The organism is Candidatus Sodalis sp. SoCistrobi, assembly GCF_900143145.1.
Taxonomy (GTDB): Bacteria; Pseudomonadota; Gammaproteobacteria; order Enterobacterales; family Enterobacteriaceae; genus SoCistrobi.
Map to the genome: position 1 here is coordinate 1 of NZ_FRDB01000005.1, position 44889 is coordinate 44889.

Genomic DNA, 44889 nt, shown 5'->3' on the forward strand with positions numbered 1-44889 from the left:
CTGCTCGGGCGGCTGGGTTACATCCCTCCTACTGAAGCCGAAATGAACTATTACGCTTTGCAATTAGCATCAGAGGAAGCGGCGTAGTATTGCCAAAATTACTCTCTAATAAACTCGGGGTTATTCAATACAGCCTAGAAGCGGCAAGGCTTATATCTTATAAATGTTATTATTACCTCGGACTGGGATTGAAATAATAACCAAGTTCAAGGCCAAAACAAGAAGCAGAATAAGAAAGGGGGAATTAAAAATAGTGAATCAATATGAAAAAAAAAGTAGACTTAATGCAACGCCCAACGCCAATACATGAAGCTCAAGGCGAAGGCATCAGTCTTCGTCGAAGCCAGCGTTAAACAGTTCGATCACCGCCGCCAGCGCCGCGACCTCGTCCGGCCCGGTGGCCTCGACTTCGATCATCCGCCCTTTGGCGGAATCCAGCATCAGCAAACCGATCACGCTGCTGGCCTCCGCCTCGGTACCGCTGTCGTTACGCAGCATCACTTCGGCATCGAAACTTTGTACCAGTTCAAACAGCTTCATTGCCGGCCGGGCATGCATACCCAGACGGTTTTTAATCTCTACCGTTTGTTTGACCGTCATGATTTGCGTTTTTCCAGAGTGCGGTGGCGGGACTGAACATTCTTGCCGCGAGAGCGAAAATAGTCCGCCAGCTGTTCGGCGATATACACCGAACGGTGTTTACCGCCGGTGCAGCCTATCGCCACCGTGAGATAACTGCGGTTATTGGTTTCCAGCATCGGTAGCCACAGCTCCAGATAGCTGCGGGTCTGATAGATAAAATTATGGACTTCGGTATGGCGATCCAAAAACGCCGCCACGGGGCGATCCAGGCCGGTCATCGGTCTGAGCTTGGGATCCCAATGCGGATTGGGCAGAAAACGCACGTCGAACACGTAATCGGCGTCGATGGGAATGCCGTGCTTGTAGCCGAAGGATTCAAACACCATGGTCAGTTCCCGCTCGCGCTTGCCCAACAGGCGGGTACGTAGCATCTCGGCCAGTTCATGTACCGACATCTCCGACGTGTCGATCACCAGATCGGCGCGCGAGCGCAGCGGCTCAAGCAGCGAGTCCTCTTCATCGATGGCGCTTTCCAGCGACAGGTTGCGGGCTGAGAGCGGGTGCAGCCGGCGGGTGTCACTGTAGCGGCGGATGAGGGTATTGCGATCGGCGTCCAGAAACAGCAACTGCGGGGCAAAGGCCTGCGGCAGGTTATCCATGGCCTGTTCAAAAATCTCCGGCGATTCGGGCATATTGCGCACGTCAATGCTCACCGCAGCGGAGATATTGCTCGCCGCCAGCGTGCTGGCCAGCTGCGGCAGCAGCACCACCGGCAGGTTATCAACGCAGTAAAAGCCCATGTCCTCCAGCGCGCGCAGCGCAACGGATTTACCTGAACCTGATCGACCGCTGACTATCATCAGCACCATGACGATACACCCCTCTGCCTTGCTTATTCATCCTCTGGCGATGCGGCCATGCCTCGCCCAACCTATCCCGCTTCCAGGACGGCGCCGCGGCGTCAGTCGCCGTCTTCCGTTTCGGTCATGATTTGATACAGCTCCTCATCGCTTTGCGCGGCGCGCAAACGGCGGCAGACGGTTTTATCCGCCAGCCGCTTGGCCACCAGCGACAGCGTGTGCAAATGGACTTTGCACTGCTCTGCCGGCACCAATAGCGCGAACAGCAGGTCCACGGGCTGATTATCGATGGCGTCAAACGCTATCGGCTGTTCAAGCCGGATGAAGACCCCGACCGCGCGCAGCGTGTCTTCTTCCAGCTTACCATGGGGAATGGCGATGCCATTGCCAATACCGGTACTGCCCATGCGCTCGCGCGTCAATACGGCGTCAAACACCACTTGCGGCGCCAGGTTAAGTTGTTTCGCCGCCAGTTCGCTGATAATTTCCAGCGCTCTTTTCTTGCTCTGGCAGTGAACGTCGCTGCGGGTACATTCAATGTTTAACACTGAATCGATTTGCATTGCTGTATCGTTCGTCATTTCGGGTCACTTAGGCGCTGGTTAACCTTTAAGACTCATCGGCCCGTTACCGTAGGGATAACGAGCAGATGTCAGGTTTAGGTAGCGTTGTCGGCTACGGTTAAATTAATATTGTTTCAGCTTCTCTTTATGCTTGTTCAACTGCCGCGTGAGTTTATCGATCAACAAATCGATGGCGGCATACATATCATCCGCTTCCGCAGTCGCGTGCAGCTCACCGCCGTTGAGGTGCACCGTCGCTTCGGCAATCTTCTGAACTTTCTCGACCTTCAGGACAATATAAACCTGATTGATGCGATCGAAGAACTGTTCCAGCTTCGAGAATTTTGTCGTTACAAATTCCCGTAAGGCGTCGGTGATGTCAACATGCTGTCCGGTAATGTTCAGCTGCATAGTGTCTTCCTTCTCTGTAGAGGTCAAACCAATTGTTTTCGCTGGTTCGACGGCGGGATGGATAAAGACTCTCGGTACTTCGCTACGGTACGCCGCGCCACCATGATACCCTGCTCGGAAAGCAGGTCGGTGAGCTTACTGTCGCTAAGCGGCTTCGCCGGGTTTTCCGCGGCGATTAATTTTTTCACCAGCGCGCGGATAGCCGTTGAGGATGCTTCGCCTCCCCCTTCGGTATTGACGTGGCTTGAGAAAAAATATTTCAGTTCAAAGATGCCGCGTGGGCTGTGCAGATATTTCTGGGTGGTGACGCGCGAGATCGTGGACTCGTGCATATCCACCGCCTGGGCGATGTCCGCCAGCACCATCGGCCGCATAAACTCTTCCCCCTGTTCAAAAAACGCCATCTGCCGCTCGACAATACAGCGCGTCACTTTAAGCAGCGTTTCGTTGCGGCTTTCCAGACTTTTAATCAACCAGCGCGCCTCTTGCAAATGGCTGCGGATAAACTGACCATCCGCATCGTTGCGGGTGTTGCTGCCCAGGGCCGCGTACTGCTGATTGATGCGCAGCGCGGGAATGCTGTCGGTATTGAGCTCCACCACCCAGCGGCTTTGCAGTTTGCGCACCAGCACGTCGGGGATCACGTATTGCGACTCGCCGGTGTTGATGGACTGCCCCGGACGCGGATCCAGCGACTGAATCAGCGCCATGGCCGGTTTCAGGACATCCTCTTTCAGCTTAGTCGAACGTAGCAGGGTGCGGAAATCATGGCTGCCCAGCAGGCTGAGATAATCGCTGACGATAAGCCGCGCCTCGGTGAGATAAGGCAAATCGGCCGCGAACTGCGAGAGCTGAATCAGCAGGCAGTCGCGCAGATCGCGTGCCGCCACGCCGACCGGATCGAAGCGCTGGATGCGTTTTAGTACCGCTTCCACCTCGTCCAGGGTGACGTTTTCGTCGCCGATGCTGTCGAGAATATCATCCAGCGGCACCGTCAGATAGCCGGTGTCGTCCACGGCGTCGACGATGGAGGTGGCGATCGCCCTATCGGTATCGGAGAAAGGAGTAAGCTCTACCTGCCACATGAGGTAGTCCTGCAGGGTCTGGGTGGTTTCACCCTGATAGACGGGTAATTCTTCGTCGCGATAGTCGGTACCGGTTCCAGAGGGCGTCCCGGCGGAATACATCTCGTCCCAGGTGGCGTCCAGCGGCAGCTCTTCCGGCATGTCCTTTTGTTCCATCGCCTCGCGGGTGTCGAGCGATTCGCTGTCGGGCGCGTCGTGTGCGTCGACCTCGTCATGTAAATCGGCCTGTTCAAGCAAGGGGTTATTTTCCAGCGCCGTCTGAATTTCCTGCTGGAGTTCAAGCGTGGACAATTGCAACAGACGGATAGCCTGTTGCAGCTGCGGGGTCATGGCTAACTGCTGACTCAGCCTGAGTTGTAAACCTTGCTTCATAAAATGCGTCAACTATCCTCACGAACCACGGCAATAACGCCACCATATCAGAGGCGGAACTCTTCGCCCAGATAAACCCGTTTGACCTGCTCGTCGAGCATGACGTCGGCCGGGGAGCCGTGGGCGATGAGCTTGCCCTGGCTGACGATATAGGCCCGTTCGCACACGTCGAGCGTCTCACGCACGTTATGGTCGGTGATAAGCACGCCAAGGCCGCTGTCGCGCAAATGTTCGATGATTTTTTTGATATCGATGACCGAAATCGGATCGACGCCGGCGAAGGGTTCGTCAAGCAGGATAAATTTAGGATTGGCGGCCAGCGCCCGGGCGATTTCTACCCGGCGTCGTTCACCGCCGGACAATGACTGGCCGAGGTTGTCGCGCAGATGGTTGATATGAAACTCTTCCATCAGCTCTTTTGCGCGGTCGTTGCGCTGTTCGCGGGTGAGATCATGGCGGATTTGCAACACCGCCATCAGGTTGTCGAATACGCTCAGGCGGCGGAAGATCGAGGCTTCCTGCGGCAGGTAGCCAATTCCGCGGCGGGCGCGGGTATGCAGCGGCAGGAGGCTGATATCGTCATCATCGATGACAATACGCCCGGCGTCGCGCGGGATGATGCCTACTACCATGTAGAACGTGGTGGTTTTGCCCGCCCCGTTAGGCCCCAGCAATCCCACAATTTCGCCAGAGCTTACCTTCAGGCTGACGTCTTCCACCACGCGGCGCCCTTTATAGGCTTTAGCCAAATTTTCTGCGATTAATGTTGCCATGGATCTTATACCCGATTATTTGGCCGATTTCGCCGGCGCCTTGGCGCCGCTTTTATCCTGCAGCTGCGCCGGTACCAGTACGGTGGTGACCCGTTTGCCTTTGTCGCTGAACGCCTCCATCTGCTGTTTCTTGACCAGATAGGTTATGCGATCGCCTTTCACGTTGCTGTCCAACTGCTCCAGATAGGCATTGCCCGTCAAGATAATCAGATCGTTGGCGGTTTCGTAGCGCACCTTCTGCGAATGACCGCGTACCGGCTTGCCATCGTCCTGCAACTGATAGAAGGTGACCGGATTGCCGTAACCTTCCACGACTTCGTTACCGTCCTTGCCGTCGGGACGAGTGATGACCACCTTATCGGCGCGAATATCGATTGAACCGCGCTTGACCACCACATCACCGGTAAGGGTTACGGTATTGGTCGCCATATCCACCGCCTGCTGCGCGGAGTCGATATGAATCGGCTGCTGGTTGTCGCTGGTCAGCGCCTGCGCCTGCGCACTGGCCAGCATTAAGCCGCCGGCCAGAAGCAGGCTAGGGCGTACGTTGTGAATTCTGGATTTCATAAGAGGTCTTAACCTTTTCAATCAACTCGGCGGTCTTGTTGCGCAGATTGCCGCGCATCTTCATGCCGGTGGAGTTAAAGCCGGTACCATATAAGGTTACCTCATCATCCGAGGAGACGTCCTGCGTGACCAGGTTAACCACCGCGTTATCTGTTGTTATGCGTTTAAGCTGTGAGGCATCGTTCAGGCTGTCCACCTGAACATGGCCATACAGGTAAAGCATCTTGTCCTGGGTCAATTTGGCCTTATCGGCCTTCACCGTCCAGGTCGGCACTTTGCTCTCATCGAACGTAGTGGCGACCGGCCGGGTAAACCAGGTGATCTGCTGCTCGGCGAAATGATTCACGTGATCGGCCACCAGCTTGTAATTGAGCCCCCCCGCCGGGTTATAAACCACCGTGGTGGTATATTCGCTCTGATAGGTGGGCTCGCCGGTGTTCACCGGCGTCTGGGCCGGCGACGTGTCGGTATCCGCCAGGTTCCAGCCGATAAGCACCAACACCAATAATCCCAGCAGCGCCGTGGTCCAACGCGTTGTCTTGCTCATACCGACTGCCCTTTGGCATCCTCCAGCTTTCCCTGTGCCAGCAGCAGCAGGTCGCAAACTTCCCGCACCGCGCCGCGACCGCCGGCAATGCGGGTAACGTAATCGGCCCTGGGCCGCAATAGCGGGTGCGCATCCGCCACCGCCACGCTCAGGCCGACCTGGTCCATGACCGGGGCATCAATCAGGTCGTCGCCCACGTAGGCGACCTGTTCCGCCGTTAACTTAAGTTTACTCAGAAGCGCTCTAAAGGCCAAAGTCTTATCCGATTGCCCCTGGTAAAGATGCGTAATGCCAAGCGTGGCGCAGCGGTCCTCCAGCAGCCTGGCCGAGCGGCCGGTAATAATAGCGACCTCAATGCCTGATGTCAGCAGGCAGCGAATGCCGTAGCCATCGCGCACGTTGAACGCTTTAAGCTCTTCACCATGATTGCCCATATAAATCAGGCCGTCGGACATGACGCCATCCACATCGCAAATCAACAGACGGATAAGCCGGGCGCTTGCCAGCACCTGCAGCGCTACCGGCCCGTAGCATGTGTCGACGGTGGGGGTCTGTTGCATGACGTTGTTCCTTGTTATATCACGCCGGCGCGTAGCATATCATGCATATGCACGACACCTAATAGATGGTCATCTTGCGCCACCAGCAGCGAAGTGATGTGGCGCGCCTGCATGAGATTAAGCGCTTCCACCGCCAGGATGTCGGGCGCGACGCGTACGCCGCCCGGGGTCATGACATCGGCGATACGCGCCTCTTTGAGGTCAATGTCCATATCGAACACCCGCCGCAAATCGCCATCGGTAAAAATCCCGACGATGACGTTGTGCGCATCGCAAATCACCGTCATGCCGAGGTTTTTGCGGGTAATCTCCAGCAGCGCATCGCGCAGCGAGGCCGTGCGGGCGGTCAGCGGCATTTCATCGCCGCTGTGCATGATATCGCTTACGCGCAGCAGCAGTTTGCGTCCTAATGCGCCGCCCGGATGGGATAAGGCGAAATCCTCGGCGGTAAAGCCCCGCGCCCGCAGCAGCGCCACCGCCAGCGCGTCGCCCATGACCAGCGCGGCGGTAGTGCTAGCGGTCGGCGCCAGGCCCAGCGGGCAGGCTTCTTCCGGCACATGTACGCACAAATGAATTTCCGCCGCTTTCCCCATCGTACTTTCCGGTTTGCCGGTCAGGCAGATGAGGGGGATGTGCAGACGTTTGAGCACCGGAATCAACGCCAGGATCTCGTGGGATTCGCCGGAGTTCGACAGCGCGATAACGATATCCTGCGGCGACACCATGCCCAAATCGCCATGGCTGGCCTCGCCGGGATGGACAAAAAACGCCGGCGTACCAGTACTGGCGAAAGTGGCGGCCAGCTTGCGGCCGATATGGCCGGATTTGCCCATGCCCATCACCACCACTTTGCCGGCGCAGCGAAACAGCGCTTCGCAGGCGCGGCGAAAATCGTTGTTAATATATTGATCCAGCTGCGCCAGACCCGCCCGCTCAATAGCGAGAACTCCCTTGCCGGCGGCGATAAAGTCAAAGACCGGCGCTAATGTATTCTGCGACATAAACATATCCTGATTATTCGCGGCGCAGGGAGCTAGATTAATAGCACCGCGAGATAGGCGATGAACCCACACACCAGCAAGGCCCCCGACAGACGATTTATCCGGCGCCGTTTGCGCAGGCACAGGGCGGCGAGGATCACGCTCGCCGCCAGCATGACCCAATAATCGCGGGCAAAAGCAGCGGGATTGAACGGGCCGGGGGAGAGCAGCGCGGGAACGCCCAGCACAATAACACTATTGAAGATATTGGAGCCAATAACATTCCCCAGCGCAATATCATTTTCTCCCTTGAGCGCGCCGGCGACAAGCGTCGCCAGCTCCGGCAGGCTGGTGCCGATCGCCAGCACCGTCAGGCCGACCACCAGATCGCTCAGGCCGAAATAGCGCGCCAGCACGCTGGCATTATCGATCACCATCCGCGCCGAGATAGGCAGAATAATAAATGCCAGCACCAGCCACAGGACGGCGACGGTATTGTTGCTATCCTGCGGCAGCTCCGCCAGTTGTTCGCGGGTTAGCGTGTCGCTGCCCTCGCGCAGCGCCAGCCGGGAGATGGTCACAATAATCATTAAATAGCCCGCCGCCGCCGCCAGTAGCAGGACGCCGTCCAGCCTGCCCAGACTGTGGTCCGCCAGCAGCAAGCCGCACAACAGGGTAATCAGCAGCAAGAGCGGCAGCTCGCGCCGCACGATCTCGGAGCGGAAGGTGACCGGGCGGATAAGCGCCGCGCCGCCGACGATCAGCATGATGTTGATAATGTTGGAACCCAGGATGTTGCCGACCGCCATGTCAGTCTGGTTGTTAAGCGCGGCGGTAACCGACACCAGCAATTCCGGCAGCGAGGTGCCGAAGGAGACGATGGTACAGCCGATGAGCCAGGGCGCAACGCCGAGCGAGCGGCTTAACACGGCCGCACTATAGACCAATCTGTCCGCGCCATAAACCAATAGAATGAGGCCAATAATGCATAATGACGTGGCAAAAAGCATGATAAATCCTTGGCTTGAGCAAAAACCTGTTCCGTTGGCGCATCATAGCCCTTAAAGGGAGACGAAAGGCGGACAATAAACGCAAACTGGCATTAATTTTGACCGTCTAACGGCTAAAAGTAAAACGCGACGATAAAGTTATCCGCGGCGACGGGCCTGATTGGTCGAGAAAAGTTCGATGAAATGGTCTGCTTGCTTTACTATCATCACTGCAGACCGTGGGTGTAGGAAGAAAAGGGCAGTCAACTATGAACCAGAGCGACAACCTGGTCGAGATTCGCGGATTAAGCTTTCGTCGGGGCGATCGCGTTATTTTCGATAATATCAGCATGCAGTTTCCGCGCGGTAAAGTAACGGCGATCATGGGACCGTCGGGCATCGGTAAAACAACGCTGCTGCGCCTCATCGGCGGCCAGTTGCCGCCGGACAGCGGCGAAATTTGGGTAGACGGCGACAATATACCCACCTTGTCGCGCCGCCGGCTCTATGAGGTGCGAAAAAAAATCAGCATGCTTTTCCAGTCCGGTGCGCTGTTTACCGACATTAACGTCTTCGAGAATGTGGCGTTCCCGCTGCGGCGGCATACGCGTTTGCCGGAGCCGGTGCTGCGCAGCACGGTGCTGATGAAGCTTGAGGCGGTGGGGTTGCGCGGGGCGGCATCGCTGATGCCGGCCGAGCTGTCCGGTGGTATGGCGCGCCGTGCGGCGCTGGCCCGGCCTATCGCATTGGATCCCGAGCTGATTATGTTCGATGAGCCGTTTGTGGGACAAGACCCGATCACCATGGGGGTGCTGGTCAAGCTCATTGACGAGCTGAATCATGCGCTGGGCGTTACCTGTATCGTGGTGTCGCATGACGTGCCGGAGGTCTTGAGCATCGCCGATTACGCCTATATCGTGGCCGAGCAGCATGTCGTGGCGGAAGGGACGCCGGCCAGCCTGCGTGACAATCAGGACTCGCGGGTGAGGCAATTTCTCGACGGTATTGCCGATGGGCCTGTTCCCTTTAACGTTCCCGCCGAAGATTATCAGACCCAGCTATTGGGCGCAGGGAGTTAACCTTAGTCATGGTACGAGAAGCAATTGCGTCCTTCGGACGCCGGGGGATCAACATCTGCCACGGTTTTGGCCGGGCCGGTGTCATGCTGTTTAATGCGCTGATAGGCAAACCGGCGCTGCGCGAACAATGGCCGCTGCTGGTCAAACAACTGTACGGCGTCGGTGTATTATCGCTGGTGATTATTATGGTGTCCGGCCTGTTTATCGGCATGGTGCTGGGATTGCAGGGTTACATCATTCTCACCACCTACAGCGCGGAATCCAGCCTGGGCATGCTGGTCGCGCTGTCGCTACTGCGCGAGCTGGGGCCGGTGGTGACCGCGCTGCTGTTTGCCGGCCGGGCGGGCTCGGCGCTTACCGCCGAAATAGGCTTGATGAAGGCCACCGAGCAGCTTTCCAGCCTGGAGATGATGGCGGTGGACCCGCTGCGCCGGATAGTGGCGCCGCGTTTTTGGGCCGGCGTTATCAGTATGCCGCTGCTGACGGCGATTTTCGTTGCGGTCGGCATCTGGGGCGGCGCCGTGGTCGGTGTCGAATGGAAAGGAATCGACAGCGGCTTCTTCTGGTCCGCAATGCAGGGCGCCGTGGACTGGCGGCAAGATTTGGTAAACTGTGTCATCAAGAGTGTGGTTTTCGCTATCACCGTCACCTGGATTGCGCTGTTTAATGGTTACGACGCAATCCCGACCTCTGAGGGGATAAGCCGCGCAACCACTCGCACGGTGGTGCACGCTTCGCTGGCGGTGTTGGGATTGGATTTTGTGCTGACGGCACTGATGTTTGGGAACTGAGTGAATGCAAACCAAAAAAAGTGAAATCTGGGTCGGCGCGTTTATGATTATCGCCCTTTGCGCCATCGTGTTTCTTTGTTTGAAAGTGGCGGATATCCGTTCGATGAGTAATGCGGCAACTTATCGGATCAGCGCTTCTTTCGACAATATCGGCGGTCTTAAAGTGCGCTCGCCGGTGCGGGTCGGCGGGGTGGTTATCGGCCGGTCGCGGATATTACCCTCGATCCTAAAACCTATACGCCGAAAGTCACCATGGACATCGAACAGACCTATAATCATATACCCGATACCAGTTCCCTGGCGATCCGTACCTCGGGCCTGTTGGGGGAACAGTATCTGGCGCTGAATATCGGTTTCGATGATCCAGAAATGGGCACCTCGATCCTGAAAGACGGCGGTGTTATCCAGGATACCAAGTCGGCCATTGTGCTGGAGGATCTGATTGGTCAGTTCCTCTACAAAAGCGGCAGCGGCGACAACAATACCGCCGGCGCGGACAAGACTAACGGCGCCGATAACGGCAATGGCTCAGGCCAGACCAACGGTGCTGATAACGGCAGCGGGTCCGGCACGGGCCAGACCAACGGCTCTGATGGCGGCAATGGCTCCGGCCAGACCAACGGCGCCAATAGCAACAATGGCTCCGGCGCGGGCCAGACCAACGGCGCTGATAACGGCAGCGGGTCCGGCGCCGGCCAGAGTCGCAGCAACGGCGGTGCGGTCGCGCAGTAGCGTTCTCCCCGCGGTCGGATAGGTTTTACCGCCGGCCGTCGCCTTATCATTGATACCGGGCGATGCGCGTTTGTCGTCAGCGTCGCCACCCGGTTGTCCCGCCCCGCCAGGCGCGGCGGCGCAACCCTAACAGGAGAAATGCATGCTTAAACGTTTATTCATAGTGGCGCTGCTGGCGATTGCGCCGCTGACACAGGCTGCCGATCAGACCAACCCTTATCGTTTAATGAATGATGCGGCGAGCAAAACTTTTACCCGCCTGAAGAATGAACAGGGCAAAATCCATCAGGATCCCAATTATCTGCGCACCGTCGTGCGTGAAGAGCTGCTCCCCTATGTGCAGGTGAAATACGCCGGCGCGCTGGTGCTGGGGCGCTATTACCGGGAGGCGACGCCGGCGCAGCGCGACGCCTATTTCAAAGCGTTCCAGGACTATCTGGAACAGGCTTACGGCCACAGGCGCTGGCGCTTTACAGCAACCAGACCTACCAAATCGCGCCGGAAAAACCGTTCGGTGATGCCACGATTGTGGCTATTCGCGTGACAATTATCGACCAGGGCGGCCGGCCGCCGGTGCGCCTTGATTTCCAGTGGCGTAAAAACAGCGTCTCTGGCAACTGGCAGGCCTACGACATGATAGCCGAAGGGGTCAGTATGATTACCACCAAGCAAAACGAGTGGGCTTCCACGCTGCGCACCAAGGGCATCGACGGGCTGACTCAGCAATTGCAGGCCGCCGCCAGGACGCCGATTACTCTGGATAAGCAGCGCAATGGCTGAGGGACTGAGCTGGCGTACGCAGGGGCAAACGTTAATCCTGCAAGGAGAGCTGGATCGCGACACGCTGCTAACACTCTGGCAGCAACGGCAGCCGTTGCTTGACGGTGTCCGTTTCCTGGATGTCTCCGACCTGCGGCGCGTCGATTCCGCCGGGGTGGCGCTGATGCTGCATTTTTATCATTATCAGCAGCAGCGGGGCGCTGTGCTTGCGCTTACCGGCGTCACCGATAGGCTGCGTACGCTTATCGCGCTGTACAAACTGCAGGCGATCCTGCCCTGCACGCCGGCTGTGGGCGCCTGACCCATCACTGCGGCGCCTCGCATGCTGCATTGACAGGCTGTCGCGTCACTGTGGCGCGTCGCATGCTGCGATGACAGGCTGTCACTGTGGCGCCTCGCACGCTACGTTGACAGGCTGTCGCGTCGCCGTGGCGTCTCGCACCCTGCGGTGACAGGCTGTCACTGCGGCGCCTCGCATGCTGCGATGACAGGCTATCGCGTCACCGTGGCGCCCTCGCACCCTGCGGTGACAGGCTGTCACTGCGGCGCCTCGCATGCTGCGATGACAGGCTGACGTATCACTCCGCCGGCATCACACGTACCGTTATCATCCCTGCTTTTTTGGCAAACGTCGCGCACGATGCTTTAACAGGTCGTCGCGGCGTCTCTCCGCTGCCTTGTCTACCGTCATAGTGATCCCGGGCGGGGCGACGTAAAGAATCGCGGTTAATTGCTTTGCCTGTTCCCGAGCGCGGCGGATTCCTCTAAGATAGCGGTCTGATTCCCGACCCTGAAAAGACAGAATTTATATGGAAACAAGTGAAATCAAAGCGGTGCTGATGAAAGCCCTGGCGTTGGACGAAGCCCACGTAAGCGGCGACGGCAGCCATTTTCAGGTTATTGCGGTCAGTGAGCAGTTCGCCGGCATGAGCCGGGTAAAAAAACAGCAGACGATATATGCGCCGCTGATGGAGTATATTTCCGATAACCGCATCCACGCCTTATCGATCAAAGCCTACACCCCCGACGAGTGGCAGCGCGATCGCAAGCTGAACGGTTTTTAAATGTTGACCCTGGCGGCCAACAGCCTTCCCGTTAAATACAGAGAGCAGTCGTAATGGATAAATTTCGTGTCCAGGGTCCTACCCGGTTAAGCGGCGAGGTCACCATTTCGGGCGCCAAAAATGCCGCCTTGCCGATTCTCTTCGCCGCGTTGCTGGCGGAAGAACCGGTTGAGATACAGAACGTTCCCAAGCTAAAAGATATCGACACCACCATGAAACTGCTCGGCCAGCTCGGCGCCAGAGTTGAACGGAATGGGTCGGTGCATGTGGACGCCAGCAACGTTAACGTTTACTGCGCGCCCTATGAGCTGGTGAAAACCATGCGTGCGTCGATTTGGGCGCTGGGGCCGCTGGTGGCGCGTTTCGGCCAGGGGCAGGTCTCATTACCGGGCGGCTGCGCCATCGGCGCGCGTCCCGTGGATTTGCATATCAGCGGCCTGGAGCATTTGGGCGCCACCATCAAGCTGGAAGAAGGCTACGTCAAAGCCTCGGTGGACGGCCGTTTGCGCGGTGCGCATATCGTTATGGATAAAGTCAGCGTCGGCGCCACGGTAACGATTATGAGCGCCGCGACATTGGCGACCGGCACGACCATCATTGAAAACGCCGCCCGCGAGCCGGAGATTGTCGACACCGCCAATTTCCTTATCACGCTCGGCGCGAAAATTAGCGGCGCCGGTACCGATAAAATTACCGTAGAAGGGGTTGAGCGTCTCGGCGGCGGCGTCTATCGCGTACTGCCCGATCGCATTGAAACCGGCACTTTTCTGGTGGCGGCGGCTATCTCTCGTGGTCGCGTGGTGTGTCACGCCACCCGCCCCGATACACTGGATGCCGTACTGGCCAAGCTGCGCGAAGCGGGCGCGGATATCGCCGTCGGCGACGACTGGATAAGCCTGGATATGCACGGTCAGCGTCCGAAAGCGGTTACGGTGCGCACCGCCCCGCATCCCGGTTTTCCCACCGATATGCAGGCGCAGTTCAGTCTGCTTAATCTGGTAGCCGACGGGACCGGCGTAATAACCGAGACCATTTTTGAAAACCGTTTCATGCACGTCCCCGAACTGATTCGGATGGGGGCACACGCGGAAATCGAAAGTAACACCGTTATTTGCCACGGGGTTGAGACGCTGTCGGGCGCACAGGTGATGGCGACCGATCTGCGCGCCTCCGCCAGCCTGGTGCTGGCCGGCTGTATCGCCGAGGGCGTAACGGTGGTGGACCGCATTTATCATATCGATCGCGGTTACGACTGCATCGAGGAAAAATTGCGGCGTATGGGCGCCAATATCGAACGGATCAGCGGCGAATAAAGCCGCGCTGCCGCTTTGCTCACGGGGGCGCGCGCTGCGGTTTGGCGTCTCGCTCGCCGGGGCGGCCTTGGTGGCTTGATATCTTACTGGCCGGGGCGGTCTTGGTGGCTTGATGTCTTGCTCGCCGGTGCGGCTTTGGTGGCTTGATGTCTCGCTCGCCGGGGCGGCCTTAGTGGCTTAATGTCACGCTCGCCGGGTCGGTCTTGGTGGTTTAGCGGCCGGCACGGCCGTAAGCCGCTTGTCGTCCGCCATGCTACCTTCTGCCGCTCGCCCTATGCTGCCGCCGTGTGCCAGCGGGCCGAGCGCTTTACCTGCCACTATGCCCTGCCGCAGCCATAACGGCACTGTCGCGGACACGGCAGGTTAATTCGAGGCCGGGTATTCCTGGATAGTGACTTCCACCGTCAATTTCTTGCCGTTGCGCAGGATCTCTACCGGAATGCGTGAGCCGGGACGAATTTCCGCCACCTGATCCATCGTTTCAATGGCGGAGATGGCCGGCTTGTGATTGACGCTCAGGATCACATCCTCAACCTGAATGCCGGCTTGCGCCGCCGGGCCGCCGGGGGTCACTTCGTTGACGATGATCCCCTGTATACGATCGAGGCCGCCGCCGTTATGCATCGGCGCCACTTCACGGCCGCCGATACCGATATAACCGCGGATCACCCGACCATCGCGAATCAGCTTGTTCATCACCTTGGTGGCCAGCGCGGTGGGAATGGCAAAACCGATGCCTTCCGGCGTCTCGCCGTTGTTGCTCTTATCGAACGACAGGGTATTGATGCCCACCAACTCACCCAACGTGTTAATCAGCGCCCCGCCGGAGTTGCCGTGATTGATGGACGCGTCGGTCTGCAGGAAATTTTGCCGCCCGGATGGACTCAGACCAATGCGGCCGGTGGCGCTGATAATGCCCTGGGTAATGGTCTGTCCCAAATTATAGGGGTTGCCGATCGCCATCACCACGTCGCCGATGTGAGGCTGACGGTTGGGATTGATAGGGATCACCGGCAGGTTGCTGGCATCAATTTTCAGTACCGCCAGATCGGTCAGGCTGTCCGAACCGACCAGCAGCGCTTCAAATACCCGGCCATCCTGCAGCGCGACGATGATCTGCTCGGCGTCGTTAATGACATGCTTGTTGGTCAGCAAATAGCCTTTCTGATTCATAATCACGCCGGAACCCAGCGTGCGGATTTCCAGCTGATTATGGGCGCTGCTGTTCATGCTGCGGTTATAGACATACACCACCGCCGGCGCGGCGCGGCGTACTCCCTGATTGTAACTGACGGGCTGTTCGCTATCGCTATTATCGGCGGGGTGCAATAACTGGCCGGTCGTGGAGCGAAGCGTAGGCACCAGTACCAGCAGCAGGGCTGCGACAATGAAACCGATTATCACGGCACGAAGCAACTTTAGGAGCATGAGACTCGCAGGGGTAGTGGAAAATAGCGGCAGGATAGCACGAGTTAAACGGACACCGCAGCGCCGGCGTCCGTTTTTTTAAATGCTTAGCGCAATAACAGGAAAATCCTCTCGTCGCCGCGCACGATTTTCAGCGCCATCACCGTCGGTTTGGCCTCCAGCACTTTGCGTAGCTGCGCGACGCTTTGTACCGATTCAAGGTTCAGAGCGACGATCACATCGCCTTTTTGCAGACCGATTGCGGCGGCGGGGGAGTCTTTTACCACCTCTTCCACCTTAGCGCCCTTGGTGCCGTCTTTCGACTGACCATTGCTGAGGGAAGCCCCCTGCAGCGCCGGGGTGAGGATCTCTTCGCTGGTGGTGGCGGATGAACTGTCATCCAGAACCACCGAGGCCGTTTGCGGCTTGCCGTCGCGCAGCAGGCCAAGCTTGACGGTTTTACCGGGTGCGGTAGTCCCGACCTTGACCCGCAGTTCGGCGAAACTCAGAATCGGCTTGCCTTCCACCGAAACAATGATATCGCCGGCTTTGATACCGGCCTTGGCGGCGGCGGAATTCGGCAGCACTTCGCTGACGAAGGCGCCACGCTGAGCATCGGTATTGAAGGCTTTGGCAATATCGGCGGTCAGCTCGGTGCCCTTGATGCCCAATTGGCCACGTTTGACTTCGCCAAATTCAATTAATTGCTGACTCAAGTTTTTGACGATATTGCTGGGGATAGCGAAACCGATACCGATGTTACCGCCCCCCGGCGCCAGAATGGCAGTATTGATACCAATCAGCTCGCCGTTGAGATTGACCAGCGCGCCGCCGGAATTGCCGCGGTTAATGGACGCGTCGGTCTGGATGAAGTTTTCCAGGCCTTCCAGATTGAGGCCGCTGCGGCCCAGCGCGGAAACAATCCCGGACGTGGCGGTCTGGCCGAGACCGAATGGGTTGCCCACCGCGATGGCAAAATCGCCGACTTTCAGGGTATCGGAGTCGGCCATGGTCACCTCGCTGAGGTTTTTCGGCGCCGGCAGCTGCAATAGCGCCAGATCGGTCTGCTCATCGTGCCCGACCAGTTTGGCATCGAACTCACGGCCGTCATTAAGCTGCACTTTGATCTTATCCGCGCCGTTGACCACATGATTGTTGGTGATCACATAGCCTTTCGCGGCGTTGATGATGACCCCCGAACCCAACCCTTCAAACGGGCGCGTTCCAGCGGTGCCCCCCGGGGTGTCGGGCCCGAAGAAGTATTTGAACTCCTTGGGCAGCGCGGGACGTCGGACCTGCTGGGAGCCTTCGACGTGAACGCTTACTACCGCTGGCAGAACTTTAGTCAGCATGGGCGCCAGGCTTGGCATGGATTGCCCCGCCACTTCGGCCGGCAGCGCCGCCCGCGACGCCGCAAAGGGAATCAGGCTCAGCCCGATGCTGAGTGCCAGTGCGCTGAAGAGTGGTGTCGTTTTCATTGTAACCTTAACTCGCTCGTTTTCGTATCAGATACCCTGGTCCAGGCACCCGGTGACGGCATCATAATCGCCACTATGACCCTGCCGGGCGGGGAAAAGTTCAGCCCGTGGGGGCGCCGGCGCACCCACGGGTTGGGGACGCTATTTGCGCAGGCCACGCGTCGTGCGCAGTAAGCCGCTGGCGCTTTCCGGGTAATCCCGCGGTTGCATTTCCGCCGGAATTTGATCGTTGTCCGCTTCCGCCTCGGTGATGCGATAGCGGAACGGATTATCCTCGCTGCGCTGATCCGGCAGTAGGCTATTAGAGCTCTTGGCCATATGTTGATAGAGCTGACGGTAATCGTCGGCCATATTGTCCAGCAATTCTGCGCTGCGGGCGAAATGGCTGGTCAGCTCTTGACGATACTCGTCCAGCTCGGCTTTGCTTTTCTCCAGCTCGTGCTGAAGCGTTTGCTGCTGACGCAGCTTACGGTTACCGAAACGCATGGCGACCGCACCGATGATAATGCCCACCACCAATCCGATCAGCGCATATTCCCAGGTCATAATGACTCCTATTTTTGACTTCGTTGTCCCGTAGGGTTTACTACACAGCTAGCTTCACTATAACCGCTAACGCGCCATCAGTGGAACCGGAGAGTGTGACGACGGGTTACCAGCCGGGGCGCCGGGCTATTGTGTTCGACCGCGCCGCTGTTTAGGATGTGCGGCACGCGCTTTTTTTTAACCTTTCATTTTCATTCAGGGAACGTCAGCCACATGCAAGCCACTTCGCCGTTGTCCCTTTATCAGCAGATGCTGGCGCAAGGGGAATATCAACCCGATGACGTCCAGGCCGCCGCCATCGCCCGTTTGGACCACATTCACCAGCAGTTGAGCGCGGCGCAAACCGCCGCCAGCGCCCCATCGGGCCTGCTCGGCCGGCTGGGCAAAAGCGAGTGCGCAACCGACGAACCGGTCCCGGGTTTATATATGTGGGGCGGGGTGGGCAGAGGCAAGACCTGGCTGATGGATTTATTTTACCGCAGCCTGCCCGGTGAGCGTAAACTGCGGCTGCATTTCCACCGCTTTATGCTGCGGGTGCATGAGGAGATGACCCGTCTGCAGGGCCACCAGGATCCGCTGGAGATCATTGCCGACGGCTTTAAGGCCGAAACCGACGTGCTCTGTTTCGACGAGTTCTTCGTGACCGATATTACCGACGCGATGCTGCTTGGCACCCTGATGCAGGCGCTGTTTGCGCGCGGAATCACGCTGGTGGCCACCTCCAATATTCCACCGGACGACCTTTACCGCAACGGCCTGCAGCGCGCGCGTTTTCTGCCGGCCATTGAACTTATCAAACGCCACTGCGCGGTCATGAATGTGGATGCCGGCATTGATTACCGCCTGCGCACCCTGACGCAGGCCAATTTGTGGCTCACCCCCCTCGGTAACGAGACCGACCGGGCGATGGCGCGGATGTTCAGCGCGCTGGCGGGGAAACACCTCGCCCTGGACGGCGATGCGCCGGCGCTGGAAGTCAATCATCGCCCGCTGCCGACTTTAGGCGTGACCGATGGCGTGGTGGCGTTGGATTTCGCCGAATTATGCGGCGGCGCGCGCAGCCAAAACGACTATATCGTGCTCTCCGAACGCTTTCACAGCGTTCTGCTGCATAATGTGCAGCCGATGGGCGGCGATCAGGAGAATACCGCCCGCCGCTTTTTGGCGCTGGTGGATGAGTTCTACGAACGCCACGTCAAGCTGGTGGTCGGCGCCAGCGTGCCGATGTCGGCGTTATATCAGGGGCAGCTGCTGCGCTTTGAGTATCAGCGCTGCCTGTCGCGTTTGCAGGAGATGCAGAGCGAGGAGTATCTGAGACTGGCGCATCAGCCTTAGCAAGGCGTCTCAGGCTGGCGCATCAGCCCTGATGGCGTAAAAAAGGGTCGATCTTTGCGGTCGACTTCTCTATAATCTTGCGACCCCACGTTACATTGAGGTTTTTTCCCAAAACTTCAATTGCGCCAGCAACGGCTACTCGAAGGGGTAGGTTTGCTGGACTGAAAGCCGTGTGAGCCTCATAACTGTTCATTGAAGCGTTTGGGTGTTCACCAACGTGTAACTTAAATTGGGTAAGCTTTTAATGAAAACTTTTACAGCAAAGCCGGAAACGGTCAAACGTGACTGGTATGTTGTCGACGCCGAAGGGAAAACCCTTGGCCGTCTTGCTACCGAACTGGCTCGTCGTCTGCGCGGCAAGCATAAAGCGGAATATACGCCGCATGTGGATACTGGTGATTATCTTATCGTTTTGAACGCTGACAAAGTGGCCGTTACCGGCAACAAGCGTAACGACAAGATTTACTATCATTACACCGGTCACGTCGGTGGTATCAAACAAGCGACCTTTGAAGAGATGATTGCCCGCCGCCCTGAGCGTGTGATTGAAATCGCGGTTAAAGGCATGCTGCCAAAAGGCCCGCTGGGTCGTGCTATGTTCCGTAAACTGAAAGTTTACGCCGGTACCGAGCACAACCACGCGGCACAGCAACCGCAAGTTCTGGACAATTAATCGGGATTATAGGCAATGGCTGAAAATCAATATTACGGCACTGGTCGCCGCAAAAGTTCTTCCGCTCGCGTCTTCGTTAAGGCGGGCAGCGGCAACATCGTTATTAACCAGCGTAGTCTGGATCAGTACTTCGGTCGTGAAACCGCCCGCATGGTGGTTCGTCAGCCGCTGGAACTGGTCGACATGGTGGGTAAACTGGATCTGTACATCACCGTTAAGGGTGGCGGCATCTCCGGTCAGGCAGGCGCCATTCGCCACGGTATTACCCGTGCGCTGATGGAATATGACGAAACGCTGCGCGCCGATCTGCGCAAAGCCGGTTTCGTTACTCGTGACGCCCGTCAGGTTGAACGTAAGAAAGTCGGTCTGCGTAAAGCACGCCGTCGTCCGCAGTTCTCCAAACGTTAATTTCGCAGTATTCACTGCAACAAAAAGCCCGGGACCCGTCCGGGCTTTTTTATTTATCGCGTCCTGACCCGCCTGGAATATCAACCGCAGCCAGTTATTCACGCTGATTTGCCATATCGTGCCCCACAAAACAGGCAAAATCTGATAAACTAGCCAACGCTTATATGCCTGTTTACTTGGCTGGCGTTTTGTTTACCGGCTGCAAGCTTTCCGGCTCCGGTTGCAGCGGGCAAAGTGGCTACGGGTCAACGGCGGACAAATCAGGAAAATAACCCTGGGTTAGGGTTATTCGCGGTATTTTCTCAATAAACTTGGAGGTTTTCATGGCTGTCGCTGCCAACAAACGTTCGGTGATGACGCTGTTTTCCGGCACGACCGACATTTTCAGCCATCAAGTGCGCATCGTGCTGGCGGAAAAAGGGGTGAGTGTCGAAATTGAGCAGGTTGAGATGGATAATCTGCCGCAGGACCTGATTGACCTTAACCCTTACCGCACCGTGCCGACGCTGGTTGATCGCGAGCTGACGCTTTACGAATCCCGCATTATCATGGAATACCTGGATGAACGGTTTCCTCATCCGCCGCTGATGCCGGTTTATCCGGTGGCGCGTGGTACCAGCCGCCTGATGATGCACCGCATCGAGAACGATTGGTATACGCTGATGCGCAAAATCGAGCAAAGCAGCGGCGGCGAAGCGGACAACGCCCGCCGTCAGCTGCGCGAGGAACTGCTGGCGGTGGCGCCGGTGTTCAACGAAGCGCCGTTCTTCATGAGCGAAGAGTTCAGCCTGGTTGATTGCTACCTGGCGCCGCTGCTGTGGCGTTTACCGCAGCTGGGTATTGAACTGGCCGGCGTGGGCGCCAAGGAGCTGAAAGGGTATATGACGCGCGTATTTGAACGCGATGCCTTCCTGGCCTCGCTGACCGAAGCCGAGCGCGAAATGCGCCTGCAGACGCGGGGGTAATGGGATGGAGGTGACTCAGCTCTCGCCGCGCCGACCTTATCTGTTGCGGGCTTTTTACGAATGGCTGCTTGATAATCAGCTGACGCCGCATCTGGTGGTGGATGTCACCGTGGATGGCGTGATGGTGCCGATGGAATTTGCCCGCGACGGGCAAATCGTGCTGAATATTGCGCCGCGCGCCGTAGCAAATCTGGCGCTGGGCAACGACGACGTGCAGTTCAATGCCCGCTTTGGCGGTGTACCGCGGCAGGTAGTCGTGCCGATGGCGGCCGTGTTGGCTATTTACGCGCGCGAAAACGGCGCCGGCACCATGTTCGAGCCCGAAGTGGCCTACGAGCAGCTGGCCGTGGCGGACGACGACAGCGCTAGAGAACCGGCGCCGGAAACCGTCATGTCGGTGATCGATGGCGACCGGCCGGATAATGCACAGGCTGACGACCCCGAGGACGAGCCGCCCACGCCGCCGCGCGGCGGTGGCCGGCCATCATTGCGCGTGGTGAAGTAAGCACCCGCGGCGCCGGGGCGTTTTCGCCGCAGTCGAAACGCTAGCTGAGCTTTACCACAGATATTTGAAAGCCGAACCCGCAGTTCCGGGGCGTTTTCGCGGCAGCCGAAACGCTGCCCGAGCTCTACCCTAGACATTAAAAAGCCGCACCCGGCATCGCCGGGGCGGCTTTTTTTTCGACTCAACCTAGAGAAGTGCGTTTACACTTCCAGATAATCCATGATGCCTTCAGCCGCTTTTCGCCCTTCAGCGATGGCGGTAACCACCAGATCGGAGCCGCGTACCGCGTCACCGCCGGCGAAGATTTTTGGATTGCTGGTCTGGAAGGCGGCCGCGCCGTCTTCCGGCGCCATGATCCGGCCCTGACTGTCCAGCTCGACGCTGAAATCGGCCAGCCAGCTCATCGCGTGCGGGCGGAAACCGAAGGCGACGACCACCGCATCGGCATCAAGAATATGCTCGGAGCCGGCGACGATTTCCGCGCGGCGACGGCCATGGGCATCCGGCGCGCCCATAGCGGTACGCACCATCTTCACGCCGCACACCCGGCCATCGGCACCCACTTCGATGCTTACCGGCTGCAGATTGAACATGAATTCCACCCCTTCCTCGCGCGAGTTCTTCACTTCCCGGCGCGATCCCGGCATGTTTTCCTCGTCGCGGCGATAGGCGCAGATAACCCGGCTGGCGCCGTGGCGAATCGAGGTGCGCACACAGTCCATGGCGGTATCGCCGCCGCCCAGCACCACCACGCGCTTGCCGCTCATGTTGACGTAGGGCGCATCAATGGGGTTACCAAAGCCCATCAGCTCGCGGGTATTGGCGACCAGAAACGGCAAGGCGTCATATACGCCGGGCGCGTCCTCGTTATCGAGCCCGCCGCGCATGGATTGATAAGTGCCGACGCCCAGAAAGACCGCATCGTATTCCCCCAGCAAATCGCTGAGCTGCACATCTCTCCCGATTTCGGTATTCAAACGGAACTCGATGCCCATTTCGCTGAAGATCTCGCGGCGCTTGATCATCACCTCTTTCTCAAGCTTGAAGGCGGGGATACCGAAAGTCAGCAGACCGCCGATTTCGGGGTGACGGTCAAAGACCACCGCCTGCACGCCGTTGCGCGCCAGAACATCAGCGCAGGCCAGCCCCGCCGGACCGGCGCCGATAATGGCTACCCGCTTGCCGGTGGCAACGACGTTGGCGACGCTCGGTTTCCAGCCCATCTCAATGGCTTTATCGTTAATATAACGCTCGATATTACCGATGGTGACGGCGCCGAATTCATCGTTCAGGGTGCAGGAACCCTCGCACAGGCGGTCCTGCGGGCAAACCCGGCCGCACACTTCCGGCAGACTGTTGGTCTGGTGGGACAGTTCGGCCGCTTCGATAATCCGTCCCTCGTTGGCAAGCTTCAGCCAGTTGGGAATGTAGTTATGGACCGGACATTTCCATTCACAGTAAGGGTTGCCGCAGGAAAGACAGCGGTCCGCCTGCGCTTTGGACTGCGAGTCGGAGAACGGCTCGTAGATTTCCACAAATTCAATTTTACGCACCTTCAGCGGCTTTTTCGGCGGATCCACACGCTGCAGGTCAATAAATTGATAGACATTTTGACTCATCATTAACCTCTTACTGCGCTTGCACGCGCAATTCTGCCGCGGAGCGGCTGCGGTGGCCCAACAACGCTTTCACATCGCTCGATTTTGGTTTCACCAGCGCGAAGCGACCCGCCCAGGCCGGCCAATCGGCCAGTAGCTCCTCGCCGCGGTGCGAGCCGGTCAAATGAACGTGCTCGGTAATCAGCCCGCGCAGGTGCTCTTCGTGAATGGCCAAATCCGCCACGGCTAACACTTCCACCAGCTCAGGATTCACACGTTTGCCGAAATCGCCATGTTCATCAAGCACGTAAGCAAAACCGCCGGTCATGCCCGCGCCGAAGTTGACGCCGGTACGGCCTAGCACACATACGATGCCGCCGGTCATATATTCACAGCCGTTGTCGCCCACGCCTTCCACTACCGTGATGGCGCCGGAGTTACGTACCGCGAAACGCTCACCGGCCCGGCCCGCCGCAAATAGCTTGCCGCCGGTGGCGCCATACAGGCAGGTATTGCCAATGATCGTCGCCTCGTGACTCAAGAACGCCGAACCGACCGGCGGCCGCACCACGATGCTGCCGCCCGCCATGCCCTTACCGACGTAATCGTTGGCGTCGCCGGTCAGCGTCAGTTCCACGCCGCCGGCGTTCCAAACGCCGAAGCTTTGGCCGGCGGTACCGGTAAAGTGCGCTTTGATCGGATCCGCGGACAGCCCCTGATCGCCGTGAATGTCGGCAATGGCGCCCGACAGCGACGCGCCTACCGAACGATCGGTGTTATGAATATCGAAGTAAAAGGTTTTGCTTTGGCGCGCGTCGACATAAGGCATCGCCTGTTGCAGCAAGCTCTTATTCATCGAGCCCGGATCAAACGGCGGGTTGCGCTCCTCGGTGCAATACAGCGCCTTGCCCGGGTGCGGTGTGGCGGTGGCGAGCAGCGGCGCCAGATCCAGCTTATTCTGCCGGGCGGTGATGCCATCGAGCTCGCACAGCAGATCGGTGCGGCCTATCAGATCCACCAGACGGGTCACGCCCAGCTCCGCCATAAGTTCGCGGGTTTCCTGCGCGATAAAGTGGAAATAATTGGTCACGCGTTCCGGCAGCCCGTGGTAATGATCGCGGCGCAGCTTTTCGTCCTGGGTCGCAACGCCGGTGGCGCAGTTATTGAGGTGGCAAATGCGCAGATATTTGCAGCCCAGCGCCACCATCGGTCCGGTGCCGAAACCGAAACTTTCAGCGCCGAGGATGGCCGCTTTGATGATGTCCTGTCCGGTTTTCAGGCCGCCGTCCACCTGCAGGCGGATTTTATGGCGTAGTCCGTTTGCCACCAGCGCTTGCTGGGTTTCCACCAAACCCAATTCCCAGGGCGAGCCGGCGTATTTTACCGAGGAGAGCGGGCTGGCGCCGGTACCGCCGTCGTAGCCGGCGATGGTTATCAAATCCGCATAGGCTTTGGCCACGCCGGTGGCGATGGTGCCGACACCGGGTTCGGACACCAGCTTGACCGAAATCAGCGCCTTGGCATTGACCTGTTTGAGGTCGAATATCAGCTGCGCCAGATCTTCTATCGAGTAGATATCGTGGTGCGGCGGCGGCGAAATCAGCGTGACGCCGGGCACCGAATAACGCAGGCGCGCGATATAGGGGGTGACTTTATCCCCCGGCAGCTGGCCGCCTTCGCCGGGCTTGGCGCCCTGCGCTACCTTAATCTGAATGACGTCGGCATTGACCAGATAAGCTGGCGTCACGCCGAAGCGGCCGGAGGCCACCTGTTTTATACGCGACACTTTATCGGTACGGTAGCGGGCCGGATCTTCACCGCCCTCGCCGGAGTTGGAGAAGCCGCCCAGCCCGTTCATCGCCTGGGCCAGCGACTCATGGGCCTCCGGGCTGAGTGCGCCGATGGACATGGCGGCGGTATCGAATCGCTTATACAGATGCTCCGCCGGCTCTACCTGATCCAGCGCCACCGCCTGGCCGTTGGGTTTTAACTGCAGCAGATCCCGCAGCGTCGCGACCGGGCGCTGATTGACCAGATCGGCATACTGGCGATAGTCCTGCCTATCGCCGCTGTGCACCGCCTGTTGCAGGGTGCTCACCACATCGGGGTTATAGGCGTGGTACTCGCCGCCGTGGACATATTTAAGCAGCCCGCCCTGATCAAGCGCTTTGCGCTTCAGCCACGCCCGTTTTGACAGGTTCAGTAAATCAAGCTCGAAATCGCTAAAGCTGGCGCCGCCGATGCGGCTGACCACGCCCTGGAAGCACAGATCGGTCAGATCGCGATGCAGGCCGACCGCCTCGAACAGCTTCGAGCAACGGTATGAGGCGACGGTCGAAATGCCCATTTTGGACATGATCTTGTACAGCCCCTTATTGATGCCGTTGCGGAAGTTCAGCATCACCGTGCGGTAATCTTTATCGATGGTGCCGTTATCCACCATGCCGGCCAGACTTTCATAAGCCAGGAACGGATAAATCGCGGTGGCGCCAAAGCCCAGCAGCACCGCAAAGTGATGCGGATCGCGGGCGCTGGCGGTTTCCACGATCAGGTTGGCATCGCAGCGCAGGTTTTTTTCCACCAGGCGGGTATGGATGGCGCCCACCGCCATCGGCGCCGGTACCGGTATGCGGCCCGGGGCGATAGCCCGGTCGGTCAACACCAGCAGCACCGTGCCCTGGCGCACCATTTCTTCGGCGCGGTCGCACAAGCTCAGCATGGTGTCATGTAGACTCGCCTGCGCCGGCTCAAAGGTGATATCCAGTTTATTGGCGCGATAATGATCGCCGGCCTGGGTGGTGAGCTGGGTAAAGTCGGAATACAGCAATATCGGCGATTTAAACGCCAACCGGTACGCCTGGCCTTCCGCTTCGCTAAAAACATTCATTTCGCGACCGATACAGGTGGCCAACGACATGACGTGGGCCTCACGCAGCGAATCGATAGGCGGGTTGGTCACCTGGGCGAACTGCTGGCGGAAATAGTCATAGATGACCCGCGGCCGGCTGGAGAGCACGGCAAACGGTGTATCGTCGCCCATTGAGCCGGTAGCTTCCTGACCGTTTTCCCCCAGCACGCGGACGATGGCGTCAAGCTCTTCAAAGGTATAGCCAAACTGTTTTTGGTAGCTGGACAGCAGATCATTATCCAACGCGCGGAAGCCGACCTGGTCGTCCGGCAAATCCTCGAACGGCGTCAGGCGGCGCACATTGCGCTCCATCCACTCTTTGTACGGGTGGCGGCTTTTCAGATCGTTATCGGTTTCCGCCGAATGCAGAATGCGCCCGCTGGTGGTGTCTATCACCATCAATTCCCCGGGGCCGACGCGGCCTTTTTCCACCACTTCGTCCGGCTGGTAATCCCATATGCCTATCTCGGAGGCGCAGGTGATAAGCTTATCCGTCGTAATAACGTAGCGTGCCGGACGCAGGCCGTTGCGATCCAGGTTACAGGCGGCGAAGCGACCGTCGGACATCACCAGGCCGGCCGGACCGTCCCAGGGCTCCATATGCATCGAGTTAAAATCGAAGAAAGCGCGCAGCTCCGGATCCATGTTGGGGTTGTTCTGCCAGGCGGGCGGCACCAGCAGGCGCATGGCGCGGATGAGATCCATGCCGCCGCTTAAAAACAGCTCCAGCATATTATCCAGCGAGCTGGAATCCGAGCCGGTTTCATTGACAAACGGCGCGGCGTCCTGCAAATCGGGGATCAACGGAGTTTTCAGTTTGTAAGCGCGCGCGCGCGCCCATTGCCGGTTACCGGTAATGGTATTGATTTCGCCGTTATGGGCCAGATAACGGAACGGCTGGGCCAGCGGCCAGCGTGGGACGGTATTGGTCGAAAAGCGCTGGTGGAACAGGCAAATGGCCGATTCCAGACGTAAATCCGCCAAATCCAGGTAAAAGCGCGGCAGGTCTGCCGGCATGCACAGCCCTTTATAGACGGTCACCAGATTGGACAGGCTGCACACATAGAAGCTGTCGTCGGTGACCCGCTTTTCAATACGACGGCGCGCCACATACAGGCGACGTTCCATATCGCGCGGACGCCAGCCGGCGGGGGCGTTGACAAAAATTTGTTCGATGCGCGGCAGCGAAGACAGCGCGATATCGCCCAGCACATCAGCATTAATGGGGACTTCACGCCAGCCGGCGATGGACAGCGTCTCGTTTTGCATCTCTTCTTCGACGATGCGGCGGCTGGCGCGGGCTTCTTCTTCGTCCTGACTCAAAAACATCATGCCGACGGCGTAATTTTTCGCCAGCCGCCAGCCGCGCTCCTGCGCCACCATACGATAGAAGCGGTCGGGTTTTTGCAATAGCAAACCGCAGCCGTCACCGGTCTTACCGTCGGCCAGGATCGCGCCACGATGCTGCATGCGGGCCAGCGCATGAATGGCGGTGCGTACGACTTTATGGCTGGGCTCGCCCTCTATGTGGGCAATCAGGCCGAAGCCACAGTTGTCCTTCTCGTGCGTAGTATCGTACAACATATCGTGAACCTCCCCAGGCTCCAGCTAACTCACACAACCTGCTGCGAGGAGGCGAATCGGTATGGAACGGCAGCGGATGGCAGGATGAAACCATCTCTGCGCTCTGCTGTGCCGCTCTCACTCAATACCTCTCGTGGCGGTCAGACACTGATAAACGACTAGTATTAAGAAGGAGTCTTCAATAACTGCATAAATATGACGAGTCGTTGCCCCGTCAGGATTTCTTCCAGCGGCCTTCCAAATTAACGATAATCACCACGCAGGTCAAATATCCATGTAAAGGGCGGTGATAAGGGAAATTTATGGATTAACTATTTGATAAATAATAATAAATAGTGCTTTTTACTCCCTTTGCAGGGGGGTGAAGGGGGGGGAGTGATGCAATGTCTCACTATAGTGCAGCGTCGTCATCTCTGCACCATGCTAGTGCTCGGTGTTTTTTTAGCATGATATTCTGCTATACGAATTTTTTCCGATGCATGACACTGTATTACAGGATTAGTGCGCTTTTGAATGAATCATAGGGGTGGAATAAGAATTATTAATCCAGGGTAAAATGATTTAATTATCGATTTCAATGCATAATTATGCCGATATTGTGAGTCCGGCAGGGTAATTGATCCCGGTCAGCCTTTGGCGGTGGGAAAAAGCGTAAGCTGCGGGGCGATAAAAACACCGGATCCCTAGACTATGCAGTTACACCAATTAGTCAATATGTTTGGCAACGATCTTCAACGTCGCTACGGCGAGAAGATCCATAAACTCAGCCTGCACGGCGGGTTTAGCTGCCCTAACCGCGACGGCACGCGGGGACGCGGGGGCTGTACATTTTGCAATGTCGCGGCGTTTAGCGATCCTGCGCGGCAGGATTATCCTGTGGCCGAACAGCTTGCCGGCCAGAGGGCGGGCGTAGATCGCGCCAAACGCTATCTGGCTTACTTCCAGGCCTATACCAGTACTTATGCAGAAGTGCAGGTGTTGGACCGTCTGTATCGACAGGCGCTAGGCCAGACCCAAATTGCCGGCTTATGCGTCGGGACCCGACCGGACTGCGTGCCCGCCTCAGTGCTGGATCTTCTGGCCGGTTACCGCGATAGAGGGTATGAAATTTGGCTGGAGCTGGGACTACAGAGCGCACAGGATAAAACCCTGCGGCGCATCAACCGTGGCCATGATTATGCCTGTTACCAACGCACCGTCGCGCAGGCGCAGGCGCGCGGGCTGAAAGTCTGCACGCACCTTATTGTCGGTTTGCCCGGCGAAGACGCGACGGCGTGCCTCGACACCCTTAACAAGGTGGTGGCGGAGGGCGTGACGGGCCTGAAATTGCATCCGCTACATATTGTTGATGGCAGCATACTTGCGCGCGCATGGCGGGCGGGCAGGCTGACGACGCTGACGCTGGATGCCTATGCCGCCATCGCCGGCGAAATGATCCGCCATACGCCGCCCGACATCATTTTTCATCGGGTGTCCGCCAATGCCCGCCGTCCCGTGCTGCTTGCGCCACAGTGGTGCGAGAACCGATGGCATGGCATGCTGGCCGTCTACCACTACCTGCAGCAACGGGGACCGCAGGGGAGCGCCCTCGGCAGACCCTGGCGGCTCCCGGTTGCCGAAGACCATGCGTGATCTCTTGCTATTACTCATGCAGATTCTGTTGAGCACCCATGAGCCGCTCGTACGGCTGCTTTGCCGCCTGTGCCGCGCGCTGCTGCCGGCGCCGCGTCATGCACAGACGCCGCGCCAATACTTGCGCCCTATCATGGGTTAATACCCCGTCAGTAGCATGCGCCCGGCCTGAGCCGGCACCGCGCCGATAGCTTGCGTCCGGCCTCAGCCAACACTGCGCCGCTAGCTTGCGCCCGGCCTCAGCCAACACTACGCCGATAGCTTGCACCCGGCCTGAGCCGGCACCGCGCCGATAGCTTGTGCCCGGCCTCAGCAATCACCGCGTCGATAGCTTGCGCCATAGTCCAGGCAGACGCTGCGCCCGGGTCCGGCATCCAGGCATCACCGGCCTTGCCGCAGCCCCACGTACGCTTTCGCCGCCACGGGCGGTTGCGCCAACGACGGCAGCGGCGCACACGGACTGGTTCAGTGGGAAATATTTACGGTATGATTCAACTATTGTCCTTAAAGGAATCTCTCATGAAGCAAATTCGCCTGCTGGCCCAATACTACGTCGATCTGATGGTGAAGCTCGGTCTGGTGCGCTTCTCCCTGCTGCTGGCCTCGGCGCTGGTGGTGCTGGCGATGATCGTGCAGATGGCGGTCACCATGGTGCTCAGGGGCGAGGTGGAGAATATCGATGTGGTGCGCTCAATCTTCTTTGGCCTGTTAATCACCCCGTGGGCGGTCTATTTCCTGTCGGTGGTGGTGGAGCAGCTTGAGACGTCACGCCAGCGGCTGTCGCGCCTGGTGGATAAACTGCAGGAGATGCGTAACCGCGATTTACAGCTCAACGCCCAATTGCAAAATAACATCGCCCAGCTCAATCAGGAGATGGCAGATCGTGAAAATGCCGAAGAGGCGCGGCGCCGGGCAATGGAAAAGTTGACCGAAGAAATGGCGCGGCGCGAACAGGCGCAAATTGAGCTTGAACAACAATCATCGCTGCTGCGCTCTTTCCTCGATGCATCGCCGGACCTGGTGTACTACCGTAATGAAAACAAAGAGTTCTCCGGCTGTAACCGCGCCACGGAGCTGCTGACCGGCAAAAGTGAAAAACAGCTGGTGGGGTTGACGCCGCGCGATGTTTATTCCCCGGATATTGCCGAAAAGGTGATCGAAACCGATGAAAAGGTGTTTCGCCATAATGTCTCGCTCACCTATGAGCAATGGCTGGAATACCCCGACGGTCGCAAAGCCTGTTTTGAGCTGCGTAAAGTGCCGTTTTACGATCGCATCGGCAAGCGCCACGGCCTAATGGGCTTTGGTCGCGATATTACCGAGCGTAAGCGCTATCAGGACGCGTTGGAAAGCGCCAGCAGGGAGAAAACCACCTTTATCTCAACCATCAGCCACGAGCTGCGTACGCCGCTTAACGGCATCGTGGGTTTAAGCCGTATTTTGCTGGATAGCCGATTGACGCAAGAGCAACACAACTATCTGAAAACCATTCATGTCAGCGCGGTGACCCTGGGCTATATCTTCAACGACATTATCGAAATGGATAAGCTGGAGCGCCGTAAGGTGCGACTGGATAATCAGCCGTTGGATTTCACCGACTTCCTGATGGATCTGGAAAACCTGTCCGGCCTGCTGGTGCAACCGAAGGGGCTGAAACTGGTGATGGCGCCGCGCCAGCCGCTACCCCGCAGTATCATCGCCGACGGCACCCGCCTGCGGCAAATCTTGTGGAACCTTATCGGCAATGCCGTGAAATTCACCCGCCAGGGCGAGATTGTGATTCGTATCTGGCGTGAACAGCCGGACCGTTTATGTTTTGACGTACAGGATTCCGGTATCGGTATTCCCGAAGAGGAGCAAGAGAAAATCTTCGCCATGTACTATCAGGTGAAAGGGCAGCACGGCGGTAAGCCGGCGACCGGTACCGGGATCGGACTGGCGGTATCCAAGCGGCTGGCGCAGGCCATGGGGGGCGATATCACCGTCAGCAGCCTTCCCGGCCAAGGCTCCTGCTTCTCGTTATCAATTGTGGCGCCGGAAGTGGCGCACGAGCCGGAACAGACCGAGGACGAGGAAGAGATGCCGCTGCCGGCGCTGAACGTGTTGCTGGTGGAAGATATTGAACTTAACGTGCTGGTGGCCCGTTCCGTGTTGGAAAAACTCGGCAGCAGCGTGGAGGTCGCGATGACCGGTAAGGACGCGCTGGCGATGTTCGACCCCGACGAGTTTGACCTGGTGCTGCTGGATATCCAATTGCCGGATATGACCGGCCTGGATATCGCCAGCGAACTGAAAATCCGCTATCAGGGACGGCAGATGCCGCCGCTGATTGCCCTAACCGCCAATGTAATGTATTGAAGGATAAGCGGGAATATCTGGCGGCCGGCATGGACGATGTGCTGAGTAAACCCCTGGAGGTCGCGGCGCTCACCCACGTGATAAAGACGTTCTGGGATCATGCCGACAGCGTCGGCGCCGAGGCGCCAACAGTGCAATCCGCAGTGGACAAAAGCCGGCAGGTATTGGACACCGCCATGCTGGAGCAGTACATGGAACTGGTGGGGCCGTCGTTGATTCATCAAAGCCTGGCGATGTTTGAAAAAATGATGCCCGGCTATCTGGCGATCCTTGACTCCAACATGACCGCCCGCGATCGGCAGGGCATTGCGGAGGAGGGGCATAAGATCAAGGGCGCGGCAGGTTCGGTGGGCTTACGCCATTTGCAGCAGTTGGCGCAGCAGATCCAAAGCCCCGAGTTGCCGGCCTGGTGGGATAACGTCCAGGAGTGGATTGATGAGTTGAAGCAGGAATGGCGTCATGATGTGCAAACGTTGCGTGATTGGGTTCAGCAGGTAGAAAAAAAATGACCCCGACTTATGCCGGGGTGCGCGAAGATTGCGCCAACACCAGGGAAACTGACTCCCGCCGCTATTGCTTAACGGCGGTTGAGGGACGGGGAAAAGACGTCACCAGCATTCATGAATAAACCATAGCAAAACAACAGAATAATGTTACAAGATCCATTAAAATTTGGGATGTAATACAGATTTTGTCAATGGAAATAACAAGTTCACCTACCAAACAGAAGGAATGTAGCCAATGAAACGGATCGGTATCGTGTTGAGCGGCTGCGGCGTCAATGACGGCAGTGAAATACAAGAGGCGGTGCTGACGCTGCTGGCCATCGATCGCGCGGGGGCCGATGCGGTCTGTTTTGCGCCCGATAAACCGCAGTTGCAGGTGGTCAACCATTTAAGCGGCGAGCAGACCGATGAACGGCGCAATGTGCTGGTGGAGGCGGCGCGGATCGCGCGCGGCCAAATCCAGCCGTTGTCGGCCGCCAACGCCGACGATCTCGATGGGCTGATCGTCCCCGGCGGCTATGGTGTGGCAAAAAATCTCAGCAATCTAGCGCAAACGGGCGCCGATTGTGAGGTTGATGCCGAGCTGGCGCGACTGGTGCAGGCCCTGCATCTGCAGCGTAAACCCCTGGGTTTTATCTGTATCGCGCCGGCGCTATTGCCTAAAATACTTGCTGTGCCGTTACGGTTAACGCTGGGCACCGATGTCGACGCCGCCGAGATGGTGGACGCCATGGGGGCCATCCATGTCACTTGCCCGGTGGACGACATCGTTATCGATGGCGATAACAACATCATCACGACGCCGGCCTATATGCAGGAAACCTCCATCGCCGAGGTGGCTAAAGGGATTGATAAGCTGGTGGCGCGCGTGCTGGAATATATTCCATGAAGCGTCGCAGCGGCGATCCGTTCCTGCTGCGGCGCCTCTGGCGCTGGCTGTTGAGAGGCTGCCTGGCCCTGGTGGCGCTGTGGCTGCTGGCGATAGTGCTGTTTGCTTTTGTACCGGTGCCGTTCACCGCCGTCATGGCGGAGCGGCAGATAGACCACTGGCTGCGAGGCGATTTTCACTATGTCGCCCACTCGCGCTGGGTGCCGATGCGGGCGATTGCGCCGCCGATGGCGCTAGCGGTGATGGCGGCCGAAGATCAGAAATTCTCCCGCCACTGGGGATTTGATATCACCGCTATCCGCGATGCGCTCAATCACAATGCCCGCAGCCGGCATATCCGTGGTGCGTCCACCCTGTCACAGCAGACGGCGAAGAATCTGCTGCTGTGGGACGGGCGCAGCTGGCTGCGTAAAGGGCTGGAAACCGGACTGACGCTCGGGCTTGAGGGGGTATGGACCAAGCGGCGCATACTGACCGTGTATTTGAATATCGCGGAATTCGGCGAGGGAATTTTTGGCGTCGAAGCGGCGGCGCAGCGGTTTTTTCTTAAACCTGCCAGCCGGCTGACCGCCGAAGAGGCGGCCCTGCTGGCGGCGGTGCTGCCCAACCCGCTGAGTATGCGCGCCGACGCGCCCAGCGCCTATGTCCGCCAGCGGCAGCGCTGGATCCTGCGCCAGATGCGGCAAATGGGCGGCGATGCCTATCTGGCGCAGGCGGGCCTGCGCTAAACCCTGGTTACTGCAAGTAGGTAAAGGCGGTGGTGACGTGTTTCACGCCGTTTACCTTACTGGCGACTTCGGCCGCGGCTTTGCCTTCGGCGTTGGTCACAAGCCCCAGCAGGAAGACTTCGCCGTTCTCGGTGGTCACCTTCACGTTGGACGATTTGACCGCGTCGCTGGCCAGCAGCTGCGAACGGATCTTGGTGGTGATCCAGGTATCCATGGACGCGCGTCCCAGCGACACCGGTTGCCCCTGGCGAATCTCGTTATACACCTCGGTGGCGCCGTCGACCCCCACCGCAATCTGCTTGGCACGCTCGGCAAGCTCGGGGGTCGGTGCCTGGCCGGTCAGCAGGACTTTGCCTTGATAAGCCGTATTGACAATGCGCGCGTCTTTCTTCAGCTGCTGATCTTTGGCCAGCGCGTTGGCGACCCGCGCCTCAAGGGTGCCGTCATCGACCTGCGTGCCGACGGTGCGGGGATCGGTGGCGGTTTTGGTGGCGACCGCGGCGGTGCCAACCACCACCGCGCCGACGCATCCTTGCAGCATCAGGGCGGTGCACAGCAATACTAATGGCGTATGTACCTTCATCTGGGCTCCTTAATCGTCCAGGTGGGGAAACAACTTATTATCTATCAAATCACATAAACAGTTCACGGTGAGCATATGCATCTCCTGGATCCGCGCGCTGCGATGGGATGGGATGCGAATTTCAACGTCCTGTTGACCCAGAAGGCCAGCCAATTCGCCGCCGTCGTAGCCCGTCAGGGCAACAATTTTCATGTCCCGCGTCACGGCCGCCTCGACGGCTTTCACGATATCACGGCTGTTGCCGCGGGTGGAGATCGCCAGCAGAATATCGCCGACCTGTCCGAGCGCGCGCACCTGCTTGGCATAGATTTCGTCATGCTGGCGATCGTTGGCGATGGCGGTCAAGACGACGGTATCCGCATTCAGCGCCATTGCCGGCAGGCTCGGGCGCTCGGCTTCATAGCGATTCAGCATGCAGGCGGCGAAGTGCTGCGCGTTGGCGGCGGAGGTGCCGTTGCCGCAGCATAAGATTTTTTTATCGTCGAGCAGCGCCTGCGCCAGCACGTTGGCGGCATGGGCGATGGCGTCCGGCAGGGCCTCCGCCGCCGCAATCTGAGTTTGAATACTCTCGGTAAAACAGCCTTTTATTCTTTCCAGCACGTTTAACAACCTGATAAGTCACAGATGAATGGGCGTCATTACGGTGCGCCGAAGGCGTCTTTCAGCCATTCTACCCGGCTTCCGGTAATGGCGATAATATCGAAACGACAAGCGGCGGTGTCGAAACTGGCGTCGCGCTGTGCCAGCCAGACCTGCGCGGCCCGCAGCAAACGGCGGCGCTTGCGCGGCGTTACGCTTTTGGCGGCGCTGCCATAGCTGTCGCTGCGACGGTAGCGCACTTCGACGAACACCCAGGTAAAGCGATCCCGCATGATCAAGTCAATCTCGCCGCCGCGGATATGCATATTGGCGGCGACAAAGCGCAGGCCGGCCTGCTCAAGGCGGCGGCGCGCGAATAGCTCCGCCTGCGCGCCACGTGAGCGGCCGCTTACTGCGCTGCTATGAGCTGGCCCCGCTGGTATTTCAGCCATGACAACGTCCTGTTGATCACGCAATCCGGCGTCGCCGACAGCGTGCCGGTTTCGCCTGCGACCTGGAAGCCCTGTATTTGCCGCATTTCGCTGAAGTGATTAGCCAGCGTCCAGGCATCCATACCCATGGCGTACAGCCGCACCAGCTAATAATCACCGTGGAACTGGCTAATTATCTGCGACAGCAGCGCCGGGTGGGCGCCGGTCAGCAGCGGAATATCGCTGAATTCCAGCCCCTCCATCTCCAGCCGGTAATCGGGACCGGCATCGGCCTGATAGCTGCGCGAACTGGCATACAGCGCCAGCCGGGCGCGCGAGCTGACGCGCATATCGATCATCGGCTTAATCAGCGCCAGTTCGTCAGGGGTGGCGATGATATAAACCGCGTCAATACTGCCGCCGGCGCTGCCGGACGGCGAAACCGCGCCATTATCCTGCGGCGCGGGGATGGTCAGGCCGGCAATGGTCACCGCCGCATTGGCCGGAGCCTCGCTCGCGGCCACCGGCGTGCCGGTCAGCTGAATACCGGCGCCGCTGTTGATGTTCTGTTTCAGCTCGGCGGAGGAGCCGAAGCGCTGTTCCAGCACCGTGGCGCCGCCAGCCTGACGCCAGGCGTCGGAAAACGCTTTCGCCACCCTATCGCCCAGGGCGCCGCGCGGCAACAGCGGCTGCTGCCGGCCCTGCTGGTGAATATGGTTGGCCGCATCGCGTGCCTCATCTTCTGGAGACAGGGCAAAATAGCAGATGTTAGGCCGCGACTGCAGGTGCTCCGGCTGGTTGAGCGCCAGGATGTTCAGCGTGCCGGCGGACGCGGCGCCGGGTTTATCGTTATACAGCGGCTCAACGTCGTTTTTCAGCAGCGGACCGATTATCATGCTGGCGCCATCGCGCTGCGCCTGGGCCAGCAGCGGCTGGCTTGAGGTATCATAAACCTTGACCGGCACGCCGCTGGCGGCGGCGGGCGCTGCCGACGGTTGGCCGCCGGCGCTCTGCCCGCTGAGGGTCGTCGCCTGGGGCGCATTATCCGCGGCGGCGGCCTGCCCGTCGACGCCCGATACAGCGGGGTCAGGACCGGTACCGGGAGCGGTCACCGGTCCGTCCTGATTGGCGCTGCCGCCGGCCGGTTCTGTCCCCGCCGTCCCGTCGTTCTGAGGAACGCCATCGGCGGACTGGCCCGCGGCGCTCGCGTCCTGTTCCGGCGCGCTTTGTTGCGTCGTCAGGCCGTTTTTCGCCGCCGAGAATCCTTGCTGAATCGCGTTGGAGAAAACCTGCGCCTGGCCGTTAAGCGGCAACAGCAAAGCAATGCCCCCCACCGAGGACGAGGCGTAGTTTAGCACCTGGCTGAGCGGTGTGGGCAGCGTTTTCGCCGCCGGGTTTTGCGGATAGCGGGTCTGCCAGTCTTTGATGGCCGCCTGCAACAGCGTGGGATCCTGACGATTGTCCTGATATACGCGCAGCAGATCCAGCCAGCCCTGCAGAACGTTTTCATCGGCGTTAATTACCAGATTGTTCTGCGGGGACGGGAGCGACACCAGCGTTTGCCAGGTTTTATCGATATTTTGCTGGCGCGCCGCCGGATCGGTCAGCAACGGCGCCTGGGCGATATAGGCGCGTACCAGATCCAGCGAAGGCCGGCTCTGGCCGGCATCGATCATCGCCTGGGTATAGCGCAGGCGCTGCGGCGCGTCGAGGGAGGCGCTGTCGATTTGCTGCAGGGCGGCGGCGGCGCTTTGCGGCTGATGCGACGCCAGCGCAAATTCCGCGCTCAGCAGCAGGCGTTCACGCTGGCGCGCCGCATCAAGCTGGGGCGGCAGGGCGGCGAGCTGCTGCTGCGCCTGCGGCAGGCGCCCTTCTTTGATCAGCGCGCGAATGGCAAGTAATTGGTAGTCGGTCTTGGTATCATTGCTACTTTGCTGCATCTGCTGCAAATAATAGTCGGCATTGGCGTTGGCCGGGATGGCCGCGCGGCCGGTCTGGCTTTCCGGACCCTGGGCGGTACAGGCGGCCAGTATCAACGAGGCCAGCACGACAGGAAGGAGACGTCCTGTTTTAAAACCCAATACATAAGAGGAAAGCATACTGTATCCAGTGATGTTTTTTTCAAGATGCTCAATATTAAATCGGCAATCCGGATGAAACAATGAATCAACACCAACAAGCGGATATTTCCGCATCAACGCTTTATGTGGTACCGACTCCCATTGGTAATCTGGAGGACATCACCCGGCGGGCGCTGTCTGTCCTGCAGGGCGTTGATCTTATTGCCGCTGAGGATACCCGTCATACCGGTCTATTGTTACAACATTTTGCCATAAATGCGCGGCTCTTCGCGTTGCACGACCATAACGAACAGCAAAAAGCGGACATTTTACTGGCGAAGCTGCAAGACGGACAGAGTATAGCGCTGGTGAGTGACGCCGGCACGCCGCTTATCAACGACCCGGGATACCATCTGGTGCGCCGCTGCCGCGAGGCCGGAATCCGCGTGGTGCCGTTGCCGGGCGCCTGTGCGGCCATCACCGCGCTGTCGGCCGCCGGGCTGCCGTCCGATCGGTTTTGCTATGAAGGCTTTCTGCCGGCGAAGCGCAAAGGGCGTCTCGATTCCCTGCAGGCGCTGACGCAGGAGCCGCGTACGCTGATTTTTTACGAATCCACCCACCGGCTGCTGGAGAGCCTGGAAGATATGGTGACCGCCTGGGGGCCGCTGCGCTATGTGGTACTGGCGCGGGAGCTGACCAAAACCTGGGAGACGCTATATGGCGCGCCGGTTGCTGAGCTTCTGGCCTGGGTGCAGGAGGATGAGAAGCGTCGCCGCGGCGAGATGGTACTTATTGTCGAAGGCTATCACGCGCCGGACGACGTGCTGCCCCCCGAGGCCCTGCGCACCTTAGCGCTATTGCTGGCCGAATTGCCGCTGAAAAAAGCCGCAGCGCTGGCGGCGGAGATCCACGGCGTGAAAAAGAACGCGCTGTATCGCTATGGCCTTGAACGGCAGCAAAAAGCGTAATGCGGCACTAACCTGTTGCCGGCACCGTATATCGCAGATGACAAGCGCCGGGAAAGTCCCTATACTGCGCCCCGGAGTTGACCAGACAGTCGCCGCTTCACCGTCGTCCCCGTAAGGGGAAACAGGGGGAGGGGAGGAAAGTCCGGGCTCCATAGGGCAGGGTGCCAGGTAACGCCTGGGGGGTGCAAACCCACGACAAGTGCAACAGAGAGCAAACCGCCGATGGCCCGCGCACGCGGGATCAGGTAAGGGTGAAAGGGTGCGGTAAGAGCGCACCGCGCGGCTGGTAACAGTTCGCGGCACGGTAAACTCCACCCGGAGCAAGGCCAAATAGGGGTTCACATGGTACGGCCCGTACTGAACCCGGGTAGGCTGCTTGAGCCAGCGCGTGAGCGCTGGCCTAGATGAATGACTGTCCACGACAGAACCCGGCTTAACGGTCAACTCCCCTCTTGCGTTAACCCCGCGCCTTATGCTGGCGCGGGTTTTTTTTTGCCGTTGGCGGGTGCCGGTTCAGGATGTCGAGCGGTCGTCGCCGGCCAAATCAATCAATAGCGCCCGCAGCGGTGCGGCGGCACGCAGCGTAAGCGGTTGCTCGTCATAGACAAAGGCGCCGTCGCCGCAGGCAAGCCGTCCGCGCGCGCCCTGCGGCCCGTCAATCTCCCCTTGACCGTAGACCGATTGCAGATAAGCACGCCGGCCGTTGAGCGGCACCGTCAGGCTTTCTCCCGCCGCCAGCGTTACCTGGTGTACCCACGCCTGCTGACGTAATTGCAGGCTGCCCTGCTCGCCCTGCGGCGAGGCCAACAGGACGTGGGCGGCCGCAGGCAGCGTAAGCGATTGCACGGCGGGGTTGTCCCGCGTGGGGCAGGCGTCGAGCCATAGCTGCAGTCGGGTCAGCGGCACGGCGCCGACGTTGTGCTCGCTGTAGCTGACGCCGGGGCGTGCGGCCAGCATCAGCGCCGCGCCGGCCGCCACCCGGACGGCGTGGCCGTTGCTATCGCGGTATTCGGCTTCGCCGCGCAAGATGATATTCAGCACATCGACCGGCGGGTAGGTCCGCGGCTGAAAGGCGGCGCCGACCGCCAGCACTTCCTGATTCAGCGCCCGCAGCGAGGCGTAATGTAAGAAGGCTGGATCGAAATAGTGGCCGAACGAAAAGGTATAGCGTGCCTGTAACCAACCGAAGTCCGCCTGGCCGCATTGTTGGGCTGTTCTGCAAGTAATCATGGCGTAATCTGTTTTCGCGGGGTCTTTACAAAGTGTAAGCGGCTGGACGGCGGATTGTTAGCAAGTTAATCTGGACGCCATATTCAAAAATCCTGAATGAGAACAACCGATGGCCAAAGACCGGGCGTTAACGCTGGAAGCCTTGCGGGTGATGGACGCTATCGACCGCCGAGGCAGCTTCGCCGCCGCCGCGGACGAGCTGGGACGTGTTCCTTCGGCGTTGAGCTACACAATGCAGAAGTTGGAGGAGGAGCTGGATGTGGTGCTGTTCGACCGTTCCGGCCACCGCACCAAATTCACCAATGTCGGCCGCATGTTGCTGGAGCGCGGGCTGGTGCTGCTGGAAGCGGCCGACAAGCTTACCACCGATGCAGAAGCGCTGGCGCGCGGCTGGGAAACCCACCTGACGCTGGTGACCGAAGCCCTGGTCCCCGCCGAGAAATTGTTTCCGCTCATCGAGAAACTGGCGCGTAAAGCCAACACCCAGGTGTCCATTATCAATGAAGTGCTGGCCGGCGCCTGGGAGCGGCTGGAGCAAGGGCGGGCGGATATCGTCATTGCGCCGGATCTTCACTTCCGCGCGTCGTCCGAAATTAACAGCCGCAAACTGTACCGCTTGCTTAATGTCTACGTCGCCAGCCCCGACCATCCGATCCATCAGGAGCCGGAGCCGCTGTCCGAGGTGACCCGCGTCAAATATCGCGGCATCGCCATCGCCGATACCGCCCGCGAGCGGCCGGTGCTGACGGTGCAGCTACTGGATAAACAGCAGCGCCTGACGGTGAGTACCATGGCGGATAAACACAAGGCGCTGCTCGCCGGGCTGGGGGTGGCGACCATGCCTTATCCGCTGGTGGAGGCGGATATCGCCGCCGGGCGTCTCAGGGTCGTTAGCCCGGAGTACAGCGCCGGGAGCGATATCATCATGGCCTGGCGCCGCGACAGCATGGGGGAAGCCAAATCCTGGTTTCTGCGCGAAATTCCTAAACTGTTCAGCTAAAGTCCTGCGGCCGTCCCAGGCGGTAGGGGATCATTCCTCGTCGACGCCGAAACGCTGCCCGCGGCAGTGGGGTTCGTCAAGACTTTGCTGCGGTCCGATGGAAATAATGCCGTGGGGATTGAGGGTCGGGTGGCTGCGGAAATAATGATGGCGAATATGGGCAAAGTCCACCGTTTCGGCCACGCCCGGCAACTGATAAATATCGCGCAGAAATCCCGAGAGATTTAAATAGTCGCTCAAGCGTTGTTGATCGCATTTAAAGTGGGTGTGATAAACCGCATCGAAGCGGATAAGCGTGGTCCACAGCCGTAAATCCGCCTCGGTCAGGCGGGGACCGGTCAGGTAGCGATGCCGGCCGAGAAGCGTCTCCAACCGTGCCAGTGCGCGAACACGCCCGCTACCGCCTCATCATAGGCCTCCTGACGGGTGGCGAAGCCGGCTTGGTAGACGCCATTATTCACCTGCGGATACACCCAGCCGTTAATTTCATCAATGGCGGTGCGCAGATGGGCGGGATAATAGTCGCCGGCCAACGCGCCAGCGCCATCGAACGCGCTGTTGAACATGCGCATAATATCCGCCGATTCGTTGCTGACGATGGTCTGCTGCTGCTTATCCCACAGCACCGGTACCGTGACGCGGCCGCTATAGCCGGCGTCCGCCTGCAAATATAGTTGATACAGAAAGGCCTTATCAAACAGGGGATCGCCGGTGGTGCCGGGGAAGTCGCGGCTGAAGGTCCAGCCGTTCTCAAGCATGAGCGGATGCACTACCGAGACCGGGATCAAACGGTCCAGGCCTTTCAGCTGGCGCATCAGCAGGGTTCGGTGCGCCCAGGGGCAGGCCAGCGAAACATAAAGATGGTAGCGACCGGCCTCAGCGCGAAAGCCGCCGCGTCCTTCCGGCCCGGCGCTGCCGTCAGCGGTGATCCAATTGCGGAACTGGGACGCCGAGCGTTGAAAACGTCCGCCGCTGGCGGCGGTATCGTACCACTTGTCCTGCCACTGCCCCTCTACCAGTAATCCCATCTTTTCACTCCTTCCAACGTCATGCCGCTCGGCGGCATATACCGACGGCTTATGCAGTGCCGGCCCGTCGCGTCGATGAATTGCCAAAACCGGCGCAGCGCCGGCTTTGTGCCCCGTTGCGCCGATGAATTGCCTCGACCGGCGCAGTGCCGCCTTACCGAACGAGCTCGCTTATCGCAGCACGGAACCGGCGGAAGGCGCCGTTGCCCGGGGTGATCTTTTTTTCTTCAGCAGATAATCCAGGCTGAAGGCGCCGGGGCCGCTTACCGCCAACAGCAAATAGCCACCGGCGATGGTCAGGTTTTTCATAAAGTTGATCTGGTTGCCCGCCTGAGCAAAGTCCGCATGGAAAATAAACGCCGTCAGCAGCGTAAATACCACGGTGACCAGCGCTACGCTGCGGGTAAGCAACCCGAATAGCACCGCCAAACCCCCGCCGACTTCCAGCAGAATGGTCAACGGCAGTAAAAAGCCCGGCACGCCCATCGCCGCCATGTATTGCTGGGGGGCGGCGTAACCGGCGCCCAATTTGCCATAACCGGCCACAATAAACAGTATAGGCATCAATACACGCGCCAGCAGCAGGGCAGTATCATCTAATTTTTTCATGGTTCTCTCTCGGGTTAGACCAGCCGGCGCGACGCACGGCCAGGGCTTGAACAGGATGCTTTCCGGCCAAGGGTACGGCGGAAGGTCATCGGATGCAGGCAGTGTAATGCGCGGCTATGTCCGGTGATAGCGAGTAAAACTGTCAGGTTTTATCAGAAAATTTGAACGATTTGGTCATGCGACTTCCGATCTTTAGAGTAAAGGGGGACGGCAACCGAGTCAGGCCAGAAGCAGGCGTGGATAAGTCGCACTAGACGACCGGTCCAATTAATGCTACTGTCATAGGATGAATAGCGCGATAACCATCGAAACCAACCCTGTGCGGGACTACATTCTGGCTACCGGCATGCGTATTATGGCCGGCAAGGGCTTTTCCGCCGTAGGGCTTAACGAAATTCTGACCGCCGCAGGTGTGCCGAAGGGGTCGTTTTATCACTATTTCGGTTCCAAAGAGGCCTTCGGCGAAGCGCTGCTTGAGCGTTACTTTGCGGATTATCTGGCGGAGCTGGACGCCACGCTTTGCGTTCCCGGCCTGACCATGGCGCAGCGCCTGATGAATTATTGGCAGAATTGGCAGGACACCCAGTCTTTTCACGACTGCCAGGGCAAATGTCTGGCGGTCAAGCTGGGCGCCGAGGTTGCCGATCTGTCTGAGGCCATGCGTCATGCGCTCCAGCGTGGGACCTCAGGTATCACCGATCGTCTGGCGCGGGCCATTGAGGGCGGTGTGGCGGAAGGGTCGTTGTCCGTCAACGGTTTGCCCGTTGAGGTTGCACAAAGCCTTTACCAGCTGTGGCTGGGCGCCAGCGTGATGGTTAAGATCGTCCGCCACACCCAGCCCTTTGCCACGGCGATGATAACCACGCGTCACATCTTGCATCTTTGCCCATGACCGGGGGGAAAGATAACAGCACTTCTGTGGAAGTGTTTTTTTAGCTGTAGTTTCAAGACGACCGGTCTAATATAAACTTTCTATCTTTAGGAGAAGCACAATGAAAATAGTAATGGTCCTGACTTCGCATGACAGACTGGGCGATACCGGCCGCAAAACCGGCTTCTGGTTGGAAGAATTAGCCGCACCCTATTATGCCTTTCAAGATGCCGGCGCCGAGATCGTGCTGGCCTCGCCCAAAGGTGGCCAGCCGCCGCTTGATCCCAAAAGTAATGAACCGGCTTTCCAAACCGATCTTACCCGCCGTTTCGAGGCCGACGCCCGGGCAATGGCGCAACTGGCTGCCACCGTGCGTCTGGACAGCGTCGCAGAGGCCGACTTCGACACGGTGTTTTACCCGGGCGGTCACGGCCCATTGTGGGACCTGCCTGTAGACACGCACTCGCGCGCGCTTATCACGTCGTTCCTTGCCGCCGGTAAGCCGGTTGCGTTGGTGTGCCATGCGCCGGGCGTGCTGCGTCACGTTCAGACCCCGGCAGGGCGGCCGCTGGTCGAAGGCAAAAACGTCACGGGTTTTAGCAACACCGAAGAAGAGGGGGTAGGGCTGACTCACGTCGTGCCGTTCCTGGTGGAGGATGAGCTGAAGGCCCTGGGCGGTCTTTATAGCAAGGGGGAAGACTGGGCGCCTTATGTTGTGAGTGATGGCCTGCTGATAACCGGCCAGAACCCGGCGTCATCCGCTTCGACGGCGGCCTTGTTGCTTGAGCAACTTAAGGCGGGCAAACCCGCCTGAGTCCGGGGGGCGGTGATGGGTGTAACCGTGCCGCGCCCATCAACACTACGCACAACGCCGGTCGGCGGCGTGCGGGCGAAAACCCGAACCTGGTGGCGGGGGCCGGACTGGATCTAGCCAAACTTGCGGGGCGCGCCGACCTTATCGGCAGCCTGCACGGCCTGCGCTCCAGAATAGGCCACCGGGGGGCAATAAAAAAGCGGCGCCGGGCCGCTTTTGACGATAATCTGCGCCCGGCGTCAGCGGCTTTCGAGCGCTTTGCGCACCATTTTGACCGCGCCCAGAATGCCGATGCCGCGTTTGGCCCAGCGCATCAGACGGCTGGGGTGGCGCACGTTATACAATGCCAGCAGGCTGGTACCGGCAATCAGGTAACGGCGAAGGCTTAATACACGTATCCAGCGCCGATCCCAAGGAGCGACAGCAAGCTGCCACTGGCGACCTTGCACGCCCAGCGCCTGTCGCTGCTGCTGGATTTGACGTAACAGCAGTAACTTCTTGGCGCGTTTCGGATTGCGTTCGCTCATTTCGCCTCCGCAATCCTGTCGCGCTGCTTATTTTTTACCTTTTCATCGTGCTTGCGTTCGGCTTCTTCGTTCTTAATTTCATCCTGCAGTTTTTCAAGGATGTTGCGATCCACCTGCAGCTCCTCACGCGTGGAGCCGAGCAACGAAGATTTACGCGCTTTGGCCAAGGTCACCACCGCGCCGACGATCGCCAGCAATAGCAGATGCCGGTGGTGGTGGCGATCGCCGTCAGGCGGTACTGCGGATCGATGGCCAGGATCACCAATACCAACAGGCTCATCAGACCGAACGCGGCAAACAGCAGCGTGATACCGGCCATCATCAGCATCTGAATGATATTGGATTTCTCTTCCTCCAGCTCCACGACGGCCAGGCGCAGGCGGGTCTCTACCATACCGACGACAATAGTAAGGATTCGCTGGGCGATATTGAATAAGCCATTACCGGGGCCCTGGTTTTGCTGTTCGATCATAATGATTAACGCCGTGTGATAAGTGAATAACCCCGAGTTTATTAGAGAGTAATTTTGGCAATACTACGCCGCTTCCTCTGATGCTAATTGCAAAGCGTAATAGTTCATTTCGGCTTCAGTAGGAGGGATGTAACCCAGCCGCCCGAGCA

The 44889-nt window shown here is 58.8% G+C and carries 39 protein-coding genes, 1 other RNA gene and 6 pseudogenes; 21 read left to right on the forward strand and 25 right to left on the reverse strand.

Annotation, left to right across the window (positions count from 1 at the left end):
• Positions 1 to 327 precede the first annotated feature (327 nt).
• From npr to CINSTRO3249_RS00930, 11 genes are all read right to left on the reverse strand, one after another.
• Complete coding sequence (gene npr, locus CINSTRO3249_RS00880) at positions 328 to 600, reverse strand: PTS phosphocarrier protein NPr (protein WP_011410059.1); 273 nt, start codon at positions 598 to 600, stop codon at positions 328 to 330.
• Complete coding sequence (gene rapZ / locus CINSTRO3249_RS00885) at positions 597 to 1451, reverse strand: RNase adapter RapZ (RefSeq protein ID WP_074011782.1); 855 nt, start codon at positions 1449 to 1451, stop codon at positions 597 to 599. Before rapZ ends, npr begins: the two co-directional genes overlap by 4 nt.
• A 92-nt stretch (positions 1452 to 1543) precedes the next feature.
• On the reverse strand, positions 1544 to 2023 hold the full coding sequence (gene ptsN / locus CINSTRO3249_RS00890) for a PTS IIA-like nitrogen regulatory protein PtsN (protein ID WP_074011783.1): 480 nt from the start codon (positions 2021 to 2023) through the stop codon (positions 1544 to 1546).
• Positions 2024 to 2128: 105 nt separating this feature from the next.
• Positions 2129 to 2416, reverse strand: coding sequence for a ribosome hibernation promoting factor (gene hpf / locus CINSTRO3249_RS00895; RefSeq protein ID WP_011410062.1), 288 nt, complete (start codon positions 2414 to 2416; stop codon positions 2129 to 2131).
• A 23-nt stretch (positions 2417 to 2439) separates the two neighbouring features.
• Positions 2440 to 3873: an RNA polymerase factor sigma-54 gene (rpoN, locus tag CINSTRO3249_RS00900; protein ID WP_074011784.1), complete on the reverse strand. Its 1434-nt coding sequence runs from the start codon at positions 3871 to 3873 to the stop codon at positions 2440 to 2442.
• A 47-nt stretch (positions 3874 to 3920) separates the two neighbouring features.
• Positions 3921 to 4646 (reverse strand): LPS export ABC transporter ATP-binding protein, encoded by a 726-nt coding sequence (gene lptB / locus CINSTRO3249_RS00905; protein ID WP_074011785.1) that lies wholly within the window; start codon positions 4644 to 4646, stop codon positions 3921 to 3923.
• Between the two features lie 15 nt (positions 4647 to 4661).
• Positions 4662 to 5213 (reverse strand): lipopolysaccharide ABC transporter substrate-binding protein LptA, encoded by a 552-nt coding sequence (lptA, locus tag CINSTRO3249_RS00910; protein WP_074011786.1) that lies wholly within the window; start codon positions 5211 to 5213, stop codon positions 4662 to 4664.
• Entirely contained in the window at positions 5182 to 5760 is a 579-nt protein-coding gene (gene lptC, locus CINSTRO3249_RS00915; protein ID WP_074011787.1) for an LPS export ABC transporter periplasmic protein LptC, read from the reverse strand. Before lptC ends, lptA begins: the two co-directional genes overlap by 32 nt.
• Positions 5757 to 6320 (reverse strand): 3-deoxy-manno-octulosonate-8-phosphatase KdsC, encoded by a 564-nt coding sequence (gene kdsC, locus CINSTRO3249_RS00920; RefSeq protein ID WP_074011788.1) that lies wholly within the window; start codon positions 6318 to 6320, stop codon positions 5757 to 5759. The genes lptC and kdsC overlap by 4 nt, the downstream gene beginning before the upstream one ends.
• A gap of 14 nt (positions 6321 to 6334) precedes the next feature.
• Positions 6335 to 7321, reverse strand: coding sequence for an arabinose-5-phosphate isomerase KdsD (kdsD, locus tag CINSTRO3249_RS00925; protein WP_074011789.1), 987 nt, complete (start codon positions 7319 to 7321; stop codon positions 6335 to 6337).
• Positions 7322 to 7353: 32 nt separating this feature from the next.
• On the reverse strand, positions 7354 to 8310 hold the full coding sequence (locus tag CINSTRO3249_RS00930; protein WP_074011790.1) for a calcium/sodium antiporter: 957 nt from the start codon (positions 8308 to 8310) through the stop codon (positions 7354 to 7356).
• A 248-nt stretch (positions 8311 to 8558) separates the two neighbouring features.
• On the opposite strand from CINSTRO3249_RS00930, the gene mlaF reads away from it, so the two are divergent.
• From mlaF to murA, 7 genes and pseudogenes are all read left to right on the forward strand, one after another.
• Complete coding sequence (mlaF, locus tag CINSTRO3249_RS00935; RefSeq protein ID WP_074011791.1) at positions 8559 to 9368, forward strand: phospholipid ABC transporter ATP-binding protein MlaF; 810 nt, start codon at positions 8559 to 8561, stop codon at positions 9366 to 9368.
• A gap of 8 nt (positions 9369 to 9376) precedes the next feature.
• On the forward strand, positions 9377 to 10159 hold the full coding sequence (gene mlaE / locus CINSTRO3249_RS00940) for a lipid asymmetry maintenance ABC transporter permease subunit MlaE (RefSeq protein WP_074011792.1): 783 nt from the start codon (positions 9377 to 9379) through the stop codon (positions 10157 to 10159).
• Positions 10160 to 10163: 4 nt separating this feature from the next.
• Positions 10164 to 10660, forward strand: a pseudogene (mlaD, locus tag CINSTRO3249_RS00945) (outer membrane lipid asymmetry maintenance protein MlaD); the annotation flags it as partial.
• Positions 10661 to 11033: 373 nt separating this feature from the next.
• A pseudogene (gene mlaC, locus CINSTRO3249_RS00950) lies at positions 11034 to 11671 on the forward strand (phospholipid-binding protein MlaC).
• Positions 11664 to 11972 (forward strand): lipid asymmetry maintenance protein MlaB, encoded by a 309-nt coding sequence (gene mlaB, locus CINSTRO3249_RS00955; RefSeq protein ID WP_074011793.1) that lies wholly within the window; start codon positions 11664 to 11666, stop codon positions 11970 to 11972. Before mlaC ends, mlaB begins: the two are co-directional and overlap by 8 nt.
• A 508-nt stretch (positions 11973 to 12480) precedes the next feature.
• Positions 12481 to 12735, forward strand: a complete 255-nt coding sequence (gene ibaG, locus CINSTRO3249_RS00960; protein WP_074011794.1) for a BolA family iron metabolism protein IbaG — start codon at positions 12481 to 12483, stop codon at positions 12733 to 12735.
• A 53-nt stretch (positions 12736 to 12788) separates the two neighbouring features.
• Complete coding sequence (murA, locus tag CINSTRO3249_RS00965) at positions 12789 to 14048, forward strand: UDP-N-acetylglucosamine 1-carboxyvinyltransferase (protein ID WP_074011795.1); 1260 nt, start codon at positions 12789 to 12791, stop codon at positions 14046 to 14048.
• Between the two features lie 363 nt (positions 14049 to 14411).
• Here murA and degS read toward each other — a convergent pair whose 3' ends face one another.
• The 3 genes from degS to zapG all read right to left on the reverse strand — a co-directional run bounded on the left by degS (position 14412) and on the right by zapG (position 17479).
• Positions 14412 to 15476 carry an outer membrane-stress sensor serine endopeptidase DegS gene (gene degS, locus CINSTRO3249_RS00970; RefSeq protein ID WP_074011796.1) on the reverse strand — a complete coding sequence of 355 codons (1065 nt, stop codon included), beginning with the start codon at positions 15474 to 15476 and terminating at the stop codon, positions 14412 to 14414.
• Between the two features lie 86 nt (positions 15477 to 15562).
• Positions 15563 to 16933, reverse strand: a complete 1371-nt coding sequence (degQ, locus tag CINSTRO3249_RS00975; protein ID WP_074011797.1) for a serine endoprotease DegQ — start codon at positions 16931 to 16933, stop codon at positions 15563 to 15565.
• A gap of 141 nt (positions 16934 to 17074) precedes the next feature.
• A complete protein-coding gene (gene zapG / locus CINSTRO3249_RS00980) occupies positions 17075 to 17479 on the reverse strand; it encodes a Z-ring associated protein ZapG (protein ID WP_074011798.1) in 405 nt (134 codons plus the stop codon).
• A gap of 213 nt (positions 17480 to 17692) precedes the next feature.
• Between zapG and zapE the strand changes: the two genes are divergently transcribed.
• From zapE to sspB, 5 genes are all read left to right on the forward strand, one after another.
• A complete protein-coding gene (gene zapE / locus CINSTRO3249_RS00985; protein WP_074011817.1) occupies positions 17693 to 18814 on the forward strand; it encodes a cell division protein ZapE in 1122 nt (373 codons plus the stop codon).
• A gap of 244 nt (positions 18815 to 19058) precedes the next feature.
• Positions 19059 to 19487: a 50S ribosomal protein L13 gene (rplM, locus tag CINSTRO3249_RS00990; protein ID WP_074011799.1), complete on the forward strand. Its 429-nt coding sequence runs from the start codon at positions 19059 to 19061 to the stop codon at positions 19485 to 19487.
• Positions 19488 to 19502: 15 nt separating this feature from the next.
• Positions 19503 to 19895: a 30S ribosomal protein S9 gene (gene rpsI, locus CINSTRO3249_RS00995; RefSeq protein WP_011410081.1), complete on the forward strand. Its 393-nt coding sequence runs from the start codon at positions 19503 to 19505 to the stop codon at positions 19893 to 19895.
• A gap of 323 nt (positions 19896 to 20218) precedes the next feature.
• Positions 20219 to 20860, forward strand: a complete 642-nt coding sequence (sspA, locus tag CINSTRO3249_RS01000; RefSeq protein WP_074011800.1) for a stringent starvation protein SspA — start codon at positions 20219 to 20221, stop codon at positions 20858 to 20860.
• A gap of 4 nt (positions 20861 to 20864) precedes the next feature.
• On the forward strand, positions 20865 to 21365 hold the full coding sequence (sspB, locus tag CINSTRO3249_RS01005; RefSeq protein WP_074011801.1) for a ClpXP protease specificity-enhancing factor: 501 nt from the start codon (positions 20865 to 20867) through the stop codon (positions 21363 to 21365).
• Positions 21366 to 21565: 200 nt separating this feature from the next.
• On the opposite strand, the gene CINSTRO3249_RS01010 is transcribed toward sspB, so the two are convergent.
• Positions 21566 to 22984: a glutamate synthase small subunit gene (locus CINSTRO3249_RS01010; protein WP_074011818.1), complete on the reverse strand. Its 1419-nt coding sequence runs from the start codon at positions 22982 to 22984 to the stop codon at positions 21566 to 21568.
• 10 nt (positions 22985 to 22994) lie between these two features.
• Positions 22995 to 27455, reverse strand: coding sequence for a glutamate synthase large subunit (gene gltB, locus CINSTRO3249_RS01015; RefSeq protein ID WP_074011802.1), 4461 nt, complete (start codon positions 27453 to 27455; stop codon positions 22995 to 22997).
• A gap of 690 nt (positions 27456 to 28145) precedes the next feature.
• Between gltB and CINSTRO3249_RS01020 the strand changes: the two genes are divergently transcribed.
• From CINSTRO3249_RS01020 to mtgA, 4 genes and pseudogenes are all read left to right on the forward strand, one after another.
• Complete coding sequence (locus tag CINSTRO3249_RS01020; protein ID WP_074011803.1) at positions 28146 to 29087, forward strand: tRNA modification radical SAM protein MnmL/YtqA; 942 nt, start codon at positions 28146 to 28148, stop codon at positions 29085 to 29087.
• Positions 29088 to 29606: 519 nt separating this feature from the next.
• Positions 29607 to 31954: pseudogene (gene arcB / locus CINSTRO3249_RS01025) on the forward strand (aerobic respiration two-component sensor histidine kinase ArcB).
• Between the two features lie 232 nt (positions 31955 to 32186).
• On the forward strand, positions 32187 to 32840 hold the full coding sequence (elbB, locus tag CINSTRO3249_RS01030) for an isoprenoid biosynthesis glyoxalase ElbB (RefSeq protein WP_074011804.1): 654 nt from the start codon (positions 32187 to 32189) through the stop codon (positions 32838 to 32840).
• The gene (mtgA, locus tag CINSTRO3249_RS01035) at positions 32837 to 33568 is read left to right on the forward strand and encodes a monofunctional biosynthetic peptidoglycan transglycosylase (protein WP_074011805.1); all 732 of its coding nucleotides are present in this window, start codon (positions 32837 to 32839) and stop codon (positions 33566 to 33568) included. The genes elbB and mtgA overlap by 4 nt, the downstream gene beginning before the upstream one ends.
• A 7-nt stretch (positions 33569 to 33575) precedes the next feature.
• On the opposite strand, the gene dolP is transcribed toward mtgA, so the two are convergent.
• The 4 genes and pseudogenes from dolP to CINSTRO3249_RS01055 form a co-directional block, all read right to left on the reverse strand.
• Positions 33576 to 34151, reverse strand: a complete 576-nt coding sequence (gene dolP / locus CINSTRO3249_RS01040; RefSeq protein WP_074011806.1) for a division/outer membrane stress-associated lipid-binding lipoprotein — start codon at positions 34149 to 34151, stop codon at positions 33576 to 33578.
• A 9-nt stretch (positions 34152 to 34160) separates the two neighbouring features.
• Positions 34161 to 34751 carry a DnaA initiator-associating protein DiaA gene (gene diaA, locus CINSTRO3249_RS01045; RefSeq protein WP_074011807.1) on the reverse strand — a complete coding sequence of 197 codons (591 nt, stop codon included), beginning with the start codon at positions 34749 to 34751 and terminating at the stop codon, positions 34161 to 34163.
• A 38-nt stretch (positions 34752 to 34789) separates the two neighbouring features.
• Positions 34790 to 35182 (reverse strand): YraN family protein, encoded by a 393-nt coding sequence (locus tag CINSTRO3249_RS01050; RefSeq protein ID WP_074011808.1) that lies wholly within the window; start codon positions 35180 to 35182, stop codon positions 34790 to 34792.
• Positions 35140 to 37260 (reverse strand): annotated as a pseudogene (locus CINSTRO3249_RS01055) (penicillin-binding protein activator). The gene CINSTRO3249_RS01050 and the pseudogene CINSTRO3249_RS01055 overlap by 43 nt, the downstream one beginning before the upstream one ends.
• Before the next feature lie 62 nt (positions 37261 to 37322).
• Here CINSTRO3249_RS01055 and rsmI point away from each other — a divergent pair.
• Together rsmI and rnpB are read left to right on the forward strand one after the other, a co-directional pair.
• The gene (gene rsmI, locus CINSTRO3249_RS01060; RefSeq protein ID WP_074011819.1) at positions 37323 to 38189 is read left to right on the forward strand and encodes a 16S rRNA (cytidine(1402)-2'-O)-methyltransferase; all 867 of its coding nucleotides are present in this window, start codon (positions 37323 to 37325) and stop codon (positions 38187 to 38189) included.
• Between the two features lie 73 nt (positions 38190 to 38262).
• An RNA gene (gene rnpB / locus CINSTRO3249_RS01065) (RNase P RNA component class A) lies at positions 38263 to 38641 on the forward strand.
• 61 nt (positions 38642 to 38702) lie between these two features.
• Here the strand turns inward: rnpB and CINSTRO3249_RS01070 are convergent.
• Positions 38703 to 39419, reverse strand: coding sequence for a pirin family protein (locus tag CINSTRO3249_RS01070; RefSeq protein WP_074011809.1), 717 nt, complete (start codon positions 39417 to 39419; stop codon positions 38703 to 38705).
• Positions 39420 to 39528: 109 nt separating this feature from the next.
• Between CINSTRO3249_RS01070 and CINSTRO3249_RS01075 the strand changes: the two genes are divergently transcribed.
• Positions 39529 to 40419, forward strand: a complete 891-nt coding sequence (locus tag CINSTRO3249_RS01075) for a LysR family transcriptional regulator (RefSeq protein WP_074011810.1) — start codon at positions 39529 to 39531, stop codon at positions 40417 to 40419.
• Between the two features lie 30 nt (positions 40420 to 40449).
• Here the strand turns inward: CINSTRO3249_RS01075 and CINSTRO3249_RS01080 are convergent.
• Together CINSTRO3249_RS01080 and CINSTRO3249_RS01085 are read right to left on the reverse strand one after the other, a co-directional pair.
• Positions 40450 to 41447, reverse strand: a pseudogene (locus tag CINSTRO3249_RS01080) (glutathione S-transferase family protein).
• 171 nt (positions 41448 to 41618) lie between these two features.
• A complete protein-coding gene (locus CINSTRO3249_RS01085; RefSeq protein WP_074011811.1) occupies positions 41619 to 42056 on the reverse strand; it encodes a DoxX family protein in 438 nt (145 codons plus the stop codon).
• Between the two features lie 286 nt (positions 42057 to 42342).
• On the opposite strand from CINSTRO3249_RS01085, the gene CINSTRO3249_RS01090 reads away from it, so the two are divergent.
• Positions 42343 to 42948 (forward strand): TetR/AcrR family transcriptional regulator, encoded by a 606-nt coding sequence (locus tag CINSTRO3249_RS01090; protein ID WP_074011812.1) that lies wholly within the window; start codon positions 42343 to 42345, stop codon positions 42946 to 42948.
• A gap of 100 nt (positions 42949 to 43048) precedes the next feature.
• Complete coding sequence (locus tag CINSTRO3249_RS01095) at positions 43049 to 43741, forward strand: type 1 glutamine amidotransferase domain-containing protein (protein WP_074011813.1); 693 nt, start codon at positions 43049 to 43051, stop codon at positions 43739 to 43741.
• Positions 43742 to 43980: 239 nt separating this feature from the next.
• Here the strand turns inward: CINSTRO3249_RS01095 and CINSTRO3249_RS01100 are convergent, their stop codons facing one another.
• On the reverse strand, positions 43981 to 44268 hold the full coding sequence (locus CINSTRO3249_RS01100; protein ID WP_074011814.1) for a YqjK-like family protein: 288 nt from the start codon (positions 44266 to 44268) through the stop codon (positions 43981 to 43983).
• A gap of 89 nt (positions 44269 to 44357) precedes the next feature.
• A pseudogene (locus CINSTRO3249_RS16150) lies at positions 44358 to 44740 on the reverse strand (phage holin family protein); the annotation flags it as partial.
• Between the last annotated feature and the right edge of the window lie 149 nt (positions 44741 to 44889).

Excerpts from the sequence above, each read along its gene's own strand:
- ibaG (WP_074011794.1), top strand. The coding sequence starts at position 12,481 with ATGGAAACAAGTGAAATCAAAGCGGTGCTGATGAAAGCCCTGGCGTTG.
- CINSTRO3249_RS01070 (WP_074011809.1), bottom strand. The coding sequence starts at position 39,419 with ATGATTACTTGCAGAACAGCCCAACAATGCGGCCAGGCGGACTTCGGT.
- npr (WP_011410059.1), bottom strand. The coding sequence starts at position 600 with ATGACGGTCAAACAAACGGTAGAGATTAAAAACCGTCTGGGTATGCAT.
- CINSTRO3249_RS01095 (WP_074011813.1), top strand. The coding sequence starts at position 43,049 with ATGAAAATAGTAATGGTCCTGACTTCGCATGACAGACTGGGCGATACC.
- zapG (WP_074011798.1), bottom strand. The coding sequence starts at position 17,479 with ATGACCTGGGAATATGCGCTGATCGGATTGGTGGTGGGCATTATCATC.
- mtgA (WP_074011805.1), top strand. The coding sequence starts at position 32,837 with ATGAAGCGTCGCAGCGGCGATCCGTTCCTGCTGCGGCGCCTCTGGCGC.
- sspA (WP_074011800.1), top strand. The coding sequence starts at position 20,219 with ATGGCTGTCGCTGCCAACAAACGTTCGGTGATGACGCTGTTTTCCGGC.
- ptsN (WP_074011783.1), bottom strand. The coding sequence starts at position 2,023 with ATGACGAACGATACAGCAATGCAAATCGATTCAGTGTTAAACATTGAA.
- rsmI (WP_074011819.1), top strand. The coding sequence starts at position 37,323 with ATGAATCAACACCAACAAGCGGATATTTCCGCATCAACGCTTTATGTG.
- mlaB (WP_074011793.1), top strand. The coding sequence starts at position 11,664 with ATGGCTGAGGGACTGAGCTGGCGTACGCAGGGGCAAACGTTAATCCTG.
- lptB (WP_074011785.1), bottom strand. The coding sequence starts at position 4,646 with ATGGCAACATTAATCGCAGAAAATTTGGCTAAAGCCTATAAAGGGCGC.
- CINSTRO3249_RS01090 (WP_074011812.1), top strand. The coding sequence starts at position 42,343 with ATGAATAGCGCGATAACCATCGAAACCAACCCTGTGCGGGACTACATT.
- kdsC (WP_074011788.1), bottom strand. The coding sequence starts at position 6,320 with ATGCAACAGACCCCCACCGTCGACACATGCTACGGGCCGGTAGCGCTG.
- rplM (WP_074011799.1), top strand. The coding sequence starts at position 19,059 with ATGAAAACTTTTACAGCAAAGCCGGAAACGGTCAAACGTGACTGGTAT.
- rapZ (WP_074011782.1), bottom strand. The coding sequence starts at position 1,451 with ATGGTGCTGATGATAGTCAGCGGTCGATCAGGTTCAGGTAAATCCGTT.
- degQ (WP_074011797.1), bottom strand. The coding sequence starts at position 16,933 with ATGAAAACGACACCACTCTTCAGCGCACTGGCACTCAGCATCGGGCTG.
- rpsI (WP_011410081.1), top strand. The coding sequence starts at position 19,503 with ATGGCTGAAAATCAATATTACGGCACTGGTCGCCGCAAAAGTTCTTCC.
- CINSTRO3249_RS01010 (WP_074011818.1), bottom strand. The coding sequence starts at position 22,984 with ATGAGTCAAAATGTCTATCAATTTATTGACCTGCAGCGTGTGGATCCG.
- CINSTRO3249_RS00930 (WP_074011790.1), bottom strand. The coding sequence starts at position 8,310 with ATGCTTTTTGCCACGTCATTATGCATTATTGGCCTCATTCTATTGGTT.
- CINSTRO3249_RS01050 (WP_074011808.1), bottom strand. The coding sequence starts at position 35,182 with ATGGCTGAAATACCAGCGGGGCCAGCTCATAGCAGCGCAGTAAGCGGC.
- mlaF (WP_074011791.1), top strand. The coding sequence starts at position 8,559 with ATGAACCAGAGCGACAACCTGGTCGAGATTCGCGGATTAAGCTTTCGT.
- degS (WP_074011796.1), bottom strand. The coding sequence starts at position 15,476 with ATGCTCCTAAAGTTGCTTCGTGCCGTGATAATCGGTTTCATTGTCGCA.
- CINSTRO3249_RS01020 (WP_074011803.1), top strand. The coding sequence starts at position 28,146 with ATGCAGTTACACCAATTAGTCAATATGTTTGGCAACGATCTTCAACGT.
- murA (WP_074011795.1), top strand. The coding sequence starts at position 12,789 with ATGGATAAATTTCGTGTCCAGGGTCCTACCCGGTTAAGCGGCGAGGTC.
- rpoN (WP_074011784.1), bottom strand. The coding sequence starts at position 3,873 with ATGAAGCAAGGTTTACAACTCAGGCTGAGTCAGCAGTTAGCCATGACC.
- kdsD (WP_074011789.1), bottom strand. The coding sequence starts at position 7,321 with ATGTCGCAGAATACATTAGCGCCGGTCTTTGACTTTATCGCCGCCGGC.
- CINSTRO3249_RS01075 (WP_074011810.1), top strand. The coding sequence starts at position 39,529 with ATGGCCAAAGACCGGGCGTTAACGCTGGAAGCCTTGCGGGTGATGGAC.
- gltB (WP_074011802.1), bottom strand. The coding sequence starts at position 27,455 with ATGTTGTACGATACTACGCACGAGAAGGACAACTGTGGCTTCGGCCTG.
- dolP (WP_074011806.1), bottom strand. The coding sequence starts at position 34,151 with ATGAAGGTACATACGCCATTAGTATTGCTGTGCACCGCCCTGATGCTG.
- CINSTRO3249_RS01100 (WP_074011814.1), bottom strand. The coding sequence starts at position 44,268 with ATGAGCGAACGCAATCCGAAACGCGCCAAGAAGTTACTGCTGTTACGT.
- lptA (WP_074011786.1), bottom strand. The coding sequence starts at position 5,213 with ATGAAATCCAGAATTCACAACGTACGCCCTAGCCTGCTTCTGGCCGGC.
- sspB (WP_074011801.1), top strand. The coding sequence starts at position 20,865 with ATGGAGGTGACTCAGCTCTCGCCGCGCCGACCTTATCTGTTGCGGGCT.
- hpf (WP_011410062.1), bottom strand. The coding sequence starts at position 2,416 with ATGCAGCTGAACATTACCGGACAGCATGTTGACATCACCGACGCCTTA.
- CINSTRO3249_RS01085 (WP_074011811.1), bottom strand. The coding sequence starts at position 42,056 with ATGAAAAAATTAGATGATACTGCCCTGCTGCTGGCGCGTGTATTGATG.
- mlaE (WP_074011792.1), top strand. The coding sequence starts at position 9,377 with ATGGTACGAGAAGCAATTGCGTCCTTCGGACGCCGGGGGATCAACATC.
- zapE (WP_074011817.1), top strand. The coding sequence starts at position 17,693 with ATGCAAGCCACTTCGCCGTTGTCCCTTTATCAGCAGATGCTGGCGCAA.
- lptC (WP_074011787.1), bottom strand. The coding sequence starts at position 5,760 with ATGAGCAAGACAACGCGTTGGACCACGGCGCTGCTGGGATTATTGGTG.
- elbB (WP_074011804.1), top strand. The coding sequence starts at position 32,187 with ATGAAACGGATCGGTATCGTGTTGAGCGGCTGCGGCGTCAATGACGGC.